General features: G+C 73.5%; 46 protein-coding genes and 2 pseudogenes (1 of these 48 running past the window's edge). 17 read left to right on the forward strand and 31 right to left on the reverse strand.

The window, feature by feature from the left end; genetic code table 11:
• Nucleotides 1–157: 157 nt before the first annotated feature.
• Nucleotides 158–865, forward strand: a pseudogene (locus tag ACWDNY_RS14775) (S8 family serine peptidase); the annotation flags it as partial.
• A gap of 53 nt (nt 866–918) precedes the next feature.
• On the opposite strand, the gene ACWDNY_RS14780 reads toward ACWDNY_RS14775, so the two are convergent.
• Entirely contained in the window at nt 919–2,316 is a 1,398-nt protein-coding gene (locus ACWDNY_RS14780; protein WP_451646126.1) for a carboxyl transferase domain-containing protein, read from the reverse strand.
• A complete protein-coding gene (locus ACWDNY_RS14785) occupies nt 2,309–3,793 on the reverse strand; it encodes an acyl-CoA synthetase (protein ID WP_451646127.1) in 1,485 nt (494 codons plus the stop codon). The genes ACWDNY_RS14780 and ACWDNY_RS14785 overlap by 8 nt, the downstream gene beginning before the upstream one ends.
• A 367-nt stretch (nt 3,794–4,160) precedes the next feature.
• Between ACWDNY_RS14785 and ACWDNY_RS14790 the strand changes: the two genes are divergently transcribed.
• Entirely contained in the window at nt 4,161–5,039 is an 879-nt protein-coding gene (locus ACWDNY_RS14790) for an ATP-grasp domain-containing protein (RefSeq protein ID WP_451646128.1), read from the forward strand.
• A 147-nt stretch (nt 5,040–5,186) separates the two neighbouring features.
• On the opposite strand, the gene ACWDNY_RS14795 is transcribed toward ACWDNY_RS14790, so the two are convergent.
• Entirely contained in the window at nt 5,187–5,741 is a 555-nt protein-coding gene (locus ACWDNY_RS14795; protein ID WP_451646178.1) for a hypothetical protein, read from the reverse strand.
• Between the two features lie 420 nt (nt 5,742–6,161).
• On the opposite strand from ACWDNY_RS14795, the gene ACWDNY_RS14800 reads away from it, so the two are divergent.
• Nucleotides 6,162–6,935 (forward strand): IclR family transcriptional regulator, encoded by a 774-nt coding sequence (locus ACWDNY_RS14800; protein ID WP_451646179.1) that lies wholly within the window; start codon nt 6,162–6,164, stop codon nt 6,933–6,935.
• Complete coding sequence (locus ACWDNY_RS14805) at nt 6,932–7,780, forward strand: SMP-30/gluconolactonase/LRE family protein (RefSeq protein WP_451646129.1); 849 nt, start codon at nt 6,932–6,934, stop codon at nt 7,778–7,780. The genes ACWDNY_RS14800 and ACWDNY_RS14805 overlap by 4 nt, the downstream gene beginning before the upstream one ends.
• A gap of 112 nt (nt 7,781–7,892) precedes the next feature.
• Here ACWDNY_RS14805 and ACWDNY_RS14810 read toward each other — a convergent pair whose 3' ends face one another.
• From ACWDNY_RS14810 to ACWDNY_RS14830, 5 genes are all read right to left on the reverse strand, one after another.
• Nucleotides 7,893–9,290, reverse strand: a complete 1,398-nt coding sequence (locus tag ACWDNY_RS14810) for an NAD(P)/FAD-dependent oxidoreductase (protein WP_451646130.1) — start codon at nt 9,288–9,290, stop codon at nt 7,893–7,895.
• 26 nt (nt 9,291–9,316) lie between these two features.
• Nucleotides 9,317–10,492 (reverse strand): MAB_1171c family putative transporter, encoded by a 1,176-nt coding sequence (locus tag ACWDNY_RS14815; RefSeq protein WP_451646131.1) that lies wholly within the window; start codon nt 10,490–10,492, stop codon nt 9,317–9,319.
• A 94-nt stretch (nt 10,493–10,586) separates the two neighbouring features.
• The gene (locus tag ACWDNY_RS14820) at nt 10,587–11,777 is read right to left on the reverse strand and encodes an MAB_1171c family putative transporter (RefSeq protein ID WP_451646132.1); all 1,191 of its coding nucleotides are present in this window, start codon (nt 11,775–11,777) and stop codon (nt 10,587–10,589) included.
• On the reverse strand, nt 11,774–12,274 hold the full coding sequence (locus ACWDNY_RS14825; protein WP_451646133.1) for a toxin: 501 nt from the start codon (nt 12,272–12,274) through the stop codon (nt 11,774–11,776). Before ACWDNY_RS14825 ends, ACWDNY_RS14820 begins: the two co-directional genes overlap by 4 nt.
• A gap of 98 nt (nt 12,275–12,372) precedes the next feature.
• Complete coding sequence (locus ACWDNY_RS14830; protein ID WP_451646180.1) at nt 12,373–13,569, reverse strand: MAB_1171c family putative transporter; 1,197 nt, start codon at nt 13,567–13,569, stop codon at nt 12,373–12,375.
• On the opposite strand from ACWDNY_RS14830, the pseudogene ACWDNY_RS14835 reads away from it, so the two are divergent.
• Nucleotides 13,550–14,236: pseudogene (locus tag ACWDNY_RS14835) on the forward strand (Uma2 family endonuclease); the annotation flags it as partial. The gene ACWDNY_RS14830 and the pseudogene ACWDNY_RS14835 overlap by 20 nt on opposite strands.
• Before the next feature lie 58 nt (nt 14,237–14,294).
• Here the strand turns inward: ACWDNY_RS14835 and ACWDNY_RS14840 are convergent.
• Nucleotides 14,295–17,165: a beta-galactosidase gene (locus tag ACWDNY_RS14840; RefSeq protein ID WP_451646134.1), complete on the reverse strand. Its 2,871-nt coding sequence runs from the start codon at nt 17,163–17,165 to the stop codon at nt 14,295–14,297.
• A gap of 297 nt (nt 17,166–17,462) precedes the next feature.
• Here ACWDNY_RS14840 and ACWDNY_RS14845 point away from each other — a divergent pair, with 297 nt between their 5' ends.
• Together ACWDNY_RS14845 and ACWDNY_RS14850 are read left to right on the forward strand one after the other, a co-directional pair.
• Nucleotides 17,463–18,113 carry a DUF4360 domain-containing protein gene (locus ACWDNY_RS14845; protein WP_451646135.1) on the forward strand — a complete coding sequence of 217 codons (651 nt, stop codon included), beginning with the start codon at nt 17,463–17,465 and terminating at the stop codon, nt 18,111–18,113.
• Between the two features lie 276 nt (nt 18,114–18,389).
• Complete coding sequence (locus ACWDNY_RS14850; RefSeq protein ID WP_451646136.1) at nt 18,390–18,902, forward strand: ATP-binding protein; 513 nt, start codon at nt 18,390–18,392, stop codon at nt 18,900–18,902.
• Between the two features lie 183 nt (nt 18,903–19,085).
• Here the strand turns inward: ACWDNY_RS14850 and ACWDNY_RS14855 are convergent, their stop codons facing one another.
• The 8 genes from ACWDNY_RS14855 to ACWDNY_RS14890 form a co-directional block, all read right to left on the reverse strand.
• Nucleotides 19,086–20,852 carry a pyridoxal phosphate-dependent aminotransferase gene (locus ACWDNY_RS14855; RefSeq protein WP_451646137.1) on the reverse strand — a complete coding sequence of 589 codons (1,767 nt, stop codon included), beginning with the start codon at nt 20,850–20,852 and terminating at the stop codon, nt 19,086–19,088.
• 153 nt (nt 20,853–21,005) lie between these two features.
• Nucleotides 21,006–22,157: an aldose epimerase family protein gene (locus ACWDNY_RS14860; RefSeq protein ID WP_451646138.1), complete on the reverse strand. Its 1,152-nt coding sequence runs from the start codon at nt 22,155–22,157 to the stop codon at nt 21,006–21,008.
• A gap of 56 nt (nt 22,158–22,213) precedes the next feature.
• Nucleotides 22,214–23,458 carry a multiple monosaccharide ABC transporter permease gene (gene mmsB / locus ACWDNY_RS14865; RefSeq protein WP_451646139.1) on the reverse strand — a complete coding sequence of 415 codons (1,245 nt, stop codon included), beginning with the start codon at nt 23,456–23,458 and terminating at the stop codon, nt 22,214–22,216.
• Nucleotides 23,455–25,005 (reverse strand): multiple monosaccharide ABC transporter ATP-binding protein, encoded by a 1,551-nt coding sequence (mmsA, locus tag ACWDNY_RS14870; protein ID WP_451646140.1) that lies wholly within the window; start codon nt 25,003–25,005, stop codon nt 23,455–23,457. The genes mmsB and mmsA overlap by 4 nt, the downstream gene beginning before the upstream one ends.
• 32 nt (nt 25,006–25,037) lie before the next feature.
• The gene (gene chvE / locus ACWDNY_RS14875) at nt 25,038–26,147 is read right to left on the reverse strand and encodes a multiple monosaccharide ABC transporter substrate-binding protein (RefSeq protein WP_451646141.1); all 1,110 of its coding nucleotides are present in this window, start codon (nt 26,145–26,147) and stop codon (nt 25,038–25,040) included.
• 152 nt (nt 26,148–26,299) lie between these two features.
• Nucleotides 26,300–27,268: a hypothetical protein gene (locus tag ACWDNY_RS14880; protein WP_451646142.1), complete on the reverse strand. Its 969-nt coding sequence runs from the start codon at nt 27,266–27,268 to the stop codon at nt 26,300–26,302.
• Between the two features lie 132 nt (nt 27,269–27,400).
• Nucleotides 27,401–28,405, reverse strand: coding sequence for a zinc-dependent alcohol dehydrogenase (locus tag ACWDNY_RS14885; protein WP_451646143.1), 1,005 nt, complete (start codon nt 28,403–28,405; stop codon nt 27,401–27,403).
• Nucleotides 28,402–29,559: a mandelate racemase/muconate lactonizing enzyme family protein gene (locus tag ACWDNY_RS14890; protein WP_451646144.1), complete on the reverse strand. Its 1,158-nt coding sequence runs from the start codon at nt 29,557–29,559 to the stop codon at nt 28,402–28,404. The genes ACWDNY_RS14885 and ACWDNY_RS14890 overlap by 4 nt, the downstream gene beginning before the upstream one ends.
• Before the next feature lie 202 nt (nt 29,560–29,761).
• Between ACWDNY_RS14890 and ACWDNY_RS14895 the strand changes: the two genes are divergently transcribed.
• Nucleotides 29,762–31,078, forward strand: a complete 1,317-nt coding sequence (locus tag ACWDNY_RS14895; protein WP_451646145.1) for an SCO2400 family protein — start codon at nt 29,762–29,764, stop codon at nt 31,076–31,078.
• 174 nt (nt 31,079–31,252) lie between these two features.
• On the opposite strand, the gene ACWDNY_RS14900 is transcribed toward ACWDNY_RS14895, so the two are convergent.
• Nucleotides 31,253–31,690, reverse strand: a complete 438-nt coding sequence (locus ACWDNY_RS14900) for a MarR family winged helix-turn-helix transcriptional regulator (RefSeq protein ID WP_451646146.1) — start codon at nt 31,688–31,690, stop codon at nt 31,253–31,255.
• Between the two features lie 102 nt (nt 31,691–31,792).
• Here ACWDNY_RS14900 and ACWDNY_RS14905 point away from each other — a divergent pair, with 102 nt between their 5' ends.
• Nucleotides 31,793–32,815, forward strand: coding sequence for an NADP-dependent oxidoreductase (locus ACWDNY_RS14905; protein WP_451646147.1), 1,023 nt, complete (start codon nt 31,793–31,795; stop codon nt 32,813–32,815).
• A 303-nt stretch (nt 32,816–33,118) separates the two neighbouring features.
• Here ACWDNY_RS14905 and ACWDNY_RS14910 read toward each other — a convergent pair whose 3' ends face one another.
• Nucleotides 33,119–34,270 (reverse strand): serine hydrolase domain-containing protein, encoded by a 1,152-nt coding sequence (locus tag ACWDNY_RS14910; RefSeq protein WP_451646148.1) that lies wholly within the window; start codon nt 34,268–34,270, stop codon nt 33,119–33,121.
• 331 nt (nt 34,271–34,601) lie between these two features.
• On the opposite strand from ACWDNY_RS14910, the gene ACWDNY_RS14915 reads away from it, so the two are divergent.
• Nucleotides 34,602–35,393, forward strand: a complete 792-nt coding sequence (locus tag ACWDNY_RS14915) for an EI24 domain-containing protein (protein ID WP_451646149.1) — start codon at nt 34,602–34,604, stop codon at nt 35,391–35,393.
• 486 nt (nt 35,394–35,879) lie between these two features.
• On the opposite strand, the gene ACWDNY_RS14920 is transcribed toward ACWDNY_RS14915, so the two are convergent.
• A complete protein-coding gene (locus ACWDNY_RS14920; protein ID WP_451646150.1) occupies nt 35,880–36,782 on the reverse strand; it encodes an SGNH/GDSL hydrolase family protein in 903 nt (300 codons plus the stop codon).
• 255 nt (nt 36,783–37,037) lie between these two features.
• Between ACWDNY_RS14920 and ACWDNY_RS14925 the strand changes: the two genes are divergently transcribed.
• On the forward strand, nt 37,038–37,532 hold the full coding sequence (locus tag ACWDNY_RS14925; RefSeq protein ID WP_451646151.1) for a DUF3145 domain-containing protein: 495 nt from the start codon (nt 37,038–37,040) through the stop codon (nt 37,530–37,532).
• Nucleotides 37,533–37,959: 427 nt separating this feature from the next.
• Here the strand turns inward: ACWDNY_RS14925 and fabF are convergent, their stop codons facing one another.
• The 5 genes from fabF to fasR all read right to left on the reverse strand — a co-directional run bounded on the left by fabF (nt 37,960) and on the right by fasR (nt 42,970).
• Entirely contained in the window at nt 37,960–39,231 is a 1,272-nt protein-coding gene (gene fabF / locus ACWDNY_RS14930) for a beta-ketoacyl-ACP synthase II (RefSeq protein ID WP_451646152.1), read from the reverse strand.
• Nucleotides 39,232–39,354: 123 nt separating this feature from the next.
• Nucleotides 39,355–39,603, reverse strand: coding sequence for an acyl carrier protein (locus ACWDNY_RS14935; RefSeq protein ID WP_030341284.1), 249 nt, complete (start codon nt 39,601–39,603; stop codon nt 39,355–39,357).
• 99 nt (nt 39,604–39,702) lie between these two features.
• Nucleotides 39,703–40,734, reverse strand: coding sequence for a beta-ketoacyl-ACP synthase 3 (locus ACWDNY_RS14940; RefSeq protein WP_451646153.1), 1,032 nt, complete (start codon nt 40,732–40,734; stop codon nt 39,703–39,705).
• 23 nt (nt 40,735–40,757) lie between these two features.
• Nucleotides 40,758–41,675, reverse strand: coding sequence for an ACP S-malonyltransferase (locus ACWDNY_RS14945; RefSeq protein ID WP_451646181.1), 918 nt, complete (start codon nt 41,673–41,675; stop codon nt 40,758–40,760).
• An 89-nt stretch (nt 41,676–41,764) separates the two neighbouring features.
• On the reverse strand, nt 41,765–42,970 hold the full coding sequence (gene fasR / locus ACWDNY_RS14950) for a fatty acid biosynthesis transcriptional regulator FasR (protein WP_451646154.1): 1,206 nt from the start codon (nt 42,968–42,970) through the stop codon (nt 41,765–41,767).
• A gap of 86 nt (nt 42,971–43,056) precedes the next feature.
• Between fasR and ACWDNY_RS14955 the strand changes: the two genes are divergently transcribed.
• Entirely contained in the window at nt 43,057–43,743 is a 687-nt protein-coding gene (locus ACWDNY_RS14955) for a pirin family protein (protein ID WP_451646182.1), read from the forward strand.
• 203 nt (nt 43,744–43,946) lie between these two features.
• On the opposite strand, the gene ACWDNY_RS14960 is transcribed toward ACWDNY_RS14955, so the two are convergent.
• The gene (locus tag ACWDNY_RS14960) at nt 43,947–44,774 is read right to left on the reverse strand and encodes a serine hydrolase domain-containing protein (protein ID WP_451646155.1); all 828 of its coding nucleotides are present in this window, start codon (nt 44,772–44,774) and stop codon (nt 43,947–43,949) included.
• 328 nt (nt 44,775–45,102) lie between these two features.
• Nucleotides 45,103–45,573 (reverse strand): GNAT family N-acetyltransferase, encoded by a 471-nt coding sequence (locus ACWDNY_RS14965; RefSeq protein ID WP_451646156.1) that lies wholly within the window; start codon nt 45,571–45,573, stop codon nt 45,103–45,105.
• Nucleotides 45,574–45,670: 97 nt separating this feature from the next.
• Here ACWDNY_RS14965 and ACWDNY_RS14970 point away from each other — a divergent pair, with 97 nt between their 5' ends.
• Together ACWDNY_RS14970 and ACWDNY_RS14975 are read left to right on the forward strand one after the other, a co-directional pair.
• Nucleotides 45,671–46,177 carry a MerR family transcriptional regulator gene (locus ACWDNY_RS14970; RefSeq protein ID WP_451646157.1) on the forward strand — a complete coding sequence of 169 codons (507 nt, stop codon included), beginning with the start codon at nt 45,671–45,673 and terminating at the stop codon, nt 46,175–46,177.
• Nucleotides 46,174–47,190, forward strand: coding sequence for an aldo/keto reductase (locus tag ACWDNY_RS14975; protein ID WP_451646158.1), 1,017 nt, complete (start codon nt 46,174–46,176; stop codon nt 47,188–47,190). Before ACWDNY_RS14970 ends, ACWDNY_RS14975 begins: the two co-directional genes overlap by 4 nt.
• 22 nt (nt 47,191–47,212) lie before the next feature.
• Here ACWDNY_RS14975 and ACWDNY_RS14980 read toward each other — a convergent pair whose 3' ends face one another.
• From ACWDNY_RS14980 to ACWDNY_RS14990, 3 genes are all read right to left on the reverse strand, one after another.
• On the reverse strand, nt 47,213–48,067 hold the full coding sequence (locus tag ACWDNY_RS14980; protein WP_451646159.1) for a DUF4429 domain-containing protein: 855 nt from the start codon (nt 48,065–48,067) through the stop codon (nt 47,213–47,215).
• Nucleotides 48,068–48,133: 66 nt separating this feature from the next.
• The gene (locus ACWDNY_RS14985; RefSeq protein WP_451646160.1) at nt 48,134–49,351 is read right to left on the reverse strand and encodes an alpha/beta hydrolase; all 1,218 of its coding nucleotides are present in this window, start codon (nt 49,349–49,351) and stop codon (nt 48,134–48,136) included.
• Nucleotides 49,352–49,476: 125 nt separating this feature from the next.
• The gene (locus ACWDNY_RS14990; protein ID WP_451646161.1) at nt 49,477–50,154 is read right to left on the reverse strand and encodes a TetR family transcriptional regulator; all 678 of its coding nucleotides are present in this window, start codon (nt 50,152–50,154) and stop codon (nt 49,477–49,479) included.
• 141 nt (nt 50,155–50,295) lie between these two features.
• Between ACWDNY_RS14990 and ACWDNY_RS14995 the strand changes: the two genes are divergently transcribed.
• The gene (locus tag ACWDNY_RS14995; RefSeq protein ID WP_451646162.1) at nt 50,296–51,915 is read left to right on the forward strand and encodes an MFS transporter; all 1,620 of its coding nucleotides are present in this window, start codon (nt 50,296–50,298) and stop codon (nt 51,913–51,915) included.
• A gap of 833 nt (nt 51,916–52,748) precedes the next feature.
• On the opposite strand, the gene aceE is transcribed toward ACWDNY_RS14995, so the two are convergent.
• Nucleotides 52,749–55,496, reverse strand: coding sequence for a pyruvate dehydrogenase (acetyl-transferring), homodimeric type (gene aceE / locus ACWDNY_RS15000; RefSeq protein ID WP_451646163.1), 2,748 nt, complete (start codon nt 55,494–55,496; stop codon nt 52,749–52,751).
• A gap of 389 nt (nt 55,497–55,885) precedes the next feature.
• Between aceE and ACWDNY_RS15005 the strand changes: the two genes are divergently transcribed.
• Nucleotides 55,886–56,323, forward strand: coding sequence for a DUF3052 domain-containing protein (locus ACWDNY_RS15005; RefSeq protein WP_451646164.1), 438 nt, complete (start codon nt 55,886–55,888; stop codon nt 56,321–56,323).
• 208 nt (nt 56,324–56,531) lie between these two features.
• A protein-coding gene (locus ACWDNY_RS15010) for a peroxiredoxin (RefSeq protein WP_451646165.1) crosses the window boundary here: on the forward strand, nt 56,532–56,912 show its 5' portion. It continues 78 nt past the right edge of the window; the window shows 381 of its 459 coding nt (coding positions 1–381); the start codon lies at nt 56,532–56,534; the stop codon falls past the right edge of the window.

Consider the following 56,912-nt stretch of genomic DNA (forward strand, 5'->3'; position numbering starts at 1 on the left):
GCTGGCGCTGCTGCGCAAGACGATGGAGGACCGCTACGCCACGCCGTGACGGCGGCTGCCTTCCGGTCACCGCCTCCGCCGCCGCCCGTCAACTGCCGTGCCGCACACGGCACATGGGACTCTTCGCAGCACTCGGCTCGGCGAAGAGGGGGCGTGGATGACCACAGGGGCACCCGGACGCGGCACGACCCTCCTGGCGGCCGGGCTCATGCTCGTGCTGCCGGCTCCCGGCCCGGCGGCGGCCGAGCCCGGAGGCACTCCCGCACCCGTCGCCCGGCACACCGCCTCCGCCGCTTCCCGCCCCGCGGCGCCCGCTTCCCGCCCCGCGGCGCCCGCCTCCCGCCCCGCGGCGCCCGCCCCCCGCACCGTCACCCTCGTCACCGGTGACCGGGTCACCGTCACCGACCTCGGCGGCGGGAAGCGGACCGTCACCGTGGAGCGGCCCGAGGGCGCCACCGGGGCCGTGCGGACGCGGACGGCCGGCGGCGACCTCACCGTCGTAACGGACGAGGCACTGCCGTACCTGCGGGCGGGGCGGCTGGACCGGCGGCTGTTCGACGTCAGCGGGCTGCTGCGGCAGCAGCCCGCCGACACCGCCACCGGCGAGCTGCCCCTGATCGTCACCCACGGCGCGGGCCGCCGGGCGGCCGTCCCGCCCGGCACCCGCCGGACGCGGCCGCTCACCAGCGTGCACGGCGACGCCGTCCGGGCCGGCAAGAGCCGCACTTTCTGGACGGCGTTCACCCGGCCGGGCGGCAGCGGCGTCGACACGGTGTGGCTGGACGCGCGGGTGCGGGCCGGCCTGGCGGAGAGCAACGCGCAGATCGGGACCGCGGCCGCCTGGGACACCGGGCTGACCGGCCGGGAGGAGCGCGCACCGGCCGCCCCCGCTCGTCGAAACCGGTCTCCGGCGGGCGATCACCCCACCGACAGGGGCACCACTCCCTGGACCACCCCCAGGTCCACCAGGTCCTGCGGGCCGATGCGGAGCCGGCCGGCGGTGGCCGGAGCCTCGTCCGGCGGGCGTTTGAGTATCGCCGTCGCGGACTCCGGGGCGATCACCGAGAAGTAACTGTCCGGCGTGGCCCAGGTGTTGCCGGACGCGGCCAGGGCGAGCGCGCCGCCCGACCCGCCCTCGCCGATCAGCAGCGTGGTGACCGGTGTCCGGGCCGCCGCCACCGCGCCGAACAGATCCGCGATCGCGGGCCCCACGCCCTGCCGCTCCGCCTCGGCGTCGTTGGCCGCACCCGGCGTGTCCACCAGGGTCAGCACCGGGATCCCGAGCCGGTCCGCGAGCCGGACCAGCCGGGCGGCCGTACGGTAGCCGGCGGGACGGGTCGCGGTTCCCGTCTGGGCGGCGTAGGCGACGGTCCGGCCGTCGTGCTCGCCGAACCCGCAGAGCATGCCGTCGTCCCTGCCGCCGCAGCGGTCGCCGCCGAGGGCCGCCCGCCGGGTGAAGTAGGCGTCCAGGTAGCGCTCGGCGCGCGGGCGCCCGGGGGAGCGGGCGCGCAGGACCGCCTCCCAGCCGCCGGCGGGCAGGGCGGGGGAGGAGCCGCGCGGCGGTGCGCTCCCACCCGGCGCGGGGCCGCCGGGCGGTGTGCCCGCCGTGGGCAGCGCGTGCGGCGGGGGAGCGGGGGCGGCCGACGGGCGGGTGAGCAGCCGCAGCCACAGCCCCAGATGCCCGCGCAGCTCCTCCGGACGGACGACCGCGTCCGCCGAGCCCGCCGCGACCTGCGCCTCGGCCGAGTACGCCGCCGGGTCCGCGCCGGGCGGCCGCACCCGTGAGCCCGCGAAGCCGACCTGGGCGCCCGGCAGGGCGAGCGTCACGTCGGCGCCCGCCCCGAGCGTCGCCCAGCCGCCGCCGGTCGTCGGGTCCTGGGCCACCGCGATCTGCGCCAGCCCGGCGTCGCGGGTCAGCATCATCTGCCGTGCCACGCGCTGCAGCTGGATCAGCGCGAGCATCCCCTCCTGCATGCGGCTGCCCCCGGTGGCCACGAGCGCCACGACCGGCAGGCGGTGCGCGCGGGCGTGGACGTACGCCGCCTCCAGCCGGTCACCCGTCCGCTGCCCGAGGGAGCCGCCGAGGAAGCCGAACTCGAACGCGACCATCACGGCGCGGCTGTCCCCGACGTGCGCGGTGCCGCACACCACGGACTCCCGCTCGCCGGTGCGGGCGGCGGCGCGGGCGCGCGAGGCGTCGTAGCCCCGCCAGCCGAGCGGGCCGTCGGGCGCCGACTCGCGCTCGGTGTGCGGGAGTTCGGCGAAGTCGTCGGTGACCAGGCGGAGGGCCTGCCGGGCGGTGGGCCGCTCAGTCATGCGTCAGCGCCCGCTTCATGATCTTCCCCATCTCGTTGCGGGGCAGGGCGTCCAGGAGGTGGACGACGCGCGGCCGCTTGTGCGGGGCGAGCCGGCGGGCCACGTGGTCGGCCAGCTCCGTGGTCCCGGGCGGCGACTGCGGATCGGCCGGGACGACCCAGGCGACGACGCGCTCGCCGAGGTCGGCGTCCGGCTCGCCGGTCACGGCGGCCTCGCGCACCCCGGCGTGTTCGAGGAGCGCGTTCTCGATCTCTCCCGCGCCGATCTTGTACCCGCCGCTCTTGATCAGGTCCGTCGCCCTGCGGCCGACGATGCGGACGTAGCCGTCGGGATCGCGGACCGCCATGTCGCCGGTGCGGAACCAGCCGTCGGCGGTGAAGGCGGCGGCGGTCGCGTCGGGCCGGTTCAGGTACCCGGTGAACAGGTTCGGCCCGCGCACCTGGATCTCGCCGATCGTCTCCCCGTCGTACGCCGGGATCGGCGTGCCGTCCTCCTCCACGAGCCGCAGGGCGACCCCGGGCAGCGGCACGCCCACGGTTCCCGCCCGCGGTTCGCCGTCCGCCCGCACGCTGGTGTTCATCAGTGTCTCCGTCATGCCGTACCGCTCGATCACCCGCCGCCCGGTGGCGGACGCGATCCGCTCGTGGTCGTGCACGGGCAGCGCGGCGGAGCCGGAGACGAGCAGCCGCGCCCCGGCCAGCGCCCCGGCCAGCCCGGGTTCGTCGTCCAGCGCCTCCGCGATGCGGTGGTACATGGTCGGAACGCCGAAGAGCATGGTGGCCCCGCTCTCCAGCTCCCGCGCCACGGCCTGCGGGGTGAACCTCCCGACGTGCCGCACACAGCCGCCGCGCCGCAGCGGCCCGAGGACGCCCAGCACCAGCCCGTGCACGTGGAACAACGGCAGCCCGTGCACGAGCACGTCCTCGCCGGTCCACTGCCAGGCGTCGGCGAGCGCGTCCAGGGTGGCCGCGAGCGCCCGGCGCGGGATGACGGCGCCCTTGGGCGGACCCGTGGTCCCGGACGTGTAGACGACCAGGGCGGGGTCCTCGCCGGCCGCGTCGTTCCCGCGCGGGGCGGTGCCGCGGTGCGGATGGGCGGGGTCGCTGCCGGAAGGGGCGGTGCCGTACGCGTCGACCTCGACGCGTTCCAGGCCGGCGAGTGCGGCGGGCAGGTCGTCACCGGGCGCGGCCAGCAGCAGCGAGGGCGCGCTGTCGGACACGATGTGCCCGAGCTCCTTCTCCCCGGACCTCGGGTTGAGCGGTACGGCGGGCACCCCGGCCTCCAGCGCCGCCACCACCGCGACGGCGGTCTCCAGCGCCGGGGTCGCCCACACGGCGACCCGGTCCGCGCCCCGGATCCGGGCGGCGAGTTCACCGGCGGCGTCCGCCAGCGCCCGGTACGTCAGCGACCGGTCACCGAACCGCAGGGCGACCTGCTCGTCGGGGCTGCCCCGCAGGGCCGGGAAGAGTGAGGACACGCAAGGACTCCTTCACGAACGAGGCGGACGACAGGAGCAGGAGCAGGAGCAGGAGCAGGAGCAGGAGCAGGAGCAGGGTGCAGGAGCAGGGAGCAGGGAGCAGTACGGAGCACGGAACGCGGAGTACGGGGGCGTGCGGGGAACGACACTCCGTTCTTACCCCGGTCACCACGTGCCGTGGCTGAGGCGGTCGTCACTCCGGGGGCCTCCCGGCCGGCCAGGACGCCGCGCAGGGGGCGCGGCCCGAGGCGGCCGGGGAGCCCCCGACTGCCGCAGCGCGGTGCCTGCCGTCACGAGCCCCGCGGAGAGCGCTTGTTAGCCTGCCAGGCCGTCAGTGGTGGACTGTTGTACGAAAGGGAGTCACCCCGTGCCCCGCATAGCGCTCGTGACCTGCCGGCCCGGACCGGACGTCAGCGTCGACCGTGATCTTCCGGTACTGACAGCGGCGCTTCGGGACGCCGGGGCGGACGCGGACCCCGTGTACTGGGACGACCCGGAGGCCGACTGGGGCGGATACGACCTCGTCGTGATCCGTTCGACCTGGGACTACAGCTGGCGGGCGGCCGAGTTCGTGGCCTGGGCCGAGCGGTGCGCCGCGGTCACGCGTCTGGCGAACCCGATCGAGGTCGTGCGGTGGAACGCCGACAAGCGGTACGTCGGGCAGCTGGCGGCGGCCGGGGTGCCCGTCGTGGCCACCCGCTACCTCGCCCCCGGCGACCCCGCCGACCTCCCCGACGACCACGAGTACGTCGTCAAGCCCACCGCCGGCGCCGGTGCCCGGTTCGCCGCCCGCTACACGCCCGACGAGCACGACACCGCCCTGCGGCAGTTGGCGCGGATGCACGCGGAGGGGCTCACCGCGATGGTGCAGCCCTACGTGCGGGGCGTGGACGTCAGCGGCGAGCGGGCGGTGCAGTTCTTCGGCGGACGCCTGCTGCACGCGAGCCGCAAGGGTGCCGTGCTCGCCCCCGGCACCCCCTACGACCAGCGCAAGGTGGCCCACCCCGACCTCGCGCCCTGGACGCCGAACGCCGCCGAACTCGCCGTCGCGGAGCGCGCGCTGGCCGCCGTCCCGGGAACGCCCGACCTCCTGTACGCCCGGGTCGACCTCGTGGACGGCGAGGACGGCCCGCACGGCGAACCCCGGGTGATGGAACTCGAACTGGTCGAGCCCAACCTCTTCCTCTGGCTGCACCCCGGCTCGGTGCCCCGGGTGGCCGGGACGATCCTGGAAGCCGCCGGCTGACCGGAGCCGAGTCGATCCCGGAGGCCGCCGGCCGACCGGCGCCGGGACCGTCGCCGAGCCGCCGTCATCACCGACCGGTGCCGAGACGGTCCTCCGGGCCGGCATACGTCCGCCGACCGCGCCCGAGACGGTCCCGTCCCCCCGCCCCTACCCGTCGACCCGGGTCCGCTGCAGCAGGCCCCACGTGAACTCCGCGACCACCTTCCGTCGTACGCCCCGCGCGTCGGGCGCGGTGAAGGCGAGGCCCCGTCGGGTGGGCGCCGTGCCCTCCAGTGGGCGGGCCGGGGCGAAGGCGCGGGCGACCTCGTCGACCGTGCAGGACCAGGGGACGAGGTCCTCGACGGTGCGCAGCGCGGGAGGGGGGCTGCCCGGGGCGCGGACGAGCCACCCGCTCCACACCACGCCGCCCGGTCCGGCCAGGACCTCGAAGCGCAGGTCGGGCCAGAGCGGCAGGCGCCACTGCCACACCTCGCACTCCACGTCGCCGAGCGTGCGCTTCGCCACCGTCTCGGGGCGGCCGAGCACCGAGCGGACGGGGGCACCGGCCAGGCCGTCGGGGCCGGCGAGTGAAGTCCCGGCGGACCTGGGCCGCCGGGAGCGGACCATCGCCTGCCACCGCTTGTTGGCCTCGCGCATCTCGGTGAGGGAGACGCCCAGCTCGCGGCGCGCGTCGTCGACCAGGTCAGGGTTGTGGTCGGCCATACGGCGCAGCAGGACCAGTTGGAACCCGAGCGCACCGAAGGGGCGGCCCGGACGGCCGCCGGGACCGCCGGTCCGGCCCGGATCGCCGGCCGCACCCGGCTCGTCCGCCGCTGCGGGGCGGCCGGCTCGTTCGGGGCGGTCGGAGCGGTGCGGGCCGTCGGGGTCGTCGGGGCGCCTTGCGGTGGGCATACGGTCCATCCTCGCTCAGTCCGGGCGGGGCCGGGGCGGGGCCCGGGATTCCGAACAGCTCCGGTCCGGTCCGTTCCGGTCCGCGCGCGGACGCGTTTCCCGTGTGGCGTGCGGGACTCCCGCACACGGCCATTGCCCGGGCACCTCCGCGGTGGCTAGCCTGTCCGTTCGTCATACCGATCGCCTGTTGATATCTCGAACATAGGCCTGGAACAAGGGAGGGGGCCGATGGTGGGACGTCTCGTACCAGCCGTGACCCGGGCTCTCGACATACTCGAGCTCTTTCTCGACGGGGACGGCACGCTCTCGGCCCCCGACATCGTGCGCAGGCTGCAGCTCCCGCGCACCACCGTGCACGAACTGGTCACCACGCTCTCCGCCCGCAAGTACATCGTCCCGGTGGCCGGCCAGCCGGGGCGCTACCGGCTCGGCGTCCGCCCCTACCAGCTCGGCAGCCGCTACGCGGAGCAGCTCGACCTCGCCGCCGAGGGCCTTCAGGTCGCCCGCTGCGTCGCCGAGACCTGCGACGAGACCGTGCACGTGGCGATCCTGGAGGACACCGACGTCATCTACATCGCCAAGGTCGACTCCACGCACGCGGTCCGCATGGTGTCCGCGGCCGGCCGCCGGCTGCCCGCCCACTGCACGTCGGTCGGCAAGATGCTGCTCGCCTCCCTGCCCGAGCAGGAGCTCGCCGCGCGCCTCCCCGACGGCGCCGAGCTGGCCGCGATGACGCCCAACAGCATCACCGACCCCGCCGTCCTGCGCGAGGCCCTCACCGAGATCCGCCGGCGCGGCATCGCCGTGGAGAACCGCGAGTCCAACCCGGACGTCAGCTGTGTGGCCGCCCCGGTGCGCGACCGCGCCGGCCGGGTGGTCGCGGCGCTGTCCATCTCCGTGCCCATGATCCGCTGGAGCGAGGAGCGCCGCGCCGAGCTGGAGGAACTCGCCGCCAAGGGCGCCGCCGACCTGTCGGAGCGCCTCGGTCACCGGGGCGCGGCATGAGGGCGCCGTACGAGGTGGCGGTACGCGCCGGGGCGGAGCTCGGCGAGGGCCCGACGTGGGACACGGCCGCGCAGCGGCTGATCTGGGTCGACATCCTCGGTTCCCGGGTGCACACCTTCGACCCGTCCTCGGGCCGGCGCACGGTCCGGACGACCGGGCAGCACGTGGGCGCCGCGGCGCCGCGTGCGGGCGGCGGGCTGGTGCTCAACCTGCGCGACGGCGTGGGCCTGACCGACCCGGACGGCGTCTTCCGCTGGCTGCACCACGACCCGGTCCCCGGCCGCCGCGGCAACGACGCCGCCGTGGCGCCCGACGGCTCCCTGTGGGCCGGCACGATGCGCTACGACGAGGCACCGGGCGGCGGCACGCTGTCCCGCCTCACCGGTGACGGCACGGCCGAGGTCGTGCTGGACGACGTGGCGGTGAGCAACGGCACCGGCTTTGGTCCCGACGGCCGGCTGATGTACTACGTCGACTCGCCGACCCGGCGGATCGACGTCTTCGACTTCGACGGCGAACGTGTGACGGGCCGGCGGGAGCTGGTGTCGCTGGAGGACGGGGCCGGCGCGCCGGACGGGCTGACCGTCGACGCCGACGGATGCGTGTGGGTGGCGCTGTGGGACGGCGGCGCGGTCCGCCGCTACACGCCCGCCGGCACGCTGGACCGGGTGGTCGAGCTGCCCATCCCGCGCGTCACCTCCTGCGCGTTCGGCGGAGCCGGCCTGACCGACCTGTACATCACCACGGCCCGCACGGGACTGTCCGCGCCGCACCCGCTGGCGGGCTCACTGCTGGTGGTACCGGACGCGGGCCGGGGCCTGCCGCAGCCACCGTTCGCGGGCTGACCGGCTGCCGTCCGGTCGGTCCGGCCCCGGCCCGCCGTTCACTCCGCCGCCCGGCCCCGGCCCGCCGTTCACCTCTCCGCCCGGCCCCGACCGGGCGTCGCCCCGCCCCGTCTCACCCCGCCGTCCGGTCCAGCTCCGTCAGGATCTTCCGCTCGGCGGGGGTGAGCGGGGCACCGGACAGGGGAGGGAGCAGAGCGCCGTTCAGGACGTCCACGACGGTGACCGGGTGCAGCAGGCGGGCCGGGCCGGTGAGCAGGCTGGTGACGTCCCACAGGGCCGCCGCCGCCCGGTAGGAGCCGGTGGCCGCCCTCGTCAGACGGCGGCTGTAGCCGGTGACGAGGCGGTCGGCCAGGCCCGGCCGCCCGCCGCGGGTGCCCGGATACCACACGTCCTGGCCGACGGCCGCCGCCCAGGCCGCGTCGACCGACCGGCCCGCCGCCCGCTGCACCCGGCGGGCCAGTCCCGGCGCCTCCGGCCCGCTGCGCCGCAGCTCCCGGGCCAGGCACCGGGCACCGAGCGCGGCCACCGACATACCCTGCCCGTAGGCGGGGTTGTAGGTGGCCAGCGCGTCGCCGAGCACGACGAGCCGCTCCGGCCAGTGCGGGGCCTTCTCCAGGTGGCGCCGGCTGTTGCTGGTGCTGCGGCTGATGTGCACGTCGGTCAGCGGCTCGGCGCCCGAGACGAGGCGGCCCACGATGGGGTCCGGCAGGTCGAGCAGGTACCGCAGGAAGCCGTCGGGGTCCGTCGGCGGCTCGCCGCCGCGCGTGCCGGCGAGGCTGACCATCCAGCGGCCGCCCTCGACGGGCAGGACCATGCCGCTGCGTCCCGGCCGGGAGACGTACGGATCGGCCTGCACCATCGTCAGGGGGAAGTCCTCCGCGCCCGCCGGCGTGCGGTAGATCCGCGTGGCGTTGACCAGCCCGGAGTCGACGCTCCGCTCGCGGATCCCGGTCACCCCCAGCTCCGCCAGCCAAGGGACCACGCGGGACCCGCGCCCGCTCGCGTCGACAACGAGGTCCGCGTCGAGGTCGCCCTCGCCCCGCGCGTCCGCCACCCGCACACCGCGCACGCGTCCCCGGGTGCCGGTGAGGCCGAGGACCCGGCCCTTGCGGAACTCGGCCCCGGTGCGGTCGAGGAGGGTCTGCCGGACGGTCCAGTCCAGCAGCGCCCGGGTGCAGGTGATCATGCGGGGCCCGTCGTGGCGCCAGCGCCGGAACCACCCCTCGGGTGTGAGGGCCACCATGCCCGAGCCGAGCGGTATCTCCCGCGCGCCCGCGGCGAGCAGCCGTCCGCGCACATCCGCCCCGGGCAGCAGATCCTCCATGGCGGCCAGTCCCCCGGCCATGAGCAGGTGCGCGTGGCGTCCCTGCGGGAGCCCCCTGCGGTGCTCCGGCCCGTCGGGCAGGTCGTCCCGGTCGAGCACGACCACCTCCTCCACGGCGTCGGACAGGGCCGCCGCGGCCAGCATGCCGGCCAGCCCGGCACCGATGACGACAGCTCTACGCGGCATGGGGCTCCTCGGAGTCGGCCATGGCCTCAGCCATGGGAGGTCTGCACCGCTCCGCTGCGGGCGGCGGTGACGTCGGTCGTGTCGGCCAGTGCCTGCGCCAGCTCCACCAGCCCGCCCGCACCGGGCACCTCGGTGGCGTGCAGGCGGTAGCCGCTCGACGGGTCGAGGGGCGTCTCGCGGGCGGCGGCCCGCCGGGCCGCGTCGGCGAGCATGGCCGCCTCCGCGGCGATCCGCGCCTGGTGCGCGGTGCGTCCGTGGCGCAGGGCGGCGTCACGGGCGCGTTCGCGGACCCGGTCGTCGAAGTAGGGGGCCAGCGCGAGCAGGGCGTCGTGGATGGACACCTCTCGCCACTGCAGCCGCTCCTGCGGGAGCCGCCACCAGGAACCGGGTGGCCCCGGCGCGGTGGAGGCGAAGCGCACCCGCGCCCACAGCGGGCCCAGCCTGCGGTGGTCGCGCAGGCTCTGCCACTGCGCGACGGCCGACGGCAGCAGCCTCGGCAGCACGAAGCCGGCGGAACACAGCAGGGCGCCGAGCGAGGCCATCGGCGGCGCCACCTCCGTGGACAGCACGTCGAGGTCGTGACCCGACCAACGCGCCGCCACGGCGGCGTACTTGGTGGCCTGGAAGCCCGCCACGTCGAGCAGCACGCCGAGGATGATCAGCCGCAGCCCGGCCCTGAGCAGCCCGGTGACCTCGCGGCTCCACTTCACGCACAGCACGCACATCGATACGGTCGCGGCGCTGTGCCCGATCAGGTAGAGCAGGATCATCTCGCGCAGGCAGGGCGTGCCGGCGTAGTACGTGTCGAAGTCGGTGAGCCGCTCGGTGTGCGCGTCGCCGAGCGCGAAGAGCACCACGATCGCCACCACCAGCGGACCGTAGACGGCGACGCTGCGCAGCGCCAGGGCCCTGACCCGCTCGGGCGGACCGCCCCGCCAGTGGACCAGCAGGACGAGCAGGGAGCAGCTGTACGCGGAGAGCATGCCGTAGGTCAGCGGGGCGCCGAAGTTCGGCACGCCGGTGAGGTGGTTGACGGCGGCGAGGGTCAGCGGCGCGGAGCAGACGAAGACCAGCGTGCCGAGCGCGATCGCCACGCACGTGGAGACGGTCAGCGGGTTCCGCGCGGCGGGGCGCGGCCGGCGCAGCAGCACGACGCCGGACAGCGCGAACACCACGGCCGCCAGATAGACGACGAGGCTCATGCCCGGCACCTCCGTGCGGGTGCGGGTGCGGGTGCGGGTGCGGGTGCGGGTGCGGGTGCGGCAGGGTGCGGCGGTCGCGCCGGCGGCGTGCGGTTCATCCGGTGCCCCTCGGGGTCGTGGGGGTCGTGCCGCTGCGGACGCGGACGCACGGGGCGGGCGGGGACGCGGCCAGCGCGTCGGCGATGCGCACCAGGGCCTCGGGACCCGGCACCGCGCCGGGCAGCCGGCCGGCCGCACCGGTGCGCGGGGCCTCCGGCCCGCGCCCGGCGTCGGCGCGCCCGGCCTCGGCGACGACCGCCGCCCACGCGGCGGCCCCGGCCCGCTCCGCGTCGCCCGTCGCCTCCAGGACCGCGTCGTGGACCCGCTCGTACAGGGCGCGGTCGAAGCGGGAGTCCAGGTAGCCCAGCGCGTTGTGGATGCTGGTCTGACGCCACATCAGCCGGGTGGTGGGGGCGGCCCAGCGGGGCCTGGGCAGCCGCAGCGCGCGGCGCGTGAGGACGTCGTCCAGCGCGCGCTCCAGGGGTGCCAGACGGCCGTACGTCCGCCAGGCGCGCACCCACTCCGCCAGCCGGGGGCCGGTCAGCGGCACCAGGATGCCGACGGCTGTCAGCAGGGCGCCCAGCCCGGCGGCCGCCGGGGAGACGTGCGTGCCCAGCGCCGACCAGTCCCACCCGCACCAGCGGGCCGCCACCGCGGCGAGTTTGGTCACGCTGTAACCGGCGTTGCACAGGGTGCCCACGCCCAGGACCACCAGGCCCGCCCGGAGCCAGCCGTGCACCTCCCGGGCCCAGCGCAGCGACGACACCATGGTGACGCAGACGGCGGCCAGGTGCCCGACCAGGTACAGGACGATCATCTCGGCGATGAACGGCGTCGTCGCGTAGTAGGTGTCCAGGTCGGTGCGCCGCTCCACCGGGGCGTCGCCCAGGCAGAAGGTGGTCGTGATACCGGCGACCACGACCGCGTAGGCGAGCATCCAGCGGCGGACGACCAGGTGCACGCGCGGCCCGCCCCGCCAGTAGACGATGAGCACCTGGGAGGCGGCGCTGTACGCCGTGATGGAGGCGTACGTGAGCGGCGCGGCGAGGTTCGGGACACCGCTGAGGTGGTTGATCGCGCCCACCGTGGGCGGGGCGCCGAGGAAGAAGCACGCGCCGGCCAGGCCCAGCACCGCGCAGATGGCGCGCAGGTACGGGTCGTGCCGGTGGCGCACCAGGTCCGGGGCCTTCATTCCCAGGCCCAGCCAGAGCACGCCGCAGCTGACGTAGTTGATCGTGCCGCTCATCGTCCCCGTGTCCCGCGGTAGTTGAGTGCGGCACCGATGCGTCCGGCGAGGTCGTCGTCGCCGGCGGCGGGCACGGAGTCGGCCGGGGCCTCCAGCCAGCCGCGCAGCCGGCGGCCCATCAGCATGCCGAAGAGGTCGGCCTCCTGCTCGTCGGCCAGGCTGAAGTCGGTGCGGGCCGCGACGGGCCGGGGCGGGCCCTCCGCGCCCGCGCCGGACGGCGGGCCGGCGCCGCGCCGCTTCATGTGCCACACCTCGTGGCAGAAGATCACGATCTGGTGCCACACGGCGGCCCGCCGGTCGACGACCACGACGTCCTGCGCCTCGCCCTCCAGCCACAGCCCGCTGGCGGTGTGCGGCGGGAAGACCTCCCGGCGGATGACGACCCTGCGTCCCCGCCAGGCGCTGACGGATTCGACCAGGGCGGCGAACAAGGCCTCGGGGTCGGCGGGCACCGGCACCCGCATGGGGTCGATGAGGGCGTCGGCGAGGCGCCGCATCTCCCTTTTCCTACGCACCCTGTTCCCCCGTGCTCCGACCACGCCTGCCCCCATCATGCTCGGACGGCCGACGGAAGGGGAAGCTCCCCGGGCCGTGCTCACTCATGGACGGGCACGCTCTTCGCCGGACGGCCCGCGCGGGCGCGCACCGCCTCGACGCGGTCGCGGTGGCGCAGGGCCCGGGACACCGCGCCGATCTCCCGCAGCAGGTCGGTGGTGTCGGGGCCGGGGGCGCTCTCGTCGTGCGGGGCCCGCGCGCGGCCCTCGACGGCGTCCAGGATCGCCACCGCGGCTGCCAGCGCCTTGGCGTCCTCGGGCGGGTGGCCGAGGGCGAGCGCGGCGTCGTACGCCCGCCCGCGCAGGTCCTCGTCGACGCGGCGGGCCAGCGGCAGCAGCACGTCGCGGATGAACGTCTCGCGCCGGGTCAGCCGCAGCTCCGGGCTGGCCCGCAGCAGCGGGGGGACCCGGCCGCCGTCGACGGTCCGCATCAGCTGGTACAGGGGCCGCAGTTCGTGGTGGGCGAGCCGGACGCGCCAGCGTTCGTGCAGGTATTGGCCGGCGTGCGGCACGATGAAGCCGACCGCGATGAGGATCGCCGACAGGCAGGCGACCGGCGGCGCCAGGTCCGTGCTCAGCCAGTCCAGGTCGTGCCCGGTCCAACGGGCCACGACGGCGGTGAGCTTGAGCGCGTCGAAGATCAGGTTCAGTCCGTAGCCGGCGCCCAGGGACTTCAGCCCCCCGCGCAGCCAGGCGTCGAGCCCGTCGGTGCGGACCCAGTTCCAGATCACCCGGGAGGTGATGAGGACGGCGACCGCGTGCGCGAGCAGGTAGAGCAGGATCTCCTCGCGCATGAACGGGGTGTTGGCGTAGTACGTGTCCAGGTCCCGCAGCCGCTCCACGGGCACGTCCGCGAGGGCGAACAGCACCCACAGCGCGATGATCACGCCCGAGTACACCGAGACGACCCGGCGCATGGCGCGGCGGGTCGCGGCCGAGCGGTCCGACAGGCCGTTGCGCCAGGCGATGATCAGCAGCAGGCAGGACCCGCAGAAGGCGGTGAGCAGCGAGTACACCCACGGCGCGGAGATGTTCGGCACGCCGGTGACGCGGTTGGTCCAGGCGATCGTCGACGGCGCGACGAAGGTGAACACCCCGCAGGCGAGCAGCAGCAGCCCGCCGACCGCGCGCAGCAGGGGGTCCTTCCACAGCCGGATGATCGTGGGCAGCTTGATGGCCAGCGCCGTGGTCAGGACCGCGGTCGGGATCCAGAAGGAGATGGAGAACGCGTCGGTCAGCGCCGCCGGGTCCAGCGCGAGCAGGACCGGCCGCGCGTCCGGCACCGGCGTGAGGCGGCCGGGGTCGACGGCCGGACCGAGGAGGCAGCAGAGCAGGGCCGGCCCGGGCAGACGCGTCACCGTGCGGCTCCTCCGCTCCCGCCGCGGGGCGCCGGCCCGGCGACGGCGGGCCTGGGAGCCCCGGGCACCCCGCGCCGTGGCGGCGCCCCGGCGATCCGGACCGCGGCTCGGCGCCCGCCCGCCCCGTCCATCCGTTTCTCCCCTCCGGCCCCTCGTCCCCTGTCCACGGCAGGTCGTCCGAGCCTACGCGTGTGGACGTGTCCGCGTCACGCGATCCGGCGAGGGCCGTGCGGCGCGCAACGGCAAGCTGGAGAAGCTGACCAAGCCATGCGCGCCCCATGCCGACGCTCTTGCTCGCCAGAGGATTTCCACCGACGCCGACGCGACCGCCGACGACGGCGTCAGCGTCGACGCTGACGCCGACGCCGTCCAGCTCGTGGTCGAGCTCGTCTCTCCCGGCAACCGTACGGTGGACCGCACGTCCAAGCCGATGCTCTACGCCGAGGCAGGCGTTCCCCACTTCTGGCGACTGGAGTTCGAGCCCGCGCCCATGCTCGTGGTCTACGACCTGGAAGGCGGCCGGTACGTGGAGCGGACGACCGCACTCGCAGGCGCCACCGTGGCCGTCGCCAAGTCGAGGTCGACCCCTGCTCGCCGCAAGGGTCTCACCGCCCCGGCGACGGCACCGGCGTCACCGGGACGCCCCCCGTCACCGCGTCCAGGAGCTCCAGGCGGACCCGGCCCGGGCCCGAGAGCGTGCCGAGTTCCGACAGGACCGCCAGGGCCAGCGTGTTGGTGCCGCGGGTGCGCAGGATGCCGTTGGGCAGGACGAAGGTGTGCTGCGGGCCCACGTCGTTGATGTACTGGCCCATGTTCCAGCCGTTCAGGAAGATCTGGACGCGGTAGGAACGGCGGGGGTCGTCGTCGAGGACCAGGCCGACCGAGGCGTCGGTGTCCGCCGGCACGGCGAGGGCGAAGGTGGTCCGGTACCAGGTCACGCCCTGCCGCCGCTCCGCGCGCGGGAGGCGCACGGACTCCCAGTCGCGGTCCGGGAAGCCCGGCAGGTGCCAGCCCTCCCGCTCGCCGTGCAGACCGCCGTTGTTCAGCGGCCCGCGCACCGGGTCGGGTGCCGTCGCGCCCTGGATCCGCCACCTCACCTTCGGGGTGGCGCCCGTGAAGGCGACCGAGGTCAGCCCGCGGGCCGCCCGTCCGGTGGCCTGTCCCGGGCCGTCCTGGGCGTGCGCCATCGGCCGGACCAGCACGGACAGCACGTGCCTGCCCGGGGTGCGCAGCCGTTCGCCGACCGGGAAGGCGGCCGTGTCCGTCCAGGTGCCCCGGTCCAGGGTGCGTCCGTCGGGCACCGGCATCCGGTGCGTGCCCAGCGGGTCGCCGTCCAGCCACGCCATCAGCAGGCCCTGGGTGCCGGTGCGGTAGGACAGTGACACCGCCTCGACGCCGGTGGCGTCCGCGAACGCGCCCCGGTACCAGACGTCCCCGTAGGGGAAGCCGTGGTCGTCGGCGGACGGCACCGGCTGCCCCCCGGACGCCGGTGCCGCGCCGTCCGGGGCCGTCCGGCCGGCGGACTGCCAGCCGGAGTCGTCGAAGCCCGGCGCGGACTCGGGGTTCTCCACCCGCATCCGCCAGCCGCCGAGTGCGGGCAGACTCACCCCGAGGGCGTCCGGCGCTCCGGGCAGCGGGCCGTCGCTGAGCAGGCTCGTGGACGTGCTGGACGTGGCCGGCACCTTGGCGCCGTTCCACGTCACACGCTCGATGCCGCGCGGCGCCCAGACCTCCATTCGGCCCTCGCCCAGGGTGTCGCCGGTGAGGTGGACCGTCGAGCCGCGCAGTTCGGCGGTGCGCAGCATCGCGGCCGGGCTGTAGACCAGCAGGGAGCCCGACGGGGTGTCGTACGGCCACAGGCGCAGCGAGGTCGCGTCGTCGGCGAACAGCAGCAGCAGCGGCCGGTCCTCGCCGTCGCCCTCGACCAGGACGCGGATCAGCCCCCGTTCGCCGAGCGGCGCCGTCACGCGCAGCACGCCCAGGTCGTAGACGAACGCGGCCTCCGCGTCCAGCCGCGTCACCAGCGGCTCCTCGGCGCAGTCCAGGGCGAGGTGCGCCAGTTCGCCGCGCCGGCCGACGAAGACGGCGACGTCCTGCCGCCCCGCGCGGGTCCACAGCATCGGCTGCGCGGTGGAGTAGCGCACCTTCCGCCGCCCCAGCGTGAGGTGGGTGACAGCCAGTTGGGCGTCCCCGGCCGGCACGGCGACCGGCAGCTCGTGCCCGGCGAGACGCATCGTCGACGCCACGTCCCGGTCACCGTCGTTGCGCAGGACGTGGACGTGGGCGCCTGTGTCCGGATTGGTCAGGTGCTGCGTCGTCAGCCCGGCCACCCCGACGTGCCCGGCCGGCTCCAGCTTGGCGAAGTCCGGGACGGTCCGCAGCATGTGCCCGATCTGGTGCGCCGCCGCCAGCTTCCCGGTGGGCCTGCGCCCCTCGTCGACGGCGGCCCCGTGGTCGTACGAGGTGTAGACGTCCGGCGCGGGCAGCCAGCCCCAGGAGGTGCCGCCGAAGGCCGTGCCGGTGTCGTGCACGGTGATGCCCCGGGCGAGCCGGGTGAGTCCGGTGCGCCGCTCGTACGCGGCGTCGCGGGTGCGCCGCGCCTCGGCGTAACCCTTGCCGTCGAACCGGGCCCCGCCCCACGGATCGGCCGCGCCGGCCCCGCTCACGGCGAGGAGACCGGGCCCCTTTCCGGCGTCGGCGCCGGAGGGGCCGGGAATCCAGGTGCGGACGCGGTCTGCGCCGGCGTGGAAGAGGGGGACGTCGATGCCGTCGGCGCGGAGCCTGCCGTACAGGTGTGCCAGGTAGGCCTGGCCGGCGGGCTCGTTGACACGGACGTCCGCCCCGTCCTCCAGGCGGTAGAGCAGCACCGTGCCCCGGCCCGACGTGAACAGGTGCCGTACGGCGACGGCGTCGACGGCGCTCAGCCACTCGTCGACGTGTGAGAGGTAGGCCGGGTCGGCGGCGCGGGCGGTGCCGTCCGGTGTGGCCGGGAGCCAGCCCGGGAGGCCGCCGCCGTCGATGTCGGCGCCGATGTACGGTCCGGGGCGCAGCACGACGTACAGACCGGTCTCGGCCGCCGTGCGCAGGAACAGGTCCAGGTCCCGCACGCCGGTGAAGTCGTACCGTCCCGGCGCGGGGGAGTGGTGGTTCCAGGCCACGGGGACGGTGACGGCGTTGTGGCCGTGCGCGCGCAGCTTCTGCAGGACGTCGCGCCACAGGGAGGGACTCGGCAGCCGGAAGGGGTGCATCTCGCCCGACCACAGGACCAGCCGCCGGCCGTCCACGACGAGGGAGTGGCGGTCGAACTCGACCGAGTGCCGCCGGCCGTCGGCGCGGGGCGGCGCGGGCGGCGGGCCCGTGGGGACCTCGCGTGCGGCGTAGGCCGAGGACGCCCCCGGCCCGCCACTGCCGCCCAGCGCGAAGCCGAGCGCGGCGGTGCCGGCGAGGGCGCTGAAAGTACGTCTGCTGAGCGCCAAGGGTCTGCCTCCCGGGCGATCTTACGGGGAGCGGGCCCGGCCATTCTCCACGGTCGCGGACCGCCCGGACCGCCCGAATGGCCGGAGACCGACCTGGCCTGTCGCGCAGCGCGTGCGTACGATGCGACCGCTCCCGGCCTTCACGGGTCCCTCATGGTTTCTCCACGGGCCTGGGGCGTGTGCGCCGCCTGCTTTGTCGTGCCCATGACACAGCAGGCGCGCGGCACAAAGAGCACCTGACCGAACCGGAACGTCCCAGCACCCCCCACCGCACGCCCTTGAACGGATGGGAGAACCATGACCGGCGGACTGCTCATGAGCGGCGCGATCGCCGCGCTCCTGACCACCGCGCTACCCGCGCAGCACCCGTCCCCCGTGTTCGACGACCCGCCCCCGGACAAGATCGTCATCGACGTGGCCACGGTGAACGGCTCCGGCTGTCCGCAGGGGACGGCCGCCGTCGCCGTCTCCCCGGACAACACGGCCTTCACCGTCACCTACAGCGACTATCTCGCCCAGGCGGGCGGCACCTCCGACCCCACGGCCTTCCGCAAGAACTGCCAGCTCAACCTGGTCGTCCACGTCCCGCAGGGCTTCAGCTACGCCATCGCCAGCGCCGACTACCGCGGCTTCGCCTCGCTCCAGCAGGGCGCGAGCGGTACCCAGAGGGCGTCGTACTACTTCCAGGGCTCGCCGAGCACCGCCGTCAGGAACCACCCCTTCAGCGGCCCCTACAACGACGACTGGCAGGCCACCGACGAGACCGACTGGGCCCAGTTGGTCTGGGCGCCCTGCGGGGTGCTGCGCAACTTCAACATCAACACCGAGCTGAGAGTCAGCGCCGGCACGTCCGCGCCCGGCAAGGTCAGCTTCATGACGATGGACTCGACCGACGGCGACATCAGCACCGTGTACCACCTGGCGTGGAAGGAGTGCCCGCGGTCCTGACCCACCGGCGAACGGCGGCCCGCCCGACCCGCACCGGACGGGCCGCCCTCACCGGCGCCCCGCGGTCACTGAGCCGAAGGGGGTGTTCGGCTGTTTCCAGGCAGTCGCTGTTCGCCGGAACCGCGCACACGCCGGCCGTCGACCACCGTCGGTCACCTCCCGCGCCCATGGTCACGGCACGTCACCGGTACCGTCCGGCCGGTCACCGCGTACGGCGCGACAGCGTACGCGGCCCTGACCTGGTTAAGCGGCCTCCGTGTGCGCCAGTATCCGGGTATGACAGCACGCACCACCCCCGAACCGCCGGTTACCGTACGTACGTTCACTCAGCGACTCAGCGCGACACCGCGCGGTGCCCGGCTCGCCCGCCGGCTCGCCGTGCGTCAGCTGGAGACCTGGGGTGTCCCGCCGGCCTCCGCGCCGTCCGACGCCGTGGTGGCGGTCGTCGCGGAGCTGGCGGCCAACGCGGTGACCCACGGCCGGGTTCCGGGGCGGCACTTCGAGCTGCGGCTCTCGCTCGTCACAGGCAGCGTCCGTGTCGAGGTGACCGATCCCCGCGCCGGCGCGCTGCCGCCGGGGCCGTGTGAGGTGCGGCCGGCCGGCCCCCTCGACGACACCGGCCGCGGACTGGCGGTCGTCGATGCCCTCGCCGACCGCTGGGAGGTGCTGGACCGCGAACACGGGGCACCAGGCAAGACCGTGCGGGCCGAGGTGGACCTGCCGGTGCCGTACTGGCGCCTCAGCGAACGTCACCGCGGTGCACCGCCGGGTTCCGCGACAGCCGGCTGACGCCGGCCCGCACCTGGCCGCCGGGGGTCGGGGGCGGCACCCGGCGAAGGGGACCCGGTCCCGCCGCCCGGGATGAGGGCGGCACCCGGCGGATTCCCCGGCGGGCGCGAGCCGGGCGTCCGGTGTCGCGTGCCGCCCCTGGTCACCGCGATGGCCCGAGGGTGCGGCCGTTCCCCGGCCCGGTCAGCCCGCCTGGCCCATTCCCGCCGCGTCCGGCCAGGTCTGCGGGGCCGGCCAGCCGGTCGCCGGGGCAGGGGCCAGGCCGGGGACGCCGGGGGCGGTCATGCCCCTCACCTGGGCGGCCGTGAGGCCGCCGCGGGCGGGGACCCCCGGCGGGGTGAGACCGGTCGCCGCCGCGGCGGGCACCGGGGACGACATCGGCACCGGCGCCGGGCCGGGCACCGGAGAGGGCACCGGGACCGCCGCGGCGGCGGGCACCGGCGCCGGCATCGGGGCCGGGGTGGGTGCCTGGTGTGAGGCGGCCGGGGCCAAGGGCTGCGCCGGAACGGGAGCAGGAGCGGGAGCAGGGGCCGGAGCGGGGACGGGCGCCGGTGCGGCGGGCTGGGGCATGGCCGGTGCCGCCGCCGACAGCGGCATCCCGGCGCCGGCCGGCCGCGCGGCGGGCACGGCCGGCACGGGAGCGGGGAGCGGCACACCGGGGCCGGGGACGGGGGCCGGGGCGGCCGCGGGCCGCGCCCCGGCGCCGGCACCCCCCGCCGGGGCGGCCGGCATCCGCGTGCCCGCGCCGTTGGTCGCGTTGATCAGCCGGTCCACGGCCGCCGTACCCGAGCTGTAGGTGGTCCCGATACCCGGCTCGGGCACGGCGGCTTCCCTCCCGGTCCCGTAGAGCACCGACTCCAGGCCGGACACCAGGCGACGCACGTCCACCTGGGGGCGCACCACGAGACGCAGGAAGCGGCTGGACGAACCGATCTTGTTGCCGCACTCACGGACCAGGATCCGGTGCTCGGTGAGCAGCCGGTCCCGGACCACGGTTCCCTCGGCGCCCACGGGCAGGCGCACGAAGAGGAAGTTGCCCTGCGACGGGTAGACCGTCAGGCCGGGCAGCGCGGAGAGGTGGCTGGCCATCTCCAGCCGGTCGCGGCGCACCTGCTGCAGGCTCTGCTGATACGCGGCACCGTGCTCCTTCAGCATGAACACCACGTACTCGGCGAAGGAGTTCAGGTTCCACTTCGGCAGCATCGAGCGGATCCGGCCCGCGAGCGCCGGGTTGGCGACCAGGTAGCCGAAGCGGATGCCGTGCAGGCCGAAGTTCTTGCCGAGGCTGCGCAGGACGACGACGTTGGGGCGGAGCATGGCCTCCTGGACGACGCTGGGTTCGGCCTCCGCGTCGGCGAACTCCAGGAACGACTCGTCGATCACGACCAGGTCCAGATCGGCCATCGCGTCCATGAACTGCACCACCTGCTGCCGGTGCAGGAAGCCTCCGTCGGGGTTGTTGGGATTGCAGATCACGGCGACCCGGGAGCCGCGGGACCGGATGAACTCCGCGTACTGCCCGGGGTCGAGGGCGAAGCCGCCGGCCTCCTGCAGCGGGAACATGTCGACCCGTTTGCCGGTCTCCATCGGCTGGTCGGTCCAGCGGCCGAAGGTGGGGACGGGGACGGCGAGGGACTCGCGGACCAGCAGGTGGTCGATCCAGGTGATCAGCTCGGTGGATCCGTTGCCCATGGCCACGCACTGCGGCGGGAGCTGGAGGAGGCTGCACAGCTCGGCCGTGATGGTGTCCGCGCCGCTCGGGTAGTAGGTGATGATCTCGCGCAGCCGGGCCGCCATCTCGTCGAACATCTCCGGCGTGGGGAAGTACGGGTTGCACGGGATGCAGAAGTCCACCGGCCCGGCCCCGTCGCCGCCCTCACGCGTCAGCGCCGCCATCGAGGGGCTGTGCGCCGCCGTGCCGCGGAACAGCGAGGTGACGTTGCCGGCCATGGAACCTCCGTCTGAGGCGGGCCCGGCGGGGACGTCCGGACCCGTCGTCTGTGGGTGGCCCGCGCGGGGGGGAGCGCGGGCCACCCATGCATACGACGGCGGCGACCGGGCCGTTCAACTCACGGGCGCGGACGGGTGCTCCGCCGGTTCCGATCAGGCACCGAAGGAGTGGACTGTCGTCGTCCGGTAGACCTGCCCGGGGCGCAGCACGGTCGACGGGAAGGACGGCCGGTTCGGCGAGTCCGGGAAGTGCTGCGTCTCCAGGCACAGTCCGTCGCCCTGCCGGTAGGTGTGTCCGGAGGGACCGACCAGGGTGCCGTCGAGGAAGTTGCCCGAGTAGAACTGCACGCCCGGCTGGTCCGTGGCGATCCTCAGGGTGCGGCCGGACCGCGGGTCGCGCAGGGTGACGGCGTGCTCGGGCTCGGCGGTCACGCCCTGGTCGAGGACGAAGTTGTGGTCGAAGCCCTTGGCGGTGACCAACTGGGGGTGCCCGGCGCGGATGTCCCGGCCGACGGGCTTGGCCCGGCGGAAGTCGAACGGGGTGCCCCCCACCGGCGCCAGTTCGCCCGTGGGGATGAGACCGGAGTCGGTGGGGGTGTAGCGGGACGCGCGCAGCGTCAGTTCGTGGTCGTACACGCTGCCGCTGCCCTCGCCCGCGAGGTTGTAGTAGGTGTGGTTGGTCAGGTTGACGACCGTCGGCTTGTCGGTGGTGGCCCGGTAGTCGACGCGCCAGTCGCCGTGCCGGGTGAGGGTGAAGGTCACCTTCGTGCGCAGGGTGCCCGGGTAGCCCATCTCGCCGTCGGCGCTCGTGTAGTACAGGTGCAGGCCGACGTCGGAGCCCCGGGTGAACGGCTCGACGTCGAAGACGCGGGTGTTGAAGCCCCTGGCGCCGCCGTGCAGGCTGTTCTCGCCGTCGTTGACGGAGAGCTGGTGGACGGTGCCGTCCAGGGTGAAGCGGCCCTTCGCGATGCGGTTGCCGTAGCGGCCGATGGTCGCGCCGAAGAAGGTGGTGCCGGCGACGTACGCGTCGAGGTCGTCGTAGCCCAGGGAGACGTTGGCGTACCGGCCGTGCCGGTCCGGGATCTCCAGGGACTGCACGATGCCGCCGTAGGACAGGACCTTCATCCGGGTCCCGCCGTTGGCCAGCGACCAGCGGTACACCCTGGTGCCGTCGGCGAGTGTGCCGAAGAGCTCCTTCACCGGCTTCCCCCTGCCTGCCGGGGCGGCGTGCGCCGTCCCTGCCGTCGCGGCCGTGACACCCGCGGCCGCCGCGCCCGCGATGACCGTTCGTCTGCTCATTTCCACTGCGGCTCCCGTGAGAGGAAGGGGCCCCGCACGGTCGGTGCGGGGCCCGAGCTGACCTACGAACCGACCTTGCGCTTGTTCCACACGTCGAACCCGACCGCCGCCAGCAGCACCAGGCCCTTGATGACCTGCTGCCAGTCGGTGCCGATGCCGACGAGGTTCATGCCGTTGTTCAGCACGCCCAGGACCAGACCGCCGATGATCGCGCCGAGGACGGTGCCGACGCCGCCGCTCATCGACGCGCCGCCGATGAACGAGGCCGCGATCGCCTCCAGCTCGAAGTTCAGGCCGGCCTTGGGCGAGGCCGCGTTGAAGCGGGCGGCGAAGACCAGGCCCGCCAGGGCCGCGAGCATGCCCATGTTCAGGAAGACCAGGAAGGTGACCTTCTTGTCCTTCACGCCCGACAGCTTGGCCGCGGGCAGGTTGCCGCCGATGGCGTAGATGTGGCGGCCGACGACGGCGTTGCGCATCACGTAACCGAAGCCGACGAGCAGCACGCCCAGGATCAGCAGAACGATCGGGGCGCCCTTGTAGCTGGCCAGCAGCAGCGTGACCACCAGCACCGCGGCGGCCAGCGCGACCAGCTTCAGCGCGAACAGCCGGGCGGGCGGCACCTCCAGGGCGAACTCCTGCTGCCGCTTGCGGTCGCGGAGCTCCTGGAACACCACGAACGCGATGAGCGCCAGCCCCAGCAGCAGGGTGAGGTTGTGGTAGTTGGTCTTCGGGCCGACCTCGGGCAGGAAGCCGTTGGCGACCTTCTGCAGGCCCTCCGGGAAGGGACCGAGCGTCTGGCCCTTCAGGAAGATCTCCGTCAGACCGCGGAAGATGAGCATGCCCGCCAGGGTCACGATGAACGACGGTATGCCGCCGTAGGCGATGAAGAAGCCCTGGACGGCGCCGGCGACCGCGCCCACGGCCAGGCACAGCACCACGGCGAGCGGCCACGGCAGGTCGTTCCTGACCATGAACACCGCGGCCATGGACCCGACGAACGCCGTCAGCGAGCCCACCGACAGGTCGATGTGGCCCGCGATGATGACCAGCATCATGCCGATCGCGAGGATCAGGATGTAGCTGTTCTGCAGCACCAGGTTGGAGACGTTGCGCGGCAGCAGCAGGTCGCCCTCGGTCCACACGGCGAACAGCACGACGATCACGCCGAGGGCGATCAGCATGCCGTACTGGCGCATGTTGCGGCGCATGCCGTCCAGCACCAGCTGCAGCAGCCCGCCGCCGGCGCCCGCCCCGCCCCTGCCGGGCGGCGCGGCGGCCGGGGTCTTGTCGGTGACTTCCGTGCTCATCGCGATACCTCTTTGTCCTTCGTCATCTGCCGCATCAGTGCTTCCTGCGAGGCCTCGGCCCGCGAGAACTCGCCGGTCAGCCGCCCCGCGGCCATCGTGTAGACGCGGTCGCACATGCCGAGCAGCTCGGGCAGCTCGGAGGAGATGAAGACGACCGCCTTGCCCTGGGCGGCCAGCTGGTCGATGACCGTGTAGATCTCGTACTTGGCGCCCACGTCGATGCCGCGCGTGGGCTCGTCGAGGATCAGCACATCGGGACCGGCGAAGATCCACTTGCTGAGGACGACCTTCTGCTGGTTGCCGCCGGACAGCCTGCCCACCGGCTCGAACACGGTCGGCGCCTTGATGTTCATGGACGTGCGGAAGCCCTCGGCGACCCGCCGCTCCGCGTGCTCGTCCACCACACCGCGCCGGGCCACCTTGCCCAGCGCGGTCAGCGAGATGTTGCGGTTGATGGTGTCGATGAGGTTCAGGCCATAGCGCTTGCGGTCCTCGGTGACGTAGGCGATGCCGCTGCGGACCGCCTCCGGGACGGTCCTGGTGCGGATCTCCCGGCCGTCCTTGAGCACCGTGCCGCCCGCGTAGCGGCCGTAGGCCCGCCCGAAGACGCTCATGGCCAGCTCGGTGCGGCCGGCGCCCATGAGGCCCGCGATGCCGACGATCTCGCCGCGCCGCACCTTCAGCGACACGTCGTCGACCACCTTGCGCTGCTGGTCGATCGGGTGGTGCACGGTCCAGTTGCGGATCTCCAGGGCCGGGGCCGTGCCCTCCTCGGGCCGGTGCGGCGTCCGCTCCGGGAAACGGTGCTCCAGGTCGCGGCCGACCATCCCGCTGATGATCCGGTCCTCGGTGGTCTCCGGCGCCGTCACGTCGAGCGTCTCGATGGTGCGTCCGTCGCGGAGGATCGTCACCGAGTCGGCGACCCTGCGGATCTCGTTGAGCTTGTGGGAGATGATGATCGAGGTGATGCCCTGGTCCTTCAACTGCAGGATGAGGTCCAGGAGTTTGCCGCTGTCCTCGTCGTTGAGCGCCGCGGTCGGCTCGTCGAGGATGAGCAGCTTCACCTCCTTCGACAGTGCCTTGGCGATCTCCACCAGCTGCTGCTTGCCCACGCCGATGTCGGCGACGCGGGTCTCCGGGTGCTCGTCGAGCCCGACCCGGCGCAGCAGCTCGCCGGCGTGCCTGAGCGTGTCGTTCCAGTTGATGAGTCCGCGCCTGGCGTGCTCGTTGCCGAGGAAGATGTTCTCCGCGATGGAGAGGTAGGGCACCAGGGCCAGCTCCTGGTGGATGATCACGATGCCGCGCTGCTCGCTCGCCCGGATGTCCCGGAAGCGGCAGACCTCCGACTCGAAGAGGATGTCGCCCTCGTAGGTGCCGTGCGGGTGGACGCCGGAGAGGACCTTCATGAGGGTCGACTTGCCGGCGCCGTTCTCCCCGCAGATGGCGTGGACCTCGCCCCGCCGGACGGTCAGGGTGACGTCCGACAGCGCCTTGACACCGGGGAAGGTCTTGACGATCGAGCGCATTTCCAGGACGGGTCCCGCCATGGTCGTGCCTTCCAATCAGTGGGTGCCGGCGGTTACTTGAGGTCGCTTTCCTTGATGTAGCCGGAGTCGACGACGGCCTTCCGGTAGTTGCCCTTGTCGACGGCGACCGGCGTGAGCAGGTAGGCGGGCACGACCTTCGCACCGTTGTCGTAGGTCTTGGTGTCGTTGACCTCGGGCTTCTTGCCGTCCAGCACGGCGTCCACCATGTTCGAGGCCACCTTGGCGAGTTCGCGGGTGTCCTTGTAGACGGTCATCGACTGCTCGCCGGCGATGATCGACTTCACCGAGGCGACCTCGGCGTCCTGGCCGGTGACGACCGGCAGCGGCTTGGCCTTGGAGCCGTAGTCGTCCGACTTCAGCGCCGAGAGGATGCCGATGGAGATGCCGTCGTACGGCGAGAGGACCGCGTCGACGCGGGTGGACTTGTAGGACGAGGTCAGGATGTCGTCCATGCGCTTCTGGGCGGTGCCGCCGTCCCAGCGCAGGGTGGTGACCTGGTTGAGCCGGGTCTGGCCCGAGCGGACGACGAGCTGCTTGCCGTCGATGTAGGGCTGCAGGACCTTCATCGCGCCCTGGAAGAAGTAGCGGGTGTTGTTGTCGTCGTTGGAGCCGGCGAACAGCTCGATGTTGAACGGGCCCTTCTTGCGGGCCTTCAGGCCGAGCTTGTCGACGATGTAGGTGCCCTGCAGCTCGCCGACCTTCTCGTTGTCGAAGGACGCGTAGTAGTCCACGTTCCGCGTGCCCAGGATCAGGCGGTCGTAGGAGATCACCGGGATACCGGCGTCCTTGGCCTGCTGCAGCACGTTGTTCAGGGACTTGTTGTCGATGGCGGCGATGATCAGCGCCTTGACGCCCTGCGTGATCAGGTTCTCGACCTGCGAGACCTGCTGGTCGGGGTCGTCCTCGCCGTAGACCAGCTTGGTCTTGTAGCCCTTGGACTCCAGGTCCTTCTTCACGTTGTCGCCGTCGGCGATCCAGCGCTCGGAGGACTTCGTCGGCATCGCGATGCCGATGGTCGCGCCCTGGGCGCCCTTGTCGTCCACCTTGCTGCCGCCCTCGCCGTTCTGGCCGCAGGCGGTCAGGGTGAGGGCGAGGGAGGCGGCCGCGGCCGTGGCGGCGAGGGCAGCTCTGCGGTTACGCATGATCATCATCCTTGACGTGTGAGTGCGGGGCTCGGTCTGGAGTTCGGGAGGTGCGCAGTCGCTGGGATGTGGTGCCGGACGTGAGAGCGAGAGAAGGTGTGTGGGATTGTGCGCGGCTGTGTGGGCTTCTGTGAAGCCGAGTTTCCGGAACGTTATGACGGGAGCGCGAAACGCTTCAGCTCCCCCGGCAGCCGGGACCCGAGCGGCGCCATGTCACCGTCCGCTCCGTGGCGCGCGAGCAGGTCCAGGGCGAGCCGGCCGCGCCGGACCCGCTCCCTGGCGGTGGCCAGGGTCAGCTCCCGCAGGTGGTGCCCGTACGGGTAGATGCCGGGGGCCTTGGACAGGCCGAACTTGAGGTAGAGCGGTGCGCCGCGCCGGATCAGCTCGGCGACCTCGTACATCCGTACGTAACCGCCGAGATCGTCGGGCGCCTCGATGTACATGTCCATGGGCGCGGCCGAAACCCGCCGGATCTCGGTGAGGTGATCCAGCGTCAGGTCGCTGGGCACGTTGACCGAGTCGGCGCCCAGACGCTCGTAGACCGCGAACGACGCCGGATTCACCGGGCCGATCAGCGCCGACACCTTCAAGGTGGTGTCGGCCGGGATGAGGCCCGCCCCGCGCGCCCGGTGCAGTGTCCACAGCACGCCCTCGTCGGCGACGAGCAGGCACCTGACGCCCAGTTCGGTCGCCCGGACGGCGTCCTCGACGCAGCCGGCGACCGCGTCGTGGCCCCGGGCCCTCAGACCCGCGCCGCGCGAGTCGGAGCGCACCGAGCCGCCGATGTCCCAGGTGCCGCGCGGACCGGTGAACAGGCACAGCTCGATGGCGTGTTCACCGGTGGCCGCGACCATCTCGGTGATCTCGGCGTCGGTCAGCATCCACACGCCGCTGCCCTGGCTGATCCGGTGGATCGGCACGTCGAGCCGTGCGGCCTCCTCGAGCACCGCCGCCAGCGCCTCGGGGCCCTCGCACGAGGGGATCTCGGTGCGCCAGTGGCCGCCGCCCGGGAAGGCGTGGGGCGAGGCGTCGGCGGGGTCGAGGGCGGGGGCGCCCAGGCCCAGTGCGGCGAGCGCCTGCTCACCGGGCCTGCGGGCCGCCGTGGCGGAAGCGTGGGTCACTAGCTGTCCTTCGTGTTCGAAGTTTCGGACAAGGTTCGCGGCTCGGGGTGTGCGCCGGTGCGGGACCTTGCGTGCGGGGTGCGAGGTGCGGCCCTCGGGCCGTGCCGCACCGGACCTGCGGCCGGGCGTCGTTCAGGGGCGGAGCAGCACCTTGCCGACCGCGGGGTCGTCCGCCCCGACCAGGGCCATGGCCCGGGAGAACTCGGCGAGCGGCAGCTCGTGGGTGACCAGCGGCAGCGGATCGAGCAGTCCGGCCGCGAACACCCGCACCGTGTGCGCCCAGGCGTCCGGTGGCGCGCCGAAGACGGTGTGCACCTCCAGCTGACGGACCACCAGGTCGGTGGGGTCGAGCCCGTCCGCGCCCGGCGCCGGGATGCCCGTGAGGACCAGCCGTCCGCCGCGCCGGAGCAGGGCGGCGGAGGTGCGCGCGGCGGACGCGGACCCGGCGGCCTCGATCACGACGTCGACGTCGTCGGGGAGGGGCCGGCCCACGGTGCGGAAGTCGGTGGCACCGAACCGCCGGGACAGCGCCTCCCGGTCGCGCCGGGTGCCGACGACGAGCAGACCGGCCGGGGAGACGGCCCGGAGGAACTGCACGGCGAGCATGCCGAGCGTGCCGGTGCCGACGACCGCGACGCGCTCGCCCGGCCGCGCGTTCACCTTGAGCGCGGCGGCCGCGACGCAGGCGGCGGGCTCCAGCAGGGCGGCGGCTGTCAGGTCGGCGTCGTCCGGCAGGACGTGCAGGAGCCGGGCCGGCAGGGTCAGCGTGCCGGCCATCGCGCCGGGCTGGGTGAACCCGGTCTCCTCGTACCCGGCGCCGCACAGGGTGGTCTCCCCCGCGTGGCAGCGGTCGCACACCTGGCAGTTGCGGAAGCCCTCCCCGACGACCTTCCGGCCGGCCAGACCGGCGGGCACCCCGGCACCGACCGCCCGGACCGTCCCCGACCACTCGTGACCCGGGACCAGGGGGTAACGGACGTACCCCCGCGGCCGGTTGCCCTGGTAGACCTCGCGGTCGCTGCCGCAGATCCCCACCGCGTGCACGGCGACCAGCGCCTCGCCGGGTCCGGGCTCGCGCGGCTCGTGCGGGACCAGGCGGTGGGCGCCCGGTGCCTCGATCAGGACGGCCCCGCTCATCGGGTGCCCTTCGGCCTGCGTTGCTCCCAGCCCTCGGCCCACAGGTCGAACCGCGCCTGCTGCTGCGGGAACTCGGCGGCCGCGTCGGTGTCCAGCTCCACGCCCAGGCCGGGGGCGTCGGAGAGGTGGAAGTAGCCGTCGACGACCTGCGGCGCGCCCTTGACGACCTTCTTGATCTCCGCGTCGGCGAAGTCGTTGAAGTGCTCCAGGATCTTGAAGTTGGGGGAGGTGAAGCCGACCTGGAGGCTGGCGGCCGTCAGCACCGAGCCGCCGACGTTGTGCGGGGCGACGAGCATGTAGTGCGTCTCGGCGGTCGCGGCCAGCTTCCGGGTCTCCCAGATGCCGCCGATGTGGCCGACGTCGGGCTGGAGGATGTCCGCGGCCTGGTTCTCGAACAGCTCGCGGAACTCGATCCGGTCGTGGATGCGCTCACCGGTGGCGACCGGCAGGTCCACCTTCTCGGCCACCTTCTTCAGCGCCTTGAGGTTCTCCGGCGGGACCGGCTCCTCCAGCCAGGCCGGCTGGTACGGGGCCAGCTCCCTGGCCAGCCGGACGGCGGTGGCGGGGGAGAAGCGGCCGTGCATCTCCAGCATCAGCTCGGTGTCCGGGCCGATGGCGTCCCGGACGGCCTCGATGAGGGAGACGGAGTACAGGGTCTGCTCGTGGTCGAGTTCGAAGTGGCCGGTGCCGAAGGGGTCGATCTTCAGGGCCCGGTAACCCCGCGCGACGACCTCCTGCGCGGCCTTGTGGTAGGCCTCCGGGCTCCGCTCGGTGGTGTACCAGCCGTTGGCGTACGCCTTGACCCGGTCGGTGACCCTGCCGCCCAGGAGCTGCCACACCGGCACACCGAGGGCCTTGCCCTTGATGTCCCAGCAGGCCATCTCGACGACCGCGATGCCGGACATGACGATCTCGCCCGCGCGGCCGTAGTCGCCGTACTTCATCCGGCGGACGAGGTCCTCCACGGCGAACGGGTCCGACCCGGCGACGTGGTTGGCCTCGGCCTCCCGCAGGTAGCCGATCAGTGCGTCGGTGTGGCCCAGCATCCGGGTCTCCCCGACTCCCGTGATGCCCTCGTCGGTGTGCACCTGTACGTACGTCAGGTTGCGCCACGGCGTCCCGACCACGTGCGTGCTGATTCCGGTGATGCGCACGGCAGTTGCCCCTCCGCCTGTTCGATATTTCGTCACACGTTCGAAATGCTGGCGTGACATTAGGGACGGCGCGCCGGGGGTGTCAATGGGTCGGACGCGTAACGGTTTCGGCCGACTCTTCGGGCGTTTCCTCGATTCCCCACAGAACCTTCACCGGACCCCCTAGGAACGCTGCCCGGGCGGAACTTAGTCTTCCCGCGTCATGGACTACTGCCACCCGTGCCGACGGCACCTCAACGGCGCCCTCGCCTGCCCGGGGTGCGGCACACCAGCCGAAGCGCTGCCCGCGTACGCGCGGGAGGCGGACCCGCTCCAGGGCGCCGGCGTCCCGGCGCAGCCGTTCGCCGGTCACCAGGCCCAGGGGGCGTACGAGCCGCACGGGGTCTACGCGCCGCAGCCGCAGGGCGGGTACGAGGCACACGGGGCGTACGCGGGCCACGCGGGAATCGGGCAGCAGGGGGCGTACGCCGGCGATGCGGGCGCCGGGCAGCAGGCGGGGTACACCGGCCATGCGGGCCTCGGGCCGGACGGGGGGTACGCCGGCCACGCGGTTCCCGGGCCGCAGGGGGAGTACGGCGGTCCCGGGGGCGCCGAGGGATACGGGCAGTACGCCGGCCAGGCGGGCGCCGGCAGCCAGGAAGGCCACGTCGGCCCGGCCGGCCCCGGCGGCGACGGTCATGCCGGACACGCCGTGCACGCCGGTCCCGGCAGCCACGAAGGTCACCCCGGCGACGCGGGTCCCGAAAACCACGAAGGCCGCGCCCGCCAGGACCGGGCCCAGAACCCCGGCGGTCACGACCCGGCCGGCAGCGGTCCCCGGGACGGCGGGGACGGTGACCCCGGCGACGGCGGCCGGGGGAGTGGTTCCGGGGACGGCGGCTCCGACGACCAGCCCGGCGAACCGCGGGGGCGGGCCGCCCGGCGCGGGTCGCCGCGCAGACGTGGCGGGGCCGAGGGGGATGCGCAGGACACCGACGGCACGGACGGCGCGGCGGGGAGCCGCCGCGACCGGAAGGCCGCGGCCCACCGCCGGCGCAGACGCAGGCTCCTGCTGATCACCGCCGGCTTCGTGCTCGCCGCGGGCGGGCTGAGCCTCGCCGAGCTCGGCATGGACGCGCCGGTCTTCTCCAGCCCGAACCCGGCCGCGGCCGAGGACGACCCGGCGGACGGCCGCTCGGCCCCCTCCGGGAAGGACGAGGAGCAGTCGTCGGCGGCCCCCGGTGCCGGGCCCGGCAGGGACGCCGGCACGGGCACGGCCTCTCCGGACGCGTCCTCCTCCCCGTCGGCGTCGGAGTCCGCGCAGGACGACAAGACCGACGAGGACGCGCAGGAGAGCGGGACACCCCAGGCCCCGGAGACGCCGAGCGCCGGACCTGGCACCGGCGGCGCCCCGGTCACGTCGGACCCCGCGCCACCGCCGCCACCTGAGCCGACGAGCGCTCCGCCGCCCCCGGCGTCGCCCGAGCCGACACCGAGCCCCACCAAGCACTGCAACCGTTTCCTGTGGTGGTGCACCTGACGGTGCACCCGGCGGCGCGCCACGCGTGGACGCGGAGCGCCGGCGACCGACGACAACACCGCGGACGGGCCTACCCGGACCCCGCGGCCTCGGCCTGAACGCCGGACGGACAGGCCCTGGCCACGCCGGCCAGGTCGGTGGACCGCGCGCCGCGGTGCGCCCCGCGGCGCGCGGTCAGGCGTCCAGCATCCGCCGCAGCAGACCGCGCAGGGCCTGCCGTTCCTCGTCGGACAGCCCTGCCAGCGGCTCGCGGGCGAAGCGCAGGCCCTCGCGCAGCTCACGGGCCACCCGCCGGCCCTCCTCGGTGGCGGCCGCCACCTTCACCCGGCGGTCCGCGGGATCCGGCCGCCGCTCCACCAGCCCCCGGGACTCCAGCCGGTCGACGATCCCGGTGACGTTCGACGGTTCGCACTTCAGGCGCTGCGCCAGCCTCCGCATGGGCAGCGGCTCCAGGGACAGCAGGCTGAGCAGGCGCGCCTGCGCTCCGGTCAGCGCGTGCGCCGCGGCGGCTTCCTCGTAGTCCTCGTGGAACCGGACCACGACGTCCCCGATGAGTTCGACGACCTCGAGGGTCAGCGCGTCGGGGCGACGGGTCCTGTGCGGAGTGGCCATGGTCTCCAGCCTACCCCTTTATTTGACAACCTGAAATATTCAGAGGCATCGTTGTTTCAGATACTGAAGTAACCGCCGTCCCCCGCAGGAAAGGCGCACACCATGTCCGACAGCCCCACTCCTCCCGCCGTCAACCGCGCATGGCACCTGCTCAGCCGCCCGGTCGGCTGGCCCAAGCCGGAGGACTTCGCCCTCGTCGAGTCGGAGCTTCCGCAGCCCGGTGACGGCCAGGTCCTCGTCCGCAACGAGTACCTCTCGGTGGACCCCTATATGCGTGGCAGGATGAGCGCCGCGAAGTCGTACGTGGCGCCGTACGAGCTGGACAAGCCGATGCAGGGCGGCGCGGTCGGTGAGGTCGTGGCCTCCAACGCCGAGGGCATCGCCGTCGGCGACCACGTCCTGCACTTCGGCGGCTGGCGCGAGTACGCCGCCGTGGACGCCCAGCACGCCGTCAAGGTCGACCCGGAGGCCGCTCCCCTGTCGGCATACCTCGGCGTGCTGGGCATGACCGGCCTCACCGCCTACGCGGGCCTGCTGCGGACCGCATCCTTCAAGGAGGGCGACGTCGTCTTCGTGTCCGGCGCGGCCGGCGCCGTGGGCAGCCAGGTCGGCCAGATCGCCAGGCTCAAGGGCGCCTCGCGCGTGATCGGCTCGGCCGGTTCCGACGAGAAGGTCAAGCTGCTCGTCGAGGAGTACGGCTTCGACGCCGCCTTCAACTACAAGAACGGCCCCGTGGGCGAGCAGCTGCGCGCGGCCGCCCCCGACGGCGTCGACGTCTACTTCGACAACGTCGGCGGCGACCACCTCGAGGCGGCCATCGGCTCTCTGAACGAGGGCGGCCGGATCGCCGTCTGCGGCATGATCTCGGTCTACAACGCCACCGAGCCCGCCCCCGGCCCCAGGAACCTGGCCCGGCTGATCCAGACCCGCGGCCGGATCGAGGGCTTCCTCGTGGGCGACCACTACGACCTTCAGCCGCAGTTCGTGCAGGAGGTCGGCCCCTGGGTGCGCTCCGGGGAGCTGAAGTACCGCGAGACGGTCGTCGAGGGCGTGGAGAACACGCTGGACGCGTTCCTCGGGGTCCTGCGCGGCGACAACACCGGAAAGATGATCGTCAAGGTCTGACCGGGGCGCCCACGGGCTCGCAGGGGCTGCCGTCGACTCCCGGGTGTCCGGGTGTCCCGGTATTCCGGTCCCGGCGACGGTGCCCCGGTGCCGGGACCGGGCGCGCCCCGGCGGAACAGCCACTTCCGGCAACATCACCGTGACGCGGCCCGACGACGCTCGTTGCGTACTGCGGGGGCCGCACCCTTGGACGTGGGGTGCGGCCCCGCCTTCTTCCCGCGCGGAGTTCCCGCCGGCGGGCGTGCGGCCGGCCGGACCCGGCGGCGCTCGGGTGTCGGCCGGGTGGGCTCGCCCCGGCCCCGTTCAGGCCGCCCGTGCGGCCGTGTGCACCGCCCGCACCAGCCGGTCGTTCTCCGGGGCCGCCCCGCCGGGGAAGGCGAACCGGCGCCGTGTGTAGCCGTAGGCCAGGCCGCTGCGCGGGTCGGCGAACGCCTGGGAGCCGCCGGCGCCGCTGTGCCCGAACGCCCCCGCGCCCAGGAACGGGTGCCAGGTGTCGGCGGTCGCCTGGAAGCCCAGGGTGTACGACGCGTGGCCCCGGGTCACCAGGTCGTACCCGGCGGAGTGCAACTGCCCGAACTCCGCCACCGTGTCCGGCTTCAGCAGCGGCGCCTTCCCGCCGACCTCGCTGATCGCCGCCGCGTACAGCCCCGCGAGCCCGCGCGCCGAGGCGACCGCGCCCACCGACGCCGGGCCCCCGGCGCGGATCACGGGCTCGTTGGGCAGCGTCTGGAGGTCGGTCGGCTCGGCCGCGTGGCGGTTGAAGGCGATGCCGGCGAGACTGTGCGGCCCGTCGGGCAGCGCGTCGAGGAGTGCCCGCTGCTCGGGCGTGGGCGCCATCGGCTGCGCGGTGCGGAAGCGGGGTTCCTCGGCGGCGGGCAGACCGAGGAAGAAGTCCAGTCCGTAGGGCGCGCGCACCCGCTCCTCGTGCAGCTCCTGCAGCGTCCGGCCGGTGGCCCGGCGGACGATCTCACCTGCGAGCGCGCCGATGACGAGGGCGTGGTGGCCGAAGGCGGTGCCCGGACGCCAGAACGGCCGCTGGTCGGCCAGGCGTTCGGCCATCGCCCGGTCGTCGGCCAGCTCGGCCAGGGTGAACCCGGTGTCGGTGCCCACCACGCCCGCCCGGTGCGCCAGCAGGTCCCGCAGGGTCACCGAGCCCTTGCCCTCGGCCGCGAACTCCGGCCAGTAGTAGGTCACCTTGCGGTCCAGCTCCAGCGTGCCGTCCTGCACGAGCAGCGCGACGACGAGATGGGCCGCGCCCTTGGCCGACGAGTACACCCCGTACAGCGCGCCGCCGCCGTTCTCCGGCCCGGCCCACAGGTCGACGACCCGCCTCCCGTGCACGTACGCGCACAACTGTCCCTCGTAGTCGGGCCGTTCACCGGCCACGAACGCGGCGAACTCCTCGCGCACCGGCTCGAAGCCGTCGGCGACGGTGCCGTGGATCTCCTGGGTCATCCGCTCTCCTCAACTCGGCCGCTGCTCGCTGGGGCTGGGCGCCCGGGCCGGCGCTGCCGGGTGCGGCCGTGCCCACCCGTACCGCGCCAGCGGCACGTTCGGCGGCTGCGTCGGCACCACTGAACGAGACCTCCACCGAAGGTCCCCCGGTTCGGTACGGCGAGGAGCACCCGTTCGACTCAATCGCCCCGGCCCCGGCACCCCGCCGCGTTGCCGGTCACCCGGGTGCCCCCGTACGCGCACGGTCCTCCGTCGCGCGGGGCGGACGCACCGGGGGGCCGCGGGCCCGGCCGCCCCGAGTCGGGTGGGACCCGCTGGGTACAGTTCCCCCATGCGCGATCTCGGGGCGGGTTTCGGCTATCTCCTCAAGGGCCAGCGGTGGATGGCCCGGCACGGCAGGCACTACGGCATCGGCCTGCTGCCCGGTCTGATCACCCTCGTCCTCTACGCGGCGGCGCTCACCGCGCTCGGCCTGTGGGGCGAGGACGCCGTCACCTGGGCCACGCCGTTCGCCGACGACTGGGCGGGCCCGTGGGCCGGGCTCTTCCGCGGGTTCCTCACCGCCGTCCTGTTCACCCTCGGCCTGCTCCTGGCCGTCCTCACCTTCACCGCGGTCACCCTGCTGGTCGGCCAGCCCTTCTACGAGAGCCTCTCCGAGCGTGTCGACCGCGACGTGTCCCCGGACGGCACCGCCCCGGAATCGGGGCTCCCGCTCTGGCGAGAGCTGTGGACATCCGCCCGCGACAGCCTCCGCATCCTGGTCCGGGCCGCGCTGTGGGGCGTCCTCCTCTTCGCTCTCGGCTTCCTGCCGGTCGTCGGCCAGACGGTCGTCCCGGTGATCGGTTTCTTCGTGACCGGTTTCTTCCTCGCCGAGGAACTCACCGCCGTGGCCCTCCAGCGACGCGGGGTCGAACTGCGCGAGCGCCTCACCCTCCTGCGTTCCCGCAAGACGCTCGTGTGGGGCTTCGGCACACCGCTGGGCCTGGCGTTCCTGGTGCCGTTCGTGGCGGTCTTCCTCATGCCCGGCGCGGTCGCGGGCGCGACCCTGCTGGCCCGCGACCTGCTCGGCGAGGAGCCGGGCGGCGCCGCTGTCGACCTCGGCAAGGAGCGGGCCGACCGGTGACACCCGGCCCCGCACACCGCTGACGCGCCCGGCCCGGCGCGGGTCCGGCCGCTGAACGACCCGGCCCGGGCCCGCGAACCGCTGACCCCGGCGGCACCCCGGTTCGGCCCACAGGCGGCACCCGGGTCCGGACGAGACGGACTCGCGCCGCCGATGTGAAGGGTTCGTACGAGGTCGGCCCGATCCGCCCGATCACCCCGCGCCGCGCCACCGCGGCGATTAACGTCTGATCCGGGACGAGAATCCCACGAAAGCCCCGGCCCGGGTCCTGACGCCCGGACCGGGGCTCGTGGTGTCACCGGCCGGCGCGCCGGGACGGAGAACGCTCAGCGCACCGAGAAGCCGTACACCGTCTCCGAGCGGAACACCTCGCCCGGACGCAGCTCGGTGCCGGGGAAGTCCGGATGTACTTGGGCTTCCGGCCGGTGCGGCGAGAGGGCGTCGCGACGGGACGAACATCGCCTGTCGCGGCACTGGGCCACCGTGTCACGGAGTTCTCGCCGTCACCGTCCGGTAGGCGATCTCCGCCAGCCGCGCCTGGCCGTCCCTGCTCGGGTGGAACCAGTCCCAGTGGCTGAGCTGCTCGGTGCCGAAGCGGTACTCGAACACGGCGTTGTTGTCGAAGCGGCACCGGCGGTCCTTCACGCAGACCTCCTTCAGCACCCCGTTGTACGCCTCCACCCGGGCCTGCACCGCCTGGCGCCGCGTGGTCGCCGCCGCGTCGAGCGCCTCCGCCTCGCCCAGCATCGACGGGCAGATGCCCAGCCGCCACACCTGCCTGCCCAGCGGGTTGGTCCGGCCCTCCGACCACAGCCGCATCAGGTTCGGCACGCTGGAGACGTACACCTGGGTCCTCGGCAGCGCCCGGCGCAGCCTGGTCATCGCCTCCTGGAACTGCCTGCGGAAGTCCGCCACCGGTGTCATCGCGGAGGCGGAGGTGCGGCAGGCGTCGTTGGCGCCCACCATCACCGTCACCAGCTGCGGCCGCTTCGCCACCGCCCGGGCCACCTGGGCCGTCAGGTCGGCCATCCGGGCGCCGGTCACCGCGTAGTTCCAGCTGCGCCGGGCCGCCCCGTCGGCGCCCAGCAGCCGCAGGGCCAGGCTGTCCACCCCGCTGTCGCTGCCCGTCGCCCAGGAGGCCTCGGGACAGTCGGACAGCACCGCGCACGCGTCGAAGCCGCGCGTGATGGAGTCGCCGACCGCGGCGATCGACTCCGGACTGCGGTCCCACACCGGCGACGGGCTCGGGGAGGGCCGGGACGCGCCGCCGGCGCGGGGCTCCCGGGACCCGGGGCCGCCGTGGCCGAAGGCGTCACAGCCCGCGGTGGCCAGGACGGACGCCGCCACGACCGCCACGGCGGTCCGCACCCGCCGGCTTCCCTTCCGCATCGCCGCTGATCCCCTCGGTCGTCGTGAGGTGCTCTTCCCTCCATGACAACGCGCGGAGGTTCCCGGCCCGGCCCGGAGGGCGCCGCATGCCCGCACAAGCGTCCCCCTGGGTGAATGGCGGGCGTTTCTCGGCACTGGGACCGACGGTACGTCACACTCCTTGCGCCGTCTCACGATAGCCTCGCCATCACGTGGTCCCAGCGCCACAGCCGTCCGCCAGCCCGCACCCATGTCCCGCTCTGCCCGGAGGTCCCGGTGACGACACGTGGAGTTCTGTACGTGCACTCCGCGCCGCGCGCGCTGTGCCCGCACGTCGAGTGGGCCATCGCCGGGGTGCTCGGCACGCGCGTCAGCCTCGACTGGATCCGGCAGCCCGCCGCGCCCGGCACCTGGCGGGCGGAGTTCTCCTGGCAGGGCCAGGCCGGCACCGCCTCCAAGCTCGCCTCCGCGCTGCGCGGCTGGCACCTGCTGCGCTTCGAGGTGACCGCCGAACCGTGCCCCACCGCCGAGGGCGAGCGCTACAGCTGCACCCCGGAGCTCGGCATCTTCCACGCCGTCACCGGCATCCACGGCGACATCCTGATCCCCGAGGACCGGCTGCGCGCCGCCCTGGTCCGCTCCCAGCGCGGCGAGACCGACTTGGAGGCCGAACTCGCCAAGCTGCTCGGCAAGCCCTGGGACGACGAGCTCGAACCCTTCCGCTACGCGGGCGAGGGCGCCCCGGTGCGCTGGCTGCACCAGGTCGTCTGAACGACCCTCAGCCCGCTCACGGCCGACGCGACACGAGCCGCCCTCCCGGCGGCGGACGAGCCCTGACCCCCACCGCTCACCGCGCATGAGACCCGCCCCTGCGCTCCCCCCTGCCCTCGTGGCGAGCAGCACCGGCCTCTCCGCTCGCGGCGGGCCTGCGCCGCCTGCTCGCGGCGGACAGGACCCGCCGAGCCGGCTGCGGCGGGGGCGGTCCAAGCAGCCGCCCGCTCGTGCGGGCGCCCCACTCCGCGCGGTGAGGCGGGACCTGCCGTCGTCGTCCGCGCCGGGCGAGCTGCCGCGTCCGAGCCGCGTCCGCCCCGCGACCTGGCGGGCCCACCGGCCACCCGGAGCACCCCGGGGGGCCACCGCATGCGGAGAGGGTCCCCACCAGCCGGTGGGGACCCTCTCCGCGACTGTTGGCCGCCGGTCAGACCGTGCGGAACGCCAGCACCACGTTGTGCCCGCCGAAGCCGAACGAGTCGTTCAGCGCGGCGATGCGTCCCTCGACGGGCAGCTTGCGCGCCTCGCCGCGGACGATGTCGGCGTTGGCCTCGGCCTCCGGGTCGATGTTCTCGACGTTGATGGTCGGCGGGGCGATCCGGTGGTACAGCGCCAGCACGGTCGCCACGGACTCCACACCGCCCGCACCGCCGAGCAGGTGACCGGTCATCGACTTCGTCGCGGAGACCGCCATGTGGTCGGCGTCGTCGCCGAACACCTTGCGCAGCGCCTTCAGTTCCGCGATGTCACCGGCCGGCGTCGAGGTGGCGTGCGCGTTGACGTGCACGATCTCGGCCGGGTCCAGGTCGTTGCGGTCCAGCAGGTTCTGCAGGGCCTGCGAGATGCCGCGGCCCTCGGGCTCCGGCTGCACGATGTCGTGGCTGTCGGCGGAGATGCCCTGGCCGACCGCCTCCGCGTAGACGCGGGCACCGCGCTTGGCGGCGTGCTCGGCGGACTCCAGGACGACGACGCCGGCGCCCTCGCCGAGGACGAAGCCGTCGCGGTCGACGTCGTAGGGACGCGAGGCGCCCTCGGGGTTCTCGTTGTTCTTGGACATCGCCATCATGTTGCCGAACGCGGCGATGGGCAGCGGGTGGATCGCCGCCTCCGTGCCGCCGGCGACGACCACGTCGGCACGGCCGGTGCGGATCATCTCGATGGCGTAGCCGATGGCCTCGGCGCCCGACGCGCAGGCGGAGACCGGGGTGTGCACGCCGGCGCGGGCGCCCACGGCCAGACCCACGTTGGCCGACGGGCCGTTCGGCATGAGCATGGGCACGGTGTGCGGGGAGACGCGGCGGACGCCCTTCTCCTTGAGCACGTCGTACTGGTCGAGCAGGGTCGTCACACCGCCGATGCCCGACGCGATGACGGCACCCAGCCGGTCCGGGTCGACGTTTCCGTCCTCGCCGGCCCTGCCGGTGAACCCGGCGTCCTGCCAGGCCTCCTGAGCGGCGATCAGGGCGAACTGCGCGGAGCGGTCCAGGCGGCGCGCCTGCGGCCGCGGGATGACCTCGGTGGGCTCCACGGCGATCTGCGCGGCGATGCGGACGGCCTGCTCGGCGGCCCACTCCTTGGTGAGGGGCGTGACGCCGGAACGTCCGGCGACCAGGCCCTCCCAGGTGGAGGCCACGTCGCCACCCAGCGGTGTGGTTGCGCCGATACCGGTGACGACCACGGTGCGATTGGTCGAGCTCACGGGAATTCTTTCTCCAACGGATGCGAGGATTCAGCGGCGCCACCGCCGGGTGGCGGGGCAGCGGGCCCAGGATCCCGGCCGGACTGGCCGGGCCCTTGAGTCACGGCCCAGGTGATCGGCCGATCAGGCCTGGTGCTTGAGGATGTAGTCGGTGGCGTCGCCGACCGTCTTGAGGTTCTTGACGTCCTCGTCCGGGATCTTGACGTCGAAGCGCTCTTCGGCGGCGACGACGACCTCGACCATGGACAGCGAGTCGACGTCCAGGTCGTCGGTGAAGGACTTGTCCAGCTGGACGTCCTCGACCGGGATCCCGGCGATCTCGTTCACGATCTCCGCGAGACCGGCGACGATCTCTTCCTGAGTGGCGGCCATGTCGGCGCTCCTTCGTAGATTCCAGAGGTGTGGCGCCCGCCGCGGCAGCGGCAGGTCGGTGCGGTGCCCGTACCGGATGCATGATCCGGCACGGAGTGCCTAGGGGAGGGTAACGACCGTCGCGGCGTAGACGAGACCCGCCCCGAAGCCGATGACGAGCGCGGTGTCGCCGCTCTTCGCCTCGCCGGTCGCCAGGAGCCGCTCCATCGCGAGCGGAATCGAGGCGGCCGAGGTGTTGCCGGTGGTGCGGATGTCACGGGCGACCGTGACGTGCTCCGGCAGTTTCAGCGTCTTCACCATCGAGTCGATGATCCGCACGTTGGCCTGGTGCGGAATGAAGACGTCCAGGTCGTCCGGGCTGATCCCGGCCGCGGCCAGCGCCTGCTGGGCGACCTTCGCCATCTCGAACACGGCCCAGCGGAACACCGCCTGGCCCTCCTGCGTGATCGCAGGGAACTTGACATTGCCCTCGCTGTCCAGGGGGAGCTCGGACACGTCGCCGGTCCTGAAGCGGTCCCAGGACACGGTCTGCTTGATCGTTTGGGCCTTGTCGCCCTCGGAGCCCCACACGGTCGGGCCGATCGCGGGCTCCTGCGACGGGCCGACCACGACCGCGCCCGCGCCGTCCCCGAACAGGAAGGCCGTGGCCCGGTCCTTCAGATCGGTCAGGTCGCTCAGCCGCTCGACGCCGATGACCAGGACGTACTCCGCGGACCCCTCGACGATCATGCCCTTGGCGAGGGTGAGCCCGTAGCCGAAGCCGGCGCAGCCCGCCGAGATGTCGAAGGCCGCCGCCTTGTTCGTGCCCAGCGTGTCGGCGATCTCCGTGGCGATGGCCGGCGTCTGGCTGAAGTGCGAGACGGTGGAGACGACCACGGCGCCGATCTGCGTGGCGTCGATGCCGGCGTCGGCGATCGCCTTGCCGGAGGCCTCGACGGACATCGCCGCGACCGTCTCCTCCGGCGACGCCCAGTGCCGGGTCTCGATGCCGGAGCGCGACCGGATCCACTCGTCGGAGGAGTCGATCGTCTCGAGGATCACCTCGTTCGGTACGACCCGCGTCGGGCGGTAGCCGCCCACGCCGATGATGCGCGCGTACGGGGCGCCCTTGCTCGGCTTGATCTTCGACATGACCGGTTCGGCTCCTTAGGGCGTCAGGCGTTGGTGTGCTCGGCGATCAGCGCGCGGGCCGCGTCGAGGTCGTCGGGGGTCTTCAGCGCCAGCGTCTTGACGCCCGGCAGCGCGCGCTTGGCGAGACCGGTGAGCGTGCCGCCGGGGCAGACCTCGACCAGCGCGGTGACGCCGAGCTCCTTGAAGGTCTCCATGCACAGGTCCCAGCGGACCGGGTTGGCCACCTGGCCGACCAGCCGCTCGACCACCTCCGCGCCGCTGGTGACCACGGCACCGTCCTTGTTGGAGACGTAGGAGACCTTCGGGTCGGTGGGGGAGACGCGCTTGGCGGCCTCGGCCAGCTTCTCCACCGCGGGGGCCATGTGGTGCGTGTGGAAGGCGCCGGCCACCTTCAGCGCGACGACCTTGCGCACGCCCTCGGGCTTGTCCTCGTTCAGCGCGGCGAGCTCCGCCATGGTGCCGGCGGCCACGATCTGGCCCGCGCCGTTGACGTTCGCCGGGGTCAGGCCCAGCTTCTCCAGGTGCGCGACGCTGACCTCGGGGTCACCGCCCAGGAGGGCCGACATGCCGGTCTCGGTGATCGCGGCGGCCTCGGCCATCGCCAGGCCACGCCTGCGGACCAGGGTCAGCGCCGCGGTCTCGTCGAGGACGCCCGCGAAGGCGGCGGCGGTGATCTCCCCGACGCTGTGGCCCGCGACGGCGTCCGGGTTCGTGTCACCGAGTGCCGCGGCCGAGAGGATCCCGGCGGCGACGAGCAGCGGCTGGGCGACCGCGGTGTCGCGGATCGCGTCCGCGTCGGCCTGGGTGCCGTAGTGGGCGAGGTCCAGTCCGATGGCGTCCGACCAGGCCGCGACGCGGTCGGCGGCGCCGGGCAGTTCGAGCCAGGGGGTCAGGAAGCCGGGCGTCTGGGCGCCCTGGCCGGGAGCGACGAGTACGAGCACTCTCACACTCTCTCTTGGGGGCGGCCATGGCCGCCCGTGAGGACAGGGACGAAGAACGCAAGGGGGTTTTGTGGACCCCCGACAAAAGCCTAGGCCTGAGGATCTCCGTCGGCCAGACGCCCCAGGATCAGCGCGATCCGCAGCGTGAACGCGGATCGTACATCGGACGGTGACCATCCGGTGACGTCAGTCACACGTCGGAGCCGGTAGCGCACGGTGTTCGGGTGAACGAAGAGCATCCGCGCCGCGCCCTCCAGGCTGCTGGCCTGTTCCAGATAGACACTCAAGGTCTCCAGGAGAGCGCTTCCGGCCTCCTCCAGCGGTCTGTAGATCTCCTCCACCAACTGCTCGCGGGCGCTTGGATCACCGGCGATCGCGCGCTCCGGCAGCAGGTCGTCCGCCAGCACCGGCCGCGGGGCGTCCTGCCAGGCGAAACACGCCTTCAGCCCGGCGGCCGCGGCCTGCGCGGACCGGGTCGCCGCCAGCAGATCCGGCACCACCGGCCCGGCGACGACCGGTCCCGCGGCGAACGGGCCGATGAGCGATTTGGCGACGGCGAGCGGATTGTCGCTGCCGCCGGCGATGACGACGAGCCGGTCGCCGAGCACCCCGGTCAGCACCTGCAGCTTGGCGTGCCGGGCCGCCCGCCGGATCGCGTCGACCGTCAGCTCCGAGTCGCCGTCGGGAGCGGTGCCGAGCACCACGCACACGTGCTCGGGCGAGTTCCAGCCGAGGGCGGCGGCGCGCGAGACCGACCCCTCGTCCGCCTCGCCGCTGAGGACGGCGTTGACGACGAGTGACTCCAGGCGGGCGTCCCAGGCACCGCGTGCCTCGGCGGCCTGGGCGTACACCTGGGCGGTGGCGAAGGCGATCTCGCGGGCGTAGACCAGCAGCGCCTCCCTGAGCACCGACTCGTCCCCGGGGGCCGCCACCTCGTCGATGGCGGACTCCATCACCTCGATCGTGGTGCGGACCATCTCCACGGTCTGCCGCAGCGTGATGGCCCGGGTCAGCTCGCGGGGCGCGGTGCCGAAGACGTCCGTGGAGATGGCCTGGGGCGTGTCCGGACGCCGGAACCACTCGGTGAAGGCGGCGATGCCCGCCTGCGCCACCAGCCCGATCCAGGACCTGTTCTCCGGGGGCATGGCCCGGTACCACGGCAGCGTCTCGTCCATGCGCGCGATGGCCTGGGCGGCGAGCGATCCGGAGGACTTCTCCAGCCGCTTCAGGGTCGCGGAGTGCGGATGGAGGCCGTGCGCGGCGGGTTCGTGGGTGCGGGTCTCTGGTTCGGGCACGGGGACAAGACTGCCTTATCCGGACTCCGGGGCGTGCCGGGGGTCAGGGCCCGGGCCGGCGGCCGGGGGCTACGGTGGTCCTCGTGATGGATGTACGGCGCGCCGACGAGCGCTACCGGGGCGGTGATCCGGACGCCGGGATCGAGTCCCGGCACGCCTTCTCCTTCGGTCCGCACTACGACCCCGGCAACCTCCGCTTCGGCGCGCTGATCGCCTGCAACGAGGAGCGCCTCGCCCCCGGCGCCGGCTTCGGCGAACACCCGCACAGCCACACCGAGATCGTCACGTGGGTGGTCGAGGGCGAGCTGACGCACCGGGACTCGGCGGGCCACGCGACGGTGGTCCGCCCCGGCGGCGTGCAGCACCTGAGCGCGGCGGCGGGCGTGCGCCACGTCGAGCGCAACGACGGCACGGTCCCGCTCACCTTCGTGCAGATGTGGCTGGCCCCCAGGGAGCCCGGCGGCGACCCGTCCTACGAGGTGGTCCCCGACCTCGCCGGCTCCACGCCGTACGCGGTGCCCCGGGCGGGCGCGGCCCTCCACCTCTTCCGCCTGTCGCCGGGCGAGCACACGGCACTCCCGGACGCGGTCTGCGTGTACGTCCACGTCGTACGAGGCGAGGTCCGCCTGAACGGCGAACGACTGGGCCCGGGCGACGCTGCCCGCATCACGGACGCGAAGGGCACGGAGGCGGTGGGGGTGACGGCGGCGGAACTCCTGGTGTGGGAAATGCCGCACCCTGCCGCCGACCTTGCGGAACCGCCCGTCGGTTGAGCCGGCGTTCGCAGAGGCCGACCATCCCCACCAGCCCGTCCGGCGTTTCAGCCGGGACCGGGCATGCCCACCAGCCCGTCCGGCGTTTGAGGACGAGCCCGTTCAGGCCGAACGGGGGGTCCGGGGCGCAGCCCCCGGGTACGGGACGGGTAGGGGCGGCGGGGGCGAGAAAAAGGGCCACCCGAGCAGTCGCCCCGAGAACCTCAGCCCCGCACCTCCGCGAGCACCGCGTCGGTGAACGCCGGCCACACCTCCACCGCCCACGACCCGAACGCCCGGTCCGCGAGGGCCACACACGCCACCCCCGCGTCCGGATCGACCCACAGGAACGTCCCCGACTGCCCGAAGTGCCCGAACGTGCGCGGCGACGACGACGCCCCCGTCCAGTGCGGAGCCTTCCCGTCCCGGATCTCGAACCCGAGCCCCCAGTCGTTGGGGTTCTGGTGCCCGTACCCCGGCAGCACCCCCTTCGTGCCCGGGTACTGCACCGTCATCGCCTCGGCGACCGTCCGCGGGTCCAGCAGCCGGGGCGCCTGCACCTCCGCCGCGAACCGCGCCAGGTCCTCCACCGTCGACACCCCGTCCTTCGCCGGGGAGCCGGGGCCCTCCAGCGTCGTGGCCGTCATGTCCAGCGGCTGGAGCACGGCCTGGCGCAGATACTCGGCGAAGGGGATGTCCGTCGCCTTGGCGACATGGTCCCCGAGCTGCTCGAAGCCGGCGTTGGAGTACAGGCGCCGCTCACCGGGCGGTGCCGTGACCCGGTGCTCGTCGAAGGCCAGTCCCGAGGTGTGGGCGAGCAGATGACGGACTGTCGACCCGGGCGGGCCGGCCGGCTCGTCGAGCTCGATCGCGCCCTCCTCGTAGGCGACGAGGACCGCGTAGGCCGCCAGCGGCTTGGTGACGGAGGCCAGCGGGAAGCGCCGGCCGGCCGGGCCGTGCGAGCCGAGCACGGTGCCGTCCGCGCGGACGACCGCCGCGGCGGCGGTGGGGACGGGCCAGTTCTCGATCAGCGCCAGGCTCTGCAAGGACATGGCTACGAATCTAAGCGCTCCGGTCGCGCACCCCGCACCGAGGGGTCACTCCCCGCCCGGGACGCCCACCCGGCACGGGGCGGGACCGGTCCGCGCGCGGGATGCCCACCCGGCACGGCGGGACCGGTCCGCGCACGGAACGGCATCCGCACCGCACCGAGGGCCCGGTCCGCGCACGGGACCGGCACCGCATCCAGGGGTCGTTCCCCGCACCGGCCGGAGGCGCCGCACCGGCGCCCCCGGCCCGCACGCCGGACCGCGCGGCCCGAGGCCCTCCGGGCCGCCGTCCGAGCCCCGCCGCGGGAGCCCCGCCCCGCCCCCGCCGCCCTCACAGCTGCAACCGCATCGAGGGGTCCGGCTTGCGTACGAAGCCCAGCGACGCGTACAGCGACTCGGCCTCCGCCGACGCGTTCAGGTCGATCTGGCGGACGCCCTGACTGCGGAACCACTCCAGCAGCGTCACCATGCAGGCGCGGGCGTACCCGCGGCGGCGTACGGCCGGGTCCGTCGCGACGCTGAAGACGTGGCCCACCCGCCCGTGCGGGTTGCCCGCGCGCCCGATCCGGTACTCGACCGTTCCGGCCGCCAGCGCCGCCAGCGCACCCGGCCGCTCCGGATGGTCGACCACGAACGCCGCGAAGCCGCCGTCCGGCTCGGCGAGCCGGCGGCGCACGGTCGGCAGGGACTCCGTGTGCCACTCCGCCGAGGAGTCGGCGGAGAAGACGGAGTCGATCATCACCTGGCGCAGGCGCAGCAGTTCCTCGGCGTCCTCGGGCAGGGCCCGGCGTACGGCAGTCATGGCCGCACGGTAGCCACCGGGGCCGTGGCGCGTCCTCCCCGTTTCGCGGCGGGTTCCGCTTGCCTGGAGCGCACTCCAAGGTCCTAGCGTGGAGGCCATGACGGTGATGCAGACCACGGCTGCCGGAGTCGACGACCCCGGGCGGACCGCAGGACCCGCCGCAGGCAGCGCCGACCCCTGCTCCGCCCCGCCCCCACGGCACCCGCGGCCCGACGGGCAGGACAGCTACACGATCAGCGAGGTCGCCGCGTTCACCGGCCTGACGGCCCACACCCTGCGCTGGTACGAGCGGATCGGGCTGATGGCCCACGTCGACCGCTCGCACACCGGCCAGCGCCGCTACACCAACCGCGACCTGGACTGGCTCGACCTCGTCGGCAAGCTGCGGCTGACCGGCATGCCGGTCGCCGACATGGTCCGGTACGCGGAGCTGGTGCGCGCGGGCGAGACGACGTACGGCGAGCGGTACCAGCTGCTCGAGGCCACCCGCCGGGACGTCCTGGCCCGGATCGCCGAGCTCCGGGACACGCTCGCGGTGCTCGACCGCAAGATCAGCTTCTACGCGGACGCCGGGCGCGCCCGCGAATCGGAGAGGACCCGATGACCGACAGCAGGATGCCGACCGTACGCCTGGGCGAGAGCGGGCCGGAGGTGGGCGTGCAGGGCCTCGGCTGCATGGGGATGAGTTTCGCCTACGGGCCCTCGGACGCCCGGGAGTCGCGTGCCACGCTGGAGCGTGCCCTGGAGCTGGGCGTGACCCTGTACGACACCGCCGACTCCTACGGCGCGGGGGAGAACGAGCGCTTCCTGTCGCCGTTCTTCCGGGCGCACCGCGACGAGGTCGTGATCGCCACCAAGTTCGCCCTGTCGATCCCGCCGGACGAGCCGACGAAGCGGATCATCCGCAACGACCCGCCGTACATCCGCCGGGCCGTCGAGGCGAGCCTGAAGCGCCTGGACGTCGACGTCATCGACCTCTACTACATGCACCGCCGGCACGTGGACGTCCCGCTCGAGGAGAGCGTCGGGACCATGGCCGAACTGGTGCGCGAGGGCAAGGTCAAGCACCTGGGGCTGAGCGAGGTGACGGCCGAGGAGCTGAGGGTCGCGCAGGCCGTGCACCCCATCGCGGCTGTGCAGTCGGAGTGGTCGCTGTTCAGCCGGGACATCGAGGCGCACGTCGTGCCGGCCGCCCGGGAGCTGGGCGTGGGGCTGGTGCCGTACTCACCGCTGGGCCGGGGATTCCTCGCGGGTACGTTCACCGACGCCGAGCAGGATCTGACGAGCGACGACTTCCGCCGCACGATGCCGCGCTTCCAGGGCGGCAACGCCACCGCGAACGCGGCGCTGCTGGAGCCCGTCCGCGCGGTGGCCGAGGCCCACGGCGTCTCCCTCGCCCAGGTGGCGCTGGCCTGGGTCCAGCAGCGGTCGGCCGTGCACGGCCTGCCGGTCGTCCAGATCCCGGGCACCCGCAGGCCCCACCGCGTGGAGGAGAACGTGGCGGCGACGCGGATCGTGCTGACCGAGGAGGAGCTGGCGCTGCTGGAGCCCGTCGCGGCGAAGGTCGCGGGCACGCGGTACGCGGACATGTCCTTCACCTCGGCGGGCCGCGAGTAGCGCTCGGCCCGCCGGGCGCCGGCTACAGCTCCGCCAGCAGTTGCGCCTTCTTCGTGGTGAACTCCTCGTCCGTGACCAGGCCCGCCCGGTGCAGTTCCCCGAGGTGGTGGATCCGCTCGGCGATGTCGGCCGGGTCGCGGCGCGGGGCCGGTACCGGCAGGGGCGTGGCCGGGCCGGTCGCCCGGGCCGCGGCCAGCACGGCCGCCGCGAACGGCAGCGACTCGTGCACCGGACCGTACCCGAGTCCGAACACGACCGCGGCCGGATCCTGGTCCGGCTGCGGGGGCCGCGCGGTGTCCGGGGCGCGGCGCAGCAGCCGCAGGTGCCCCTCGAAGACCTCGGGGGAGCGCCACTCCACTCCGCCGAGGCCGGCGACCGGGAAGCTCTGGTCGCCGGCCTTCCACTTCGCCGACGACGCACCGGCCCAGGACCACCGGAAGCGCACCGTCGTCCCGTCGAAGGACGCCTTCGCGTCGTACGCCTTGAACTGCAGCGGCACCTCGGGCGCGGCCACCAGGTGGCGTTCGGCCGGACCGGTCCCGCCGAGCCGGCCGCGCAGTTCGCCGGCGTAGTACTCGGCGAGCGTCCCCCGTTCGGCGGGCAGCACCAGCCGGTAGGGGTCGCACTCCTCCCGCAGCTGGCCCGCGGCCGCCTCCATCAGCGGATCGGCGCCGGGCCGGGGCTCCGCCCGCAGGACGACGGTCCCGCGCCGGCCGCCCGCCGTGAGCGTCACGCCCGCGAGCGCCGCCAGCGGTATGCGGCGCTCCCCGAGCGCCTGCAGGAGCTTCGGTGTGCGCATCCCCCGTTCGTAGCGGATGAGCACGGAATCGGACGTGAACTCCCAGGCGGCGTGAAATCCGGCCAGTACGTCACCCATGCGGCTCATCGTAGGCGGCACGAGCTTTTTCGTCCCCTCCCCGCGCGGACGGCGGTTCCTGCGCCGCTACGCGCGTCCGGCCGTCAGGATGCCGGGCACGTCCCGCCGGCACCCGTCGTCGTCGGCGGCGCACCGGACGGTGTCATATGCGCCAACACCGATCTCGGCGAGGTTCGTCAGGCTGTCGGTGCCCGGTTCGAAGTACCCGGCGTGTCCCCTGGCCTGCCGCGCCGAGATCACCCGCGCCCCGAACGCGGCGGAGACCGGGTCGGCGCCGTGCCCGAGGCCGCCGAGTTCCAGGTAGGGCACGTCCTGGATCCAGTCGGTGGCGTCCCGCATCGCCCACACCCGGGCGGTGGTGCGCAGGCGTGCCGCGCTCGGCACCCGCATGCCGGGGCTGCCCGCCACCGCGATGTCGGTCACCCGGCCCGGCAGCGAGCGGGCGCCGACGCCGCACACCACGGAGCCGTAGCTGTGGCAGAACAGCGAGACCGGGCCGCGGCCGGGCAGTGCCCTCACCAGCGCGTTCAGCCGGACCGCGCCCTCCTCGGCGCGCATGGCCGTGGCCGCGTCCACGCCGAGGCCGCTGGGCGCGGTGTAGTCGGCCCAGGCGATCACGGCGGTGCGGGTCGCCGGGCTCGCCGTGCGCTCGGCCGTGTGGAGCGCCTTCGCCATCCCGGCCGGCGCGGAGTACGGGCGGCTGGTCCGCTGGAAGGTGAGCACGTCGGTGTCGACGCCGGGCACGACGACGGAGACCCGCTCGGCCTTCGTCAGATCGCCGAACACCTCAGCGACCCGGCCGGAGCCCTGCGGGTCGAAGGCGAGGATCTGCCGGCCGCCGGCCATCAGCGCCGTGAAGCGGTGCATGCGGCGGCCCGCGTCCCGCTGCCCGGCGGCGGTGAGCCGGCTGTCGTGCATGCGTTCGAGCTCGGCCGTGCGGGCCTGCCGCAGCGCCACGCGGTTCGCCCGGTACCGCAGTTCGACGGGAGCGCCGTTCATGTTGCCGACCGCGAGCGGGTAGCGGCGGGCGAGCCGGTTGCGGTCGTGCGCGGTGAGGGACGCGAAGAAGCGGGTGAGCCTCGCGGGTGGGGCGTCCACGTCCGGCAGCCGGTGGCCGCGCAGGTGCCCGTGCTCCCAGGCGGTCACCGAGGCACCGAGCGCGTTGGTCCCCGGGTGGCTGCGCAGGGCGGTCCAGCCCGTGGTCGCCAGCATCACGAAGACCACGGCCAGGGCGAGCAGGGCACGCCAGACGTTGAGTTGCGGGGAGGTGTCGAAGGAAGTCACTGAAAGGACACACTAGGAGAACGAGAGGGTCTCGCGTCAATCGAGTGACGGGGATCACGTTTTGAACGGCGCGATCGGGGCTCCGGTCCGCACGCCGGTTCAAGGACCTCTGTTCGTACGCCGGTTCAAGTGCGGTCGTGGGTGCGCCAGTTCCCGGTCAGCGCGGGGCCCATCTGGTCGAGGTGGGCGGCCGTCAGGGCCCGCATGGCCTCCAGGCTCACGTCGTCGCCGCAGCTCCACTGACGCCCCGTCACCCGCATCACCCCGCCGAAGGCGGCCACCGCCAGCCGCGGTCGCGGGTCGGCGTCCACGTCCAGGCCCTCCCGCTGCGCGAGCAGGCACGCGATCCGCTCCTCCGTCTCCGCGGACCGGCGCAGATGCGCGGCCAGCAGGACGGGCGTCGACTCGATCAGCCGGAACATGCGCAGGTACAGCTCGAGCGGGACGACCGCCGCGACGGCGTCACCGATGGTGTCCCAGCTCTCCAGGACGGCCCGGCGGAGCGCCTCCATCGGGGCCTCCCCGGGCGGCCGGGCGCTCAGCGACCGGACGAAGTGGGCCTCCACCATGTCCTGGACGGCGAACGCGGCGTCCTCCTTGCCGGCGAAGTAGCGGAAGAAGGTGCGCTGCGAGACCTCGACGGCCTCGGCGATCTCGTCGACGGTGGTGCCCTCGTAGCCCTTGGTGGTGAAGAGTTCCAGCGCGACCCGCAGGAGCGCGTCCCGGGTGCGCCTCTTCTTCAGCTCGCGCAGACCCGGGCGTGGCGCCGCCCCGGCCTCGGCGGCAGCCGCCGTCTTGCTCAACTCTCTCCGCACCTTCCGGGGCCGTGCCTGTTCCCCCCAGGTGAACCGCTTCCCCAATTCAGACTATAGGGGTACGACATGTCAGTGACCGACACGTGACCCGCTTTGTCAACTGTCAGTCGCTGTCATTAGCCTTGAAGTATGACTAGTCAGACCACCGTCGATTCGACCGGCCCGGGAGGCAAGGCGCCCTCGGGCCCGCCGGACCCGGCGCCGGCCAGGGGACTGCGCGGGCACCCCTGGTTCACTCTCATCACTGTCGCCGTAGGGGTCATGATGGTGGCCCTGGACGGCACCATCGTGGCCATCGCGAACCCGGCGATCGCCAAGGACCTCGGCGCGAGCTTCGCCGACGTCCAGTGGATCACCAACGCCTACTTCCTCGCCCTCGCGGTCTGCCTGATCACCGCGGGCAAGCTCGGCGACCGCTTCGGGCACCGGCAGACCTTCCTCATCGGTGTGACCGGCTTCGCCGCCGCCTCCGGGGCCATCGGCCTGTCCCACAGCATCGCGATGGTCGTCACCTTCCGGGTCTTCCAGGGTCTGTTCGGCGCGCTGCTGATGCCCGCCGCGCTCGGACTGCTGCGGGCCACCTTCCCGGCCGAGAAGCTCAACATGGCCATCGGCATCTGGGGCATGGTCATCGGCGCCTCGACCGCGGGCGGCCCCATCCTCGGCGGCGTCCTGGTCGAGCACGTCAACTGGCAGTCCGTGTTCTTCATCAACGTGCCGGTCGGCCTGCTCGCCCTGGTCCTGGGCGCGCTCATCCTGCTCGACCACCGGGCGGAGAACGCGCCGCGCTCCTTCGACATCCTCGGCATCGTGCTGCTGTCGGCCGCGATGTTCTGCCTGGTGTGGGCGCTCATCAAGGCCCCGTCGTGGGGCTGGGGCGACAGCTGGACCTGGTCCTACATCGGCGCCGCCGCCCTCGGCTTCGCGCTGTTCGCGTTCTGGGAGACCAAGGTGAAGGAGCCCCTGATCCCACTGGGGCTGTTCCGCTCCGTCCCGCTGTCGGCGGGCGTGGTCCTGATGGTCCTCATGGCCATCGCCTTCATGGGCGGCCTGTTCTTCGTCACCTTCTACCTGCAGAACGTGCACGGCATGAGCCCCATCGACGCCGGCCTGCACCTGCTGCCGCTCACCGGCATGATGATCGTCGGCTCCCCGCTCGCGGGCGTGCTGATCACCAAGCTCGGCCCGCGCGTCCCGCTGGCCGGCGGCATGGCGGCCACCGCGATCGCCATGTACGGGATGTCCACGCTGGAGGTGGACACCTCCAGCGCCACCATGTCGCTGTGGTTCGCCGTGCTGGGTCTGGGCCTCGCGCCCGTCATGGTCGGCGCCACCGAGGTCATCGTCGGCAACGCGCCCCTGGAACTGTCCGGTGTGGCCGGCGGTCTCCAGCAGGCCGCGATGCAGATCGGCGGCAGCCTCGGCACGGCCGTCCTGGGCGCCGTGATGGCCTCGAAGGTGGACAACGACCTCGCCGGCAACTGGGCCGACGCCAAGCTGCCGCCGCTCACCCCGGCGCAGCTCGACCAGGCGTCCGAGGCGGTGCAGGTCGGTGTGGCCCCGGTGCCCAAGGGCATGCCCGAACAGGTCGCCGCGCAGATCACGTCCGTCGCGCACGACACGTTCATCTCCGGGATGAGCCTCGCTTCCCTCGTCGCCGCCGGGGTCGCGGCCGTGGCCGTCCTGGTCGCGCTGCTCACCAAGCGCGGGGTGAACGCCGAGGCCGGCGCGGGCGTCGGCCACATCTGACGGTCCGTCGCGCCCGGGATTCGCTCATCAGGGTGACTCCGCTCAAGATCGCTCGCCTTCGGCACGCGCCACAGGTCACAGTGGGTCAAGTCCTCCGCAGGGCATGGGGGCGGCCGGCTGCGGCGCGCTGCTGGAGGGGGGCAGCGCGCAGGCAGCGGCACCCGGCGTGGGAAGGGCCCCGGCAGGGGGAGGATGGCGCGCCGGTCCGGGGGTATCCGCACCACAGGACGGCGGAGAGTGCGGCCCCTCCCGGGGTTCGGGAAGTCGGTGACGGCGGCTCAGGGCGCGGCGCACGGGGCACCCCGGTTCACGTGGCCGGACGGGACCACGGAACCGGCCGGACCGCGCGACGCCCGGCGTCATCGGGATCGCCCCCGCGATCGCCGGTTGCCCCGCCCCGCCACCCACGGCCGTGCGGGCGGACGTCAGCCGGTTCGGCCCGCCGTCCACGATCGGCGCGCCGCAGGCGGCGGCGGACGTCACCGCGAGCGCCCGGTGCGGCCGTGTCCCGGCGGGTTCACGCCGGGACACGGCCGCACCGAAGGGACACCCACACGCGAAAGGGGCGGCGGACCTTCCGGCCGGCCGCCCCCTGTGTGCGCAGGTCCGCTAAGGCCTGTCCGGCAATTCCCGTCTGCCGCGCGACGCCATGCACCCTCCCCAAGCTCTCGGCCCGGCTCGAGCAGGGGGACCCCCTCTCGCCGCACCGGCCCCGGACCCACGTACGTCCAGTACGCGGGTCCGGGGCCGGCACGCCGAGAGCACACACCTGACGCCGCGCGGCCGCCCTGCGGGCGACGACGCGAATGGTCGGACAGGCCTATCGGACAGGCCTAGGCGTCGCCGCCCGCCGTACCCGGGTCGGCCGCCGAGACGTCGAGCAGCCGGTAGCGGTCGACGGCCTGTTTCAGCACCGACCGGTCCACCTTCTGCTCGCGCGCCAGCTCCGTCAGCACGGCCACCACGATCGACTGCGCGTCGATGTGGAAGAACCGCCGGGCGGCCCCGCGGGTGTCCGCGAAGCCGAAGCCGTCGGCGCCCAGCGACTGGTACGTGCCCGGCACCCAGCGCGCGATCTGGTCCGGCACCGACCGCATCCAGTCGGACACCGCCACGAACGGGCCCTCGGCCGCACTGAGCTTCCGCGTCACGTACGGCACCCGCTGCTCCTCCTCGGGATGCAGCAGGTTGTACTCCTCGCACGCGACGGCCTCACGGCGCAGCTCGTTCCAGGAGGTCGCCGACCAGACGTCCGCCCTGACGTTCCACTCCTCGGCGAGGATCCGCTGCGCCTCGAGCGCCCACGGCACCGCCACGCCGGACGCCATGATCTGCGCCGGCACCGCGCCGGAGGTGCCGGCGCGCAGGCGGTGGACGCCCTTGAGGATGCCCTCGACATCCACGTCCTGCGGCTCCGCCGGCTGCTGGATGGGCTCGTTGTAGACGGTGAGGTAGTAGAAGACGTCCTCGCCGTGCGGGTGCTCCTCGGAGCCGCCGTACATCCGGCGCAGTCCGTCCCGCACGATGTGCGCGATCTCGTACGCGTACGCCGGGTCGTACGCCACACAGGCCGGGTTGGTCGAGGCGAGCAGCTGCGAGTGGCCGTCCGCGTGCTGCAGGCCCTCGCCGGTGAGCGTGGTGCGGCCGGCGGTCGCGCCCAGCACGAACCCGCGCGCCAACTGGTCCGCCATCTGCCAGAACTGGTCGCCGGTGCGCTGGAAACCGAACATGGAATAGAAGACGTAGACCGGGATCAGCGGCTCGCCGTGCGTGGCGTAGGCCGAGCCCGCCGCGATGAGCGAGGCCGTGCAGCCCGCCTCCGAGATGCCGTCGTGCAGCATCTGCCCGGTCGGCGACTCCTTGTACGCGAGCAGCAGGTCACGGTCGACGGACTCGTACTGCTGGCCGAGCGGGCTGTAGATCTTCGCGCTCGGGAAGAAGGAGTCCATGCCGAACGTGCGGTACTCGTCGGGCGCGATCAGCACGAACCGCCGGCCGAACTCCTTGTCCCGCATGAGGTCCTTCAGCAGCCGGACGAACGCCATCGTCGTCGCGATGGCCTGCTGGCCGGAGCCCCGCTTGACCCCCGCGTACGCCGTGTCGTCCGGCAGCGGGAGCGGCTTGGAGCGCACCACCCGGGTGGGCACGTAGCCGCCGCAGCCCCTGCGGCGGTCGTGCATGTACTGGATCTCCTCCGAGTCGCGGCCCGGGTGGTAGTACGGCGGCGGGCCGGACTCCAGGGCCTTGTCGGAGATCGGCAGGTGCAGGCGGTCGCGGAAGCGCTTGAGGTCGTCGACCGTCAGCTTCTTCATCTGGTGGGTGGCGTTGCGGCCCTCGAAGTTCGGGCCCAACGTCCAGCCCTTGACGGTCTTGGCCAGGATGACCGTCGGCTGGCCCTTGTGCTCCACGGCCGCCTTGAAGGCCGCGTAGATCTTGCGGTGGTCGTGGCCGCCGCGGCCCAGGTGCAGGATCTGGTCGTCGGTCATGTTCTCGACCATGGCGCGCAGGCGGTGGTCGTCGCCGAAGAAGTGCTCGCGGATGTACGCGCCGGACTCGGTCGCGTACGTCTGGAACTGGCCGTCCGGCGTGGTGTTCATCTTGTTGACCAGGATCCCGTCCCGGTCCTGGGCGAGCAGCGGATCCCAGGTGCGGTCCCAGATCAGCTTGATCACGTTCCAGCCGGCGCCCCGGAAGACGGACTCCAGCTCCTGGATGATCTTGCCGTTGCCGCGTACCGGGCCGTCCAGGCGCTGCAGGTTGCAGTTGACGACGAACGTCAGGTTGTCCAGGCCCTCGCGGGCCGCGAGGGACAGCTGGCCGAGCGACTCCGGCTCGTCCATCTCGCCGTCGCCGAGGAAGGCCCACACGTGCGACTTCGAGGTGTCGGCGATGCCCCGGGCCTGCATGTAGCGGTTGATCCGGGCCTGGTAGATCGCGCCGATCGCGCCGAGGCCCATGGAGACCGTCGGGAACTCCCAGAAGTCCGGCATCGAACGCGGGTGCGGATAGCTGGAGAGGGCGTAGGGGGCCTTGGACTTCTCCTGGCGGAAGCCGTCCAGGTGCTGCTCGGACAGCCGGTCCAGCAGGTACGCGCGGGCGTAGATGCCCGGGGAGGCGTGGCCCTGGAAGAAGACCTGGTCGCCGCCGTCGCCCTCGTCCTTGCCGCGGAAGAAGTGGTTGAAGCCGACGTCGTAGAGCGAGGCGGAGGACGCGAAGGTGGCGATGTGGCCGCCGACGCCGATGCCGGGGCGCTGGGCGCGGGAGACCATCACCGCGGCGTTCCAGCGGGTGGCGTTGAGGATCCTGCGCTCGATCTCCTCGTTACCGGGGAAGAACGGCTCGCTCTTGGTGGGGATCGTGTTGACGTAGTCCGTGCTGCGCATCTCGGGCACGGCGACGCGCTTCTCGCGGGCCCGCTCGATCAGCCGGAGCATGAGGTAGCGGGCCCGCTCGCGGCCTCGCTCGTCGACCGCGGCGTCGAGCGAGTCCAGCCACTCCTGGGTCTCCTCGGGGTCAAAGTCAGGAACCTGACTCGGAAGGCCGCCAATGATGATCGGGTTTCGATCGGATCCGGAAGCCACGCTGTTCCTTACCTGTCAGAGGGCGACAATTCTGATATGTTGCCCAGGAATTTCCTGGGTTTTCTGCCTGTGCCTGCACCGGTCCCCATCGTCTACCTCGGGGAGGGCAAAGTCATCTCTACCGAGAGGTGATCGGGGTACTCGGGACCAAAGGCCCGGCCGTCCATGGTTCCGAATCTGGCAAATCGGGCAGAAGGGTGTGGTGTGCGTCACCCGCAGTCGCGCTACGGTGTCAGGAGTTGCGGCGACACAGCCGGGATCGTCACCGTTTCGGCGGTCTGAACCGCCGGGTACTTGCGCGATCCGGCCCGCCCGTGTGGACTACGGCCAATGCTTCGCGCACGCGCGTGGCTGAAGACCTATCTCGCAACATCATCAGGAGGCAACCCGTGAGCGCGACCGCGGACCACGCGGAGGAGCGGACTAACCCGGCCGTCAGGCTGGGCTTCCAGCCCGGGCAGGTGGTCCAGGAGATCGGCTACGACGACGACGTCGACGAGGAGCTCCGCGAGGCCATCGAGGACGCCGTCGGCAGCGAGCTCGTCGACGAGGACTACGACGACGTGGCCGACGCCGTGGTGCTGTGGTTCCGCGACGACGACGGCGACCTGACCGATGCGCTGGTGGACGCCACCACGTACATCGAAGAGGGCGGCGCGATCCTGCTCCTGACGCCGAAGACCGGCCGATCGGGGTACGTGGAGCCGAGCGACATCTCGGAAGCCGCGACGACGGCGGGTCTGACGGCCAGCAAGAGCGTCAGCGTCGGCAAGGACTGGAGCGGCAGCCGGCTGGCGACGCCGAAGGCCGCGAAGTCGAAGAAGTGAGCGTTCGCCGAGCGGTGCGGTCCGTTGCCGGGGCCCCGCGCCCCCGGACCCCCGTCTCGGCCCGAACGGCTGCGTAGCCCCCGCCCCGGGCCCGTAGGGCACGGGGCGTTTCGGACGGGCCGGCGCCGCGCCGGCCCGTCCGACGGCCCGCGGTGGTCGCTGCGTAGGGTGTTGCCACCCGAACAGCCCCATCGAAGGGATGCAGGACATGGCTATCCAGGTAGGCGACAAGGCCCCCGACTTCGAGGTGAAGGACAACCACGGCCGGACCGTGCGGCTGTCCGACTTCCGCGGCGAGAAGAACGTGGTGCTGCTCTTCTACCCGTTCGCCTTCACCGGAGTGTGCACCGGCGAGCTGTGCGCGCTGCGCGACAACCTGCCGAAGTTCGTCAACGACGACACCCAGCTGCTCGCCGTCTCCAACGACTCCATCCACACCCTGCGGGTCTTCGCCGAGCAGGAGGGCTTGGAGTACCCGCTGCTCAGCGACTTCTGGCCGCACGGCGAGGTCTCCCGCGCCTACGGCGTCCTCGACGAGGACAAGGGCTGCGCCGTGCGCGGCACCTTCATTATCGACAAGGAGGGCGTC

Source organism: Streptomyces sp. NPDC003697, assembly GCF_053587115.1.

Excerpts from the sequence above, each read along its gene's own strand:
- ACWDNY_RS14780 (WP_451646126.1), bottom strand. The coding sequence starts at position 2,316 with ATGACTGAGCGGCCCACCGCCCGGCAGGCCCTCCGCCTGGTCACCGAC.
- ACWDNY_RS14795 (WP_451646178.1), bottom strand. The coding sequence starts at position 5,741 with ATGGCCGACCACAACCCTGACCTGGTCGACGACGCGCGCCGCGAGCTG.
- ACWDNY_RS14805 (WP_451646129.1), top strand. The coding sequence starts at position 6,932 with ATGAGGGCGCCGTACGAGGTGGCGGTACGCGCCGGGGCGGAGCTCGGC.
- ACWDNY_RS14810 (WP_451646130.1), bottom strand. The coding sequence starts at position 9,290 with ATGCCGCGTAGAGCTGTCGTCATCGGTGCCGGGCTGGCCGGCATGCTG.
- ACWDNY_RS14815 (WP_451646131.1), bottom strand. The coding sequence starts at position 10,492 with ATGAGCCTCGTCGTCTATCTGGCGGCCGTGGTGTTCGCGCTGTCCGGC.
- ACWDNY_RS14820 (WP_451646132.1), bottom strand. The coding sequence starts at position 11,777 with ATGAGCGGCACGATCAACTACGTCAGCTGCGGCGTGCTCTGGCTGGGC.
- ACWDNY_RS14825 (WP_451646133.1), bottom strand. The coding sequence starts at position 12,274 with ATGCGGCGCCTCGCCGACGCCCTCATCGACCCCATGCGGGTGCCGGTG.
- ACWDNY_RS14845 (WP_451646135.1), top strand. The coding sequence starts at position 17,463 with ATGACCGGCGGACTGCTCATGAGCGGCGCGATCGCCGCGCTCCTGACC.
- ACWDNY_RS14850 (WP_451646136.1), top strand. The coding sequence starts at position 18,390 with ATGACAGCACGCACCACCCCCGAACCGCCGGTTACCGTACGTACGTTC.
- ACWDNY_RS14855 (WP_451646137.1), bottom strand. The coding sequence starts at position 20,852 with ATGGCCGGCAACGTCACCTCGCTGTTCCGCGGCACGGCGGCGCACAGC.
- mmsB (WP_451646139.1), bottom strand. The coding sequence starts at position 23,458 with ATGAGCACGGAAGTCACCGACAAGACCCCGGCCGCCGCGCCGCCCGGC.
- mmsA (WP_451646140.1), bottom strand. The coding sequence starts at position 25,005 with ATGGCGGGACCCGTCCTGGAAATGCGCTCGATCGTCAAGACCTTCCCC.
- chvE (WP_451646141.1), bottom strand. The coding sequence starts at position 26,147 with ATGCGTAACCGCAGAGCTGCCCTCGCCGCCACGGCCGCGGCCGCCTCC.
- ACWDNY_RS14885 (WP_451646143.1), bottom strand. The coding sequence starts at position 28,405 with ATGAGCGGGGCCGTCCTGATCGAGGCACCGGGCGCCCACCGCCTGGTC.
- ACWDNY_RS14895 (WP_451646145.1), top strand. The coding sequence starts at position 29,762 with ATGGACTACTGCCACCCGTGCCGACGGCACCTCAACGGCGCCCTCGCC.
- ACWDNY_RS14900 (WP_451646146.1), bottom strand. The coding sequence starts at position 31,690 with ATGGCCACTCCGCACAGGACCCGTCGCCCCGACGCGCTGACCCTCGAG.
- ACWDNY_RS14905 (WP_451646147.1), top strand. The coding sequence starts at position 31,793 with ATGTCCGACAGCCCCACTCCTCCCGCCGTCAACCGCGCATGGCACCTG.
- ACWDNY_RS14910 (WP_451646148.1), bottom strand. The coding sequence starts at position 34,270 with ATGACCCAGGAGATCCACGGCACCGTCGCCGACGGCTTCGAGCCGGTG.
- ACWDNY_RS14915 (WP_451646149.1), top strand. The coding sequence starts at position 34,602 with ATGCGCGATCTCGGGGCGGGTTTCGGCTATCTCCTCAAGGGCCAGCGG.
- ACWDNY_RS14920 (WP_451646150.1), bottom strand. The coding sequence starts at position 36,782 with ATGCGGAAGGGAAGCCGGCGGGTGCGGACCGCCGTGGCGGTCGTGGCG.
- ACWDNY_RS14935 (WP_030341284.1), bottom strand. The coding sequence starts at position 39,603 with ATGGCCGCCACTCAGGAAGAGATCGTCGCCGGTCTCGCGGAGATCGTG.
- ACWDNY_RS14940 (WP_451646153.1), bottom strand. The coding sequence starts at position 40,734 with ATGTCGAAGATCAAGCCGAGCAAGGGCGCCCCGTACGCGCGCATCATC.
- ACWDNY_RS14955 (WP_451646182.1), top strand. The coding sequence starts at position 43,057 with ATGGATGTACGGCGCGCCGACGAGCGCTACCGGGGCGGTGATCCGGAC.
- ACWDNY_RS14960 (WP_451646155.1), bottom strand. The coding sequence starts at position 44,774 with ATGTCCTTGCAGAGCCTGGCGCTGATCGAGAACTGGCCCGTCCCCACC.
- ACWDNY_RS14965 (WP_451646156.1), bottom strand. The coding sequence starts at position 45,573 with ATGACTGCCGTACGCCGGGCCCTGCCCGAGGACGCCGAGGAACTGCTG.
- ACWDNY_RS14970 (WP_451646157.1), top strand. The coding sequence starts at position 45,671 with ATGACGGTGATGCAGACCACGGCTGCCGGAGTCGACGACCCCGGGCGG.
- ACWDNY_RS14975 (WP_451646158.1), top strand. The coding sequence starts at position 46,174 with ATGACCGACAGCAGGATGCCGACCGTACGCCTGGGCGAGAGCGGGCCG.
- ACWDNY_RS14980 (WP_451646159.1), bottom strand. The coding sequence starts at position 48,067 with ATGGGTGACGTACTGGCCGGATTTCACGCCGCCTGGGAGTTCACGTCC.
- ACWDNY_RS14995 (WP_451646162.1), top strand. The coding sequence starts at position 50,296 with ATGACTAGTCAGACCACCGTCGATTCGACCGGCCCGGGAGGCAAGGCG.